This window comes from Salinibacillus kushneri (assembly GCF_900111405.1).
Lineage (GTDB): Bacteria > Bacillota > Bacilli > Bacillales > Alkalibacillaceae > Salinibacillus > Salinibacillus kushneri.
The window spans coordinates 57,672-115,342 of the sequence record NZ_FOHJ01000004.1; the positions used below are offsets into that span (position 1 = coordinate 57,672).

Consider the following 57,671-nt stretch of genomic DNA (forward strand, 5'->3'; position numbering starts at 1 on the left):
CAATTTTGTTCGTTAAGGGCATTAAGTATGAAGTTCAACAGGTGCTACTAAATATTGTAAAGAACGGTTTTGAAGCCATGAACGAACAAGGGGGACAATTATACATAAAAGCAATGAGAAGAGATCCTTTTGTTGTCATTACAGTGAAGGATCAAGGCAAAGGAATTGCAAAAGAGGATTTAAAGAAAATTGGCGAATCCTATTTTTCCACAAAGGATTATGGTACCGGACTTGGTCTAAGTGTTAGTTTTGAAATTGTTAAACGAATGGGTGGAAGAATTACTGTTCATAGCGAATTGGGTTACGGCACTATATTCACAATCGAGCTTCCCTTAGTAGATGATTAAACAAGTTCTTTTCTTTCCTATTAATCTACTTTCTTTTACAATAATAGGAGTAGTTTCTTTATGGAAAGGAAGTATAAAATGGACTATATTTTCACCTCTGCAAATCCCATGTTGCTCTTTTTAGCTATTGTTTTAACCTTTATGGCTTCCTATACGGCCCTGGACTTATTTACGCTTATTCGTTCATCTGACCGGAATAAAGAGTTTTTATTTTTAGGCGGAATTACTTCCATGGGGATTGGAATATGGGTAATGAATGTACTTGTTACCTTTACCATTAATACGGTCGATTTGTCCGATTATAATATACCGCTTGAGATACTTTCGGTTTTATTGGGTATTATTTTTATTGGAATCGCTTTTTATAATCTTGTTGCAAGAGCATATCGATTATCGCGTCTTTTTACCAGCAGTTTTTTTCTTACGTTGGCCGTTTTTTGCTTCCATGTTCTAGGTGTTTATTCCATGAACTATACGATGTCTTTTAGTCCTTTTATTTTGTTTATATCACTTGTTATGATTTTTGTTTCGTTTTTATTTTCACTATGGCTCCTTTTTTCAAAGAAGTATTCCTATAATAGGAGAGGATGGTTACGGCCAGTAAGTACATTAATTATTACGCTTGCCATTATCGAAGGCTATTTTCTTCTCTCAAGGGCATCAAGTTTTTATAATCCTGAACAAATAACAGAAGAAGGTATTCGCTTAGAGGAATCTTTTGTCTTTTATGTAATCCTTTTTATGTCGGTTTTAATTTTAACCGGATTAATTGTAACTAGTACATTGGTAAGTAAACGTCTGGCTTCCAGTTACACAAATTTACAGGATATCTATACGGCATTAGATGCATCATCTATTGTCGCGATTACTGATGAGGATGGGACGATTACATATGCAAATGATAAATTCGCGGATATTTCAAAATATAGTAAAGACGAACTTATAGGCAGTAGTCATAATCTATTAAAATCAGGTAACCACTCTAATCAATTTTTTGAAAATATGTGGAGCACAATAACAAAGGGAAGGATTTGGAAAGGAGAAATTTGTAACCGAGCTAAAGATGGCACCCTTTACTGGGTAGATACGACCATCGTACCCTTTGTAAACAAGAATCGAAAGCCATCCCAATACGTTTCGATTCGTACGGATATTACGAATCGAAAATTGGCAGAAGAACAACTGAAAAGTTCTCTTAAGGAAAACAAGGATTTTAAATTTGCCCTTGATCAATCTTCTATAGTTGCAATTACAGACAAACGTGGAAAAATTATTTATGCTAATGATAAGTTTTGCGAGATTTCAAAATATTCCCATGAAGAGTTGATAGGTCAGGATCATCGAATATTAAATTCAGGCTATCATCCTAAAACCTTTTTCAAAGATTTATGGAGAACCATCGGCACAGGTCATGTGTGGAAAGGAGAAATTTGTAACAGGGCAAAGGACGGTTCCATCTATTGGGTAAATACAACAATTGTTCCTTTCCTGGATGAAAATAATAAGCCCTATCAATATATTGCCATTCGGACGGATATAACGGAACGAAAGCGTACAGAAGAATATTTACACCGTCAGGACAAATTAGCAGCTGTAGGACAATTAGCAGCGGGAGTTGCACATGAAATACGAAATCCATTAACTTTTATGCAGGGTTATGCAGAATTTCTCGCAATAGATGAACAGGATGAGCAAAGGCAAGAATTTTTAGAGATTATATTAGATGAAATTAATCGAGTTGATTTGATTGTGGAAGACTTTATGGTTTTAGCTAAGCCTAAAGATTTAACCATGGAAGTCAAAAATCTGGTTTCCACTGTGGAAAATGTTCTTTCTTTATTGGACTATGACGCACGAAAGCAAAATGTTTCAGTAGCATTTCAGGCTGATAAAGAAGAAATGAAGGTGGTCATGGATGAAAATCGTATGAAACAGGTTATTCTTAACCTAGTAAAAAATGCGATTGAGGCTATGCCTGAAGGTGGAAACTTACAGCTAGATATGGATTATGTCCAGGAGAAGGATGAAACATTTGTACATGTAGCTATAGCAGATAATGGAATTGGTATTTCTGAACAAAACCTTAAAAAGATTTCAGACCCATTTTATACAACAAAAGAAAACGGTAATGGATTAGGCTTAATGATTAGTTATAAGATTGTAGAAAATCATAAGGGTAAAATAGATGTAGATAGTGTTGATGGTGAAGGTACAACCTTTCACATATTCATTCCACAGAAGGAAGATTAAAGTATACCGTCCAGAGCATATCTGGACGGATTCTTTTACAAATTTTGATTTTGCTGTTTTATTTCATCTGCACCAAGGGTTTTATTGGCAGATTCAATTCGCTTGTGTTCATCTACAGAATCACCGGGGTAGGTCTCCTGGTCATCGTGAAAGGGATCGTAGGTTTGGACATTAAGTTCTTCTTGTTTGGGTGCATTTGTTTCGATATTATCTCGTTTTTTCTTTGTCATAAATTATCACTCCTTACGCTTTATTACATTTTAAGTTTTCACAAACCGGAGAATTTTATAAATAACAAGTTAACGTGTGATGTATGTATCATGTTTTGTACGAATAATCATTATATTGTGCAGGAAGAAATGCAAACCGTTAATCATGATGATCAAGAGGCATTAGCAATTGATGAAAAAATTGCGAATAAATTCGTTACCTTAAATAGACAGATAATGAATGGTGACTAAAGGGTAAACCAGTTTTGAATAGGAGTGTTGCAATGAAAACAAAATTTTCTGGAGTTGTGTTAGCGGGCGGAAAGTCAAGGCGGTTCGGTTCCCCCAAGGCCTTTGCAAAAAAAGGAAAAAAAGCTTTTTATCAATATTCTTTGGATGCTTTATCTCCCTTAGTTGATGAGCTCATTATTGTTACCAATCCATCCCTTTTTCCTGGCTTTGATAGACAATATATAAATAATCTTAGTATTGTAAATGATCATCCAGATGTTCAGGCAAAGGGACCGCTCTCAGGTCTATGGACGGCAATGAATATAAAAGCTGCCGATTGGTATATCGTTCTTCCGGTTGATGTACCTTTTATGGAAACCCGTATATTAGAAAGAATAAAAAAACACGGAGATAGCGAAGTCGATGCCATTATTCCAATTGTCTCTCATAGAAAGCAGCCGTTAATAGCCATTTACTCACATCAAATAAAAAACAAAATAAAAGATTGCTTAGAATCAGACAACTATTCTGTTGATCAAGTACTAAGCCGATGTAAGGTAAAATATATTCATATAGAAGAAGAGCAACCCTTTTACAATATAAATAAACCCGATGATTATAATACATATATTTCAAGATAGAAAAGGAAGATATCCTTTTAAGACTGAATTTATGGCCGTTAGGATGGTGGAAGATGAAAAGGCTCATGTTAACCATATTCACTAGCATCGTAATAATTACAGGATGCTCTGCGGAAAACAAGGCAGATAAAACGGAAATAACAGTTTCAGCTGCTTCAAGCATGACGGATTGTTTACAAGAATTAAAGAATGCCTTTGAAAACGAGTATCCATCGATAAAAATTCATTACAATTTTGGCGGTTCAGGCTCACTTCGGAGACAAATCGAACAAGAAGCCCCCATTGATTTATTTTTTTCGGCTTCAGAAAGGGACTATCAAAAAGTTATGGATAAGGATTTTGTAAAAAAAGGAGATTATCTATTTGGGAATTCTTTAGTCCTAATCAAGTCAGATCAAACTTCAGTGAACTCTATAGAGGAACTTCTGAAACAGGATGGGAAAATGGCGATTGGGACACCAGAATCGGTACCAGCAGGAACCTATGCTAAGGAAGCCTTAAAGAGCTGGGGAAAGTGGAATGAGCTAAAAGCAACCCTGGTCTATACGAAGGATGTAGCACAAGTATTAACCTTAGTAAACGAAGGTGCAGCAGATCTTGGTATAGTCTATAATAGTGATATGAAAAGAGCGAAAAATGTTACCGTACTAAAAGCAATTGATGCTGATCTTCATACATCCATTGGATACTACCTGGCAGTTATAAAAGATCAGTTACCAAAAGAGGAAGAAATTGTACAAGCGAAGGATACCTTTTATAAATTTGCTTTATCTGATACAGCAAAAGAGGTTTATAAGAAGTATGGATTTACAGTTGAAAAATAGGTGATAGAAATGGAATGGACCTGGCATCCCGTTAAAATGTCATTTCTGGCAGCTACTGCTGGAACAATCATTACTTTAAGTGCAGCTATACTAATCGCTCATTTTATGGTTAAAAGGAGAAGGAGAGGGGAGGCAATACTTGAAACCATCCTATTTCTTCCACTTGTTTTGCCGCCAACTGTTATCGGCTTTATACTTGTTGTCATCTTTGGCAGCAAAAGTTCGGTTGGCAGGTTAATTGAATATTTTACAGGAAGCAGTGTACTGTTTACGGCACTAGCTGCCATTATAGCAGCTTCGGTAGTTGCTTTCCCGCTCATGTATCAGTCTATCAAAACAGGTTTTTTATCGGTAGATTCCAATATTTTGGACGCAGCAGAAGTTGATGGTGCATCAAACTGGAAGCAGTTCATAAAAATTATTATCCCATTATCAACGCGTTCCATTCTTACGGGTATTATTCTTGGCTTTACAAGAGGATTTGGGGAATTTGGTGCTACGTTAATGTTTGCAGGTAATATACCCGGCAAAACCCAGACGATTCCTACTGCAATATATCTTGCAATAGAAACAGGAGCCACACGCATCGCCTGGTATTATGCATTAATTAGTATAGGATTTTCATTTCTTTTACTTTTGATGGTGAAATTAACCGGGAAACAATAGTGTAACAGTAAAAATCAGGGTCTTTAATAAACGTTTTAAGCTTTTTGCTTAAAGCGTTTTTTGTTTCTAGGAACAAGTTGTTCAATGATAAGAGTGAAAAAATGAATACTAAAAGTCATTTTGGGGTAGATAATGTAATTTAAATTTCATATAATGTTATAAAAAGAAAATAATATTTCATTTAAAAAGGAGAATGAACAAATTGTTAAATCGAGAGGCTTCTGTAGTTTCAGTTGCAAATCGTAAGTCCAGAGAATTATATGAGCGTGCATGTGAGGTTATGCCAGGTGGAGTGACAGCCAACATTAAGTATTTTGAACCCCACCCCATCATGATGGAGAAAGGAAAAGGAAGCAAATTATATGACGTTGATGGAAAGGAATATATAGATTTCTTATTAAGTTATGGAGCATTGATTCATGGTCATGGTTATGAACCAGTTATGCAGGCAGTATATAATCAAATGACAAATCAGGGTACCACTATTTTCGGAACACCTCATTTTCTTGAAATAAAAATGGCTGAGAAATTAATTGACCTATATCCGGGCATTGAAATGGTAAGGTATACGAATTCAGGATTGGAAGCAACTATATTAGCGGTTCGAGCGGGTATGGCATATACTGGGAAAGAAAAAATAGCTAAATTTGAAGGACATTATCATGGAGGTTCCAATCAATTTTTAGTAAGTGTAAATCCGGATCTGGATAAAATAGGTTCTCAGAATGAACCAAGGTCTATTCCAGAATCTACAGGGATTCCGGATTACTTTGTTGAGAATACGGTTATATTACCCTTTAACGATCTAGCTGCTACAGACCAGATTTTGCGGAAGCATGCTAAGGAATTATCTGCTGTTATTCTTGAACCTGTTCAGGGAGGATTCATTCCAGCTGATGAAGAATTTATTAAGGGACTACGAAAAATTACGGAGGAACTGGATATCCTTCTCATTTTTGATGAGGTTAAGACAGGGTTTCGGACTTCACTTGGGGGATGCCAGGAAGTATATGGTGTAAAGCCTGATTTGACTGCTTTAGGAAAGGTTCTTGGTGGTGGATTTCCTGTTGGGGCAGTTGGTGGCCGAAAAGATGTCATGATGATTAGTGCACCAAATGGTGGTCGTGATATATTAAGCGCAGGAAACAAAGATAAAGGAAAAGATGTTTTATTTCACAGTGGTACCTATAACGGTCATCCTACTGTATTGGCAGCAGGTCTTGCTACAATAGAAGCGTTAGAGAATGGTCAAACCATTGATCAATTATTTGAACGGACCCGTTTTTTACGTAATCAATTAGAAGCGGTTTATAAACGTCAAGGTATTGATATGCAGACGATTGGAATGGGCAGTATCTTTAATCTTGTTTTAACAAATGAGGATGTAAAAAATTATCGGGATTTACAAAAAGCAAATATGACCTTGCGAAAAATGATTGATAAAGAATTGCTTCAAAAAGGAATTTATACGAAGCCGTTAAATCGTTATTCCATGTCGACTGTTCATACGGATGAAGACATCGCAAAAACTGTTGAATTGCATGAGGATGCATTGAAGAATTTAAGGAGGTAACGAACAATGGGCAATGTTTATCAATCAATTGCTGAAAAAATTCCAGAGATGAGTAAGGCGCAAAAAAAGATTGGAGAATATATTTTACAAAACCCCAATCATGTACCTTTTTTAACAGTTGGCAAACTTGCCCAAATCACCTCTGTAAGTGAAGCGACCGTTGTAAGATTTGCAACGTTTCTTGGATTTTCAGGCTTTCCGGAGATGCAGCAGGCTATGCAGGATTCTTTACAAAAACAACTGACAACAACTGAACGATTGAAAATGAGTTCACAAGTATACGATGATAAGGAAAAGTGGCTGTATAACATTTTTCAGGATGACCTTTCTAACATACGTTCAACCATGGAAAATCTGGATATAAAAGCCTTTCAGAAAGCAGTTGACCAGCTTTTGAAAGCAAAAAACATTTATATCGTGGCAAGTCGCAGTGCGGTTTCTTTGGGGATGTTTATGGAATATTATCTTCGTATTATGCGAAATCATGTAGAATTTATTTCATCAGTCGAACTTATTCCTGAAAAGTTTTATCATTTGGATGAACATGACGTTGTGGTTGGCATCAGTTTTCCTCGTTATACCCAATCCACGTTAAGAATGTTCTCTTTCGCAAGGGAAAGGGGTGCCACCACCATTGCTATTACCGATAATCTTTTATCCCCAATGGTACCGATTGCAGACGTTCCGTTAACGGCATCAAGCAGGTTACCATCGTTTATTGATTCCTTTGTTGCTCCGTTAAGCTTAATGAATGCCTTGATTACCCAAATAGGAAACAGTAAACAAGTAGATATCAGCCAAAAATTGGATCATTTAGAGAATATGTGGGATTATTTAGACATATTTCATAGGAAGAGTCAAGATTGATAGGTGAGGGGGGAAGATAATGAAGGACTATCATTGCTGTGCAACGTGTATACATTTTCTGGTGAAAAAGGAAGAGGATACAATCTTAATGAAATGTAAACGTCTTGGTTATCATACAAAATCTTATTATCAATTTGATTGCTGGGATCCTAAGCCCAGAATCCGTGAACTGATGAATAAATAAAATTAGGGGGGGAGGAAAACTCGAGTATTCAGCACGTAAAGAGGTAGCTGGAAGTGACGTACACTTAGCAATTAAAGATGATAAAATACGAATTATGAATCAGACATGCAAATGGGCATGTCTTTTTTACATATAAAGAGGTTTTTCACAGGCTGATAATAAATAAAGAGTAAAACGTTGGGGATATGTAAGATAGAAGTAACAATAGTAGACCAATCTTCCTTTTACATGTCTGTGTTCTAAAAGATTATTGCTTTGCCTGCTCGAGGTAAAATACACTACGCATTCCGCAAGTAAGCGGTAAGCTCGGGCATTTTACATAGTCGAATAACAAAAAATGGAAACATAGTTGCCGACTGCAATTGGTAACCTAAAAGAGAACCATAAATTTATGATTATGGGAAAGGAGCATGACCATGGGTAGAGGCCAGAGACATAAACCGAGGGATAAAAATAAACAGAAATTACCTCAAACCCCTAGAAGAGATATTGCTTCTGATGGCCGTGACATTGAATTTTCTCAGGAATTAGCAGATCACGATGATCTTGTGGCCAAGGAACGTTCAAACGCAGCAGATAGAAGAGCTAAAGGGAAGAAATAATATAAAAAAAGAGGGGAATCAACCCGGTTCCCCTCTTTTTAAAAGGAAGGATAAAAAATGGAATCTTATCAAGGGCAATTAATAAAGGGTGAGTTTTCTAAACTGGAGAATGAATTTATTATACAGGAAATTAAACATATGGAAACACAGTCCATTCTCCAATCTTACCAGATTCAAACGCTATATCAATATTTGTTAAAACAAGTTCAGGAAGAGGAATCCTGTGTGATTACCGTAAATGATCAAATGCCAATGCATCTAAACGAAAAGGATACGGAAATGTTACTTCAAGATTTAGATAAACTCATTCATCGTATGCATATTCACTAAATTAGCCAGATTGTATAATTAGTTTCTTTAAGATGCTTGCGAACTGATTCGGCATATCATTCAGATTCTCAATCATGAGATAGTGCTGATTGTACATGGATTCCATTATTTGTTCCTGTTGTTCGTTTTGATGATCCATTTGAATTCCTATCGGGCGTACTCTTTTTCTTTCAAGCTCCTGAATGGCTTCTTTCGTATCCATAATTCCGTTCTGGAAGTAATTAAACGCAGCAGGTTTACCATCTGTTAATATTAATAAAAATTTATATTGCTCCCTCTGCTTTGAAAGCTTGTGACCTGCGTATCTGATAGCAAAACCATCACGGTTATCCTCTTCAGGCTGAAGCTGCATGATATGAGGGCCAGTTGATTTTTGTAGGCTATTTTCAAATGAAATAACTTCATGAAAATAGTTTGGCTGATAGTGTTCATCACTGTCCAGTCCATCCTCCCAGAATCCTGTTACCGAATGGGGGATTTTAAGCTGTTTTAACGTTTCGTGAAAGAGGACAATGGTTTCTTTTGTTTGCTCCATTTTGTTCATCATGGAAGAAGAGCAATCAACCAGTAAGGAAAACGTACAGTCAAACGTAATATCCTCATCTTTTTTTACAAACATCTTTGGATTATCCTCTGTTAAGAATCGAACAAGTTTTTTGTCCAGCTTTCCATAATGCAAATTCCGATAATGGTTTTCTTTTTTACGGTCAAGAAGGTCGGTGAGTAATTTCACAAGCTTTTTCTTTTCTAAGGCTACTTTTTGGCTAACGTCCTCATATTTCGTCTGATCCAAGTCGGTGACTGCTTCTACGTCTTTTTCAATCGCTACGGCATACCGGTTTGCTTTTCCTTTATTGAAAGATCCTTCTTCTTCCTCTTGAATTTGATCGTTCGAAGCCTCTGCATGATCGTTTAAGTCTGCCTGCTGAGATTGTCCCTGAACGCTTGCCATCACCTGATCTGTAGATTCACTTTCTCTCGGAGTTTTTGTAAATTTCGTATCTTGATGCTCTCCGTCTACGTCATCAAATTGAAGGAAAGTTTCTTTTGTTTCTTTCTTACGTTTCCTGCTCCAGGTAGGTAACAGTTCATCTATCGATTCATCTTCTTCATCCTGTATTTTATCAGTGTCCTTTATTTTGGGTAACGTAAAATAGTCATTAATCATATCTATATTTACATATTCTTCAACCATTTCATATATATTCCACACTAGATCAATCACTTCTGCTGTATTTTGACATTCAATAGTGGTGAAGAGTCGTGTTTTTAAGTTTGTAAGGGTTGCTTCCGGAATGTTCAAAATCGTTTCCTCAAACACGTTTATACCTTGAAGGAGAGTCAAAGACAAATAACAAAAGAGTGTATCTGAATCAAAACCTCTCGTACGGTTTACTTTTAATTGGTCCCAAAAAAACTGTGCATACTGCTCTCTCCGGTATTGAAAGGATTTACTTGTTCCAGGTCGTAGGGCCATGATTTTCTCTTCCAGACGTAAATCCTCTAAAAAAGCAGCCAGCTGTTTAGCAAATGCGGGTAATCGGCTGTTTTGGTTTTGATTTAAAAAGGTGACAAATGCCTGGCGGTCACTATATTGATAGTTCCCTAAGGCACGTAAATAAAGATCACTTTTTTCACCCAGATGCCTTGGAGTTGTACGGTTTTCCCAAAAACTGCTAATCGTAACTTTTGGGGTGTGAATGTCTAAAAAGGAAACTTGGTTATACTGAATATCCACATCCTTCTTCATAAACGAGAAAGCTAAGTCTTTTAACTGCATAAACATGAAATAATTAGTTTCTTTTTCAATAAAGCTCATGGAAATCATTCCTTAAAGTAGGTTTCAGCTAGATTTAACACAAAGTTTTTTTCCCGTTCATCTTCTAACTTTTCAGCAATGGCATGTTCTATGGCGGTTAGGGGGGATAAATAAACAGCTAAATCGCAGGCATCTAACAAAGCTCTGGTTGAAGCCGCTTCTTCTGCAATTTTACCTTTTTTCGTTTCCTTAATTAATTCTTCAGAGAGCTTAAGCATATAATCGATAATCTGTTCATCTTCCAAGTTGGTTTGCTCATTTATGACTTTTTTCAAAGGATCTCCCATTAAATAAGAAACCTGGAATATGACAAAACGGTTTTTTAAGGCTTCATTTAATGGTGTTGTACCAATATAGCCTTCATTAATGGCTGCGATAACTCTAAAATCTTTATGGGCTGTAATCACTTCGTTTGTAAATGGATTGGTTATCGTTCTTCGATAATCCAATACCCCATTTAATATCGGAAGGGTCTCGGGTCTTGCCATATTAATTTCATCAATATATAAGATACGACCATTTTTCATCGCTTGGATTACCGGACCTTCTACAAACTCAATGACCGATTTTCCATTCTTTTCCTTGATCGTTTTAAAGCCTAATAAGCTTTCTGCATCTAAGTCAACAGAACAATTAATGCTGTGCATGGGTTTTTGATATAAAGTGGCCAGGGATTCGGCTAACTTGGTCTTACCACTTCCGGTAGGTCCTTTAAGCAGGATATTTTTACTCATGTAAAAGGTAATGGCTGTTTTACGAACCAAATCTTCTGTCTCAATATATCCCCCTTTAGTATTTAAATGGTCAATTTCCTGGTTTTGGTGATTTTGATTTTGTTCAATATAGTCCATAATCTCTTTTGGTAATTCTGTAATCATGTGTATACTCCTTTGCATTTCCGGATATAAAGTACGGTATTATTGTATGTGTTTTTAAAGCTTGAGTAAATCATTTAACTTATAAATTGTGTTTCCACGAACGATAATGTATGTAGAAACCCATGCACGTTAATGCATGGGTTAAAACGGGTTTAGTAAGGTCTTGAGTCACGACTGTTATGTTCTGCTTGTTTCGGGGCTTGTTCTGCGTCTTGTGCGCCTAGTGGATTTTGACTGGTACTTCCTTCTTTTTTCATCTTTTTAGCTTCTTCAAGGCCTTCACGCAACCGCTGGCCGTATTCCTCATCCGCTTCTTCTGCAAGAGAAATCATATTTTCCTGGATTCGTTTGTCGCATTCAGATAGGTCACCGACTAAGTTTTTAATTAATTCATCCTTTTCCCAATCCTCAAACCAGCGATAGGTTTCTCCGGCTTGTTTCGTTACTTCTTTGCGATCAATGGCCTCACGTACTAAATTGCCTTCTACTTTAGGCGTATATTCTTTGCCAAACTGCTCAGCTTCTTTTAAGCCGTCGAACGTAGAAGGCTCATAATTGATATGTGGATTCTGTTTTGGTCCTTTATCACTTTCATGACGAAGCTGACCACCTTCCTGGTTGGTTGCTACCCGTTTTTTGGCTGAATTAATGGGCAGCTGTAAGTAGTTTGCTCCAACACGGTAGCGTTGGGTATCTGAATAAGAGAAGGTACGTCCCTGGAGCATTTTATCGTCTGAGAAATCAAGTCCATCTACAAGAACTCCTGTACCAAAGGCAGCCTGCTCCACTTCCTCAAAAAAGTTTTCGGGATTTTTGTTAAGCACCATTTTTCCAACAGGTAACCAAGGGAACTGCTCTTCAGGCCAAAGTTTCGTATCATCCAGGGGATCAAAGTCAAGTTCAGAGTGTTCATCATCACTCATAATTTGCACAAATAACTCCCATTCAGGGTAATCGCCTTTTTCTATGGCATCATATAAATCCTGAGTAGCGTGGTTGAAATTTTCCCCCTGTATTTTCTTTGCTTCCTCAACGGTTAAATTTTTAATTCCTTGTTTTGGTTCCCAATGATATTTAACTAAAACGGCTTCACCATCTTTATTCACCCATTTATACGTATTTACTCCTGAACCCTGCATTTGACGATAATTGGCGGGTATCCCCCAAGGTGAATAGACAAAGGTGACCATATGAAAGCTTTCCGGAGAGTTCGAGCAAAAATCGAAAAAACGTTGGCTATCCTGAATATTTGTAACGGGATCTGGTCTAAACGCATGTATCATATCAGGAAATTTCATGGCATCACGAATAAAGAAGATTTTCAAGTTATTTCCAACCAAATCCCAATTTCCATCCTCTGTATAAAATTTTACCGCAAAGCCTCGAGGATCACGCACGGTTTCTGGTGAATGCTTTCCATGAACAACTGTTGAAAATCGAACAAATACGGGAGTTTGTTTTCCCTTTTCCTGAAAGACTTTAGCTCTGGTATATTTAGATATAGGCTCTTCTCCCACTGTACCATAAGATTCAAAATATCCATGAGCACCTGCGCCCCGTGCGTGAACAATACGCTCAGGTACTTTTTCCCGGTCAAAATGACTAATTTTTTCGATAAAGTCATAGTTCTCTAAAGTTGCAGGACCACGGTTTCCAACTGTCCGAATGTCCTGATTATTTGTAACCGGATGTCCTTGTCTAGTAGTTAAAGAGTCATCGTTTTCCATATGGGTTTCGTTATTCGGATTTTTATCTTTATCCACTGTAAATCGCCTCTCTTCTAATAGAATGGTTTATCATTTGATATCTTTCCATAAGTTTTAAAATTTCATGTAAGAAAATGGTGTGAATTGGACAGTTGGAAATTAACGGGTTTACAACTGATGTGTATCAATCGGTTGTCTTTTATGTATCGATCTTAACAGGCTATATAAAGCAAACATGATGTACATAAAGATAAAAATCCATTATAATAATAAAAAAGCATTTAATCTGAAAAGGGATGAGATCATTGAATGCTAGCCAAGCCATTGAAATACTTAAGGAAAATGGATATAAACAAACGAAACAACGAGAAATGCTTATTCAAATATTTGAAAGCAAGGAAAAGGATCAATACTTTCCAGTTAAAGATATATTAGAGGAATTTCAGCATGAATTTCCTGGAGCAAGTTATAATACCGTTTACCGAAATTTATATACTCTTGTGGATTTAGATATTTTAGAATCGACCACCTTACATGGTGAGCAGCTCTTTCGGTTGCATTGTGATACGGATGGACATCACCACCATTTTATCTGTACAAGTTGCGGACGAACCAAACCTGTTGAAGTTTGCGCGATTGATCAAGTCAATCAATCATTACCCGGTTATGAAATCAAAAATCACAAGTTTGAAGTATATGGAACATGTCCACAATGTAAGTAAACAGGGAATGAATTCCCTGTTTTTTCTTGCCTTTAGACAGATAATGAATAAATTCTCCTAAATCGTAATCTTTACATTTACAAATAGTAATGATTACGATATAATTTTCATGGCAACTAAAGGAGAGGGGAAATAACAATGATGAAACGGGGACGGTTTTTAGCCATTTTCATCCTATCAATACTCATTTTGACCGCATGCAGTAATGACACGAATTCAACCAAAAATCAGGATGAAAAAATCAATATCTACACAACCTTATTTCCTATAGAGGACTTTGCTAAAAAAATTGGAGGGGAATACGTAGAAGTAACGAATCTCTTATCTGAAGGAATGAATCCTCATACGTATGAACCGACATCGAAAACGATTGTTGATATCGCAAAAAGTGACTTATTCATGTATAGTGGAGCTGGTTTGGAAGCTTATGCGAAAAAAATATCCGACGCTGTAGAAACGGAAGAAGTTATGGTTGTGGAGGCATCCGAAGGGATTGATACTCATCATCATGGACACGGAAACGAAGTTCCTGTGTCCAAACCGGTTCATGAAGAGAATGAGGAAACAAATCATCAAAACAATCATAATCATGGTGATATCGACCCGCATGTATGGCTGGATCCATTAAAGGCCATCAATATAGCGGAAAATATTAAAGAATCTCTTATAACTTTACAACCAGAGCATCAAAAGGATTTTGAAAACAATTTTCAGGAATTAAAGTCTAATCTGGAAGCATTAGATACGAAATTTCATGAGGTTATTAATCAGGCTGAGCGGAAGGAAATTTTAGTATCCCACGCAGCGTACGGGTATTGGAAGGAAGCCTATGGAATTGAACAGATTGCGATTTCTGGTATCAATGAAAACAGTGAACTATCACAAAAGGAAATATCAAACATTATAAAAGATATCGAACAACAAAATATTGACTATATTCTTTTTGAGGAAATGTCTGTATCAAAAGTAGCTCAATTAATTCAAAAAGAGGTCGATGCAACTGTCCTGCCTATCCATAACCTTTCTGTTCGTACTGATGAAGAGGTTAAGAATAAGGATGATTATTTTAGTCTAATGAGAAAAAATTTAGAGTCTTTATCAACAGCGTTAAATAACTAAAATTCTTAAAGTCTAGTAGCTTCAAACTAGGCTTTTTTTAATAGGCTATCTGCAGCAGGTGAAATACACTGCGCTTTATGCCGTTAGTGCTTTCAGTTTCCTTACTACCTTTATTATAAGAGCGTAGGATAAAGTGTCATTTTTCTTATGCCAACTCATAAAAAATCTGTGTTATAATAAACATTGTATAATTAAATTCATACTATACCCATAGGAATTATAAATATATGTGGGGTGACAAAATGGGGAGAGAATTTATTGAGCTATTTAATGAATGGTCTGATTCTTACGATGACACAGTAAGAGGTCTTGATGTAGAGTATAAAAAGGTATTTGAAAATTACGATCAAATCTTAGATTACGTTGCTGATAAAGTAGATGGTACAGTCATGGAGTTTGGGGTTGGAACAGGTAATTTAACGAAAAAATTAGTGGAGCGAAAGTGTCAAGTGATTGGCATAGAACCGTCCCCTTTAATGAGACAAAAGGCAAAAGAGAAAATTAGACAGGTCGAAATTATGGATGGAGATTTTTTGGAGTTTCCTAAAGATGAACCTATTCATGCGTTTGTAAGTTCATATGCTTTTCATCATCTAACAGACACAGAGAAAAAGCTTGCGATAGATAAATATACAAACCTTTTACCAACTGGTGGTAAAATTGTATTTGCAGATACGATATTTTTAACCGAAGATGAAAAATTTGATAGGATAAAGTTAGCAGAAAAGGAACATTTCCTAAACTTAGCAAATGATTTACGAACAGAATTTTATACGACCATACCAAGAATAAAAGATATGTTTGAACAGAATAGTTTTAGCATTCATTTTACAAAGATGAATGACTTTGTCTGGGTTTTTGAGGCAATAAAAAAATGAAAAAGGAGCGATAACAAATGAGCAAGATGAATGTAGAAAGCTTTAATTTAGATCATACGAAAGTCAAGGCGCCTTATGTACGTTTAGCAGGGAAAACAGAGGGTGCCAATGGAGATACGATTTATAAATACGATATTCGCTTTTGCCAACCTAATCAGGAACATATGGAAATGCCTGCTCTTCATTCCTTAGAGCATATGATGGCTGAGTTTAGCCGCAATCATCATGATCAAGTCGTTGATGTCGGTCCAATGGGCTGTCAAACTGGCTTTTATATGGCACTTTTAAATGATGATGATTATGATTATGTATTAGAATTACTGGATAAAACCTTGAACGATGTGTTAGAGGCTTCCGAGGTACCAGCATGCAATGAAGTACAGTGCGGCTGGGCTGCCAGTCATAGTCTTGAGGGTGCAAAGGAAATTGCCAAAAAAATGCTTGCTAAGAAAGATGAATGGACAGAAGTTTTTGGTTAGGTGGTCGTTATAAAATGGAGTATGTGCAAAATGTACAGGAACTAATAGGTGAAACGCCTCTTATTGAAATCCATCAGTTTGATATTCCTGAAAATGTACGTATTTTTGCTAAATTAGAATATTTTAATCCTGGCGGGAGCATAAAAGACAGGTTAGGAAAGAAATTGTTGGATGAGGCACTAAGAAGCGGAAAACTTAAAACAGGTGGAACGATTATAGAACCTACTGCCGGAAATACTGGGATAGGGCTGGCACTAGCCGCTATTGGTATGGGAATAAGGGTAATCTTTGTAGTTCCGGAGAAATTTAGTATGGAAAAGCAAGAACTTATGAGAGCGCTTGGGGCAGAAATTGTTCATACACGTACAGAAGATGGAATGAAAGGCGCAATCAGTAAAACAGAAGAACTGTTAAAAGAAATCCCTGGCTCATACTCCCCTAAGCAGTTTTCCAATCCCAATAATCCTAAAGCCTATTTTGAAACATTAGGGCCAGAAATTTATCGACAATTAGATGGAAATGTAGACGTTTTTATAGCCGGTGGTGGCACAGGTGGTACTTTTATGGGTACAGCAGAGTATTTAAAAACAAAGAAAACAGATTTAAAAACGGTTATTGTTGAACCTGAAGGCTCCATTCTTAATGGAGGTGAAGCTGGATCTCATGACACAGAAGGAATAGGGATGGAATTTATTCCTGAATATATGAATCCGCAATATTTCGATGCCATTTATACAATTTCCGACTCTCAGGCATTTGCCAGAGTAAAGGATCTATCTTCAAAGGCAGGTTTACTTGTCGGCAGTTCATCAGGTGCTGCATTTCAAGCTGCTCTTTATGAAGCTGAACATGCAAGTCCTGGAACAAATATTATTACGGTTTTTCCCGATAGTAGTGAACGCTACTTAAGTAACGGAATCTATCAATATAAAAAATGAGGGAGAGGACTTTCTTTGCGTAAAAAAACGAAACTTATTCATGGTGGTATTACCGGTGATGAACAAACTGGTGCTGTTAATGTGCCCATTTATCAGGTTAGTACTTATGAACAGGAATCGGTAGGAAATCATAAAGGCTATGAATATTCACGAACAGGAAATCCAACACGCTTTGCATTAGAAGAGTTGATTAAAGATTTAGAGGGTGGAAAACAAGGTTTTGCATTTGGGTCTGGTATGGCTGCGATTACGTCCGTATTTATGCTTTTTTCTTCTGGTGACCATGTAATCATGACCGATGACGTTTATGGTGGAACTTATCGTGTTGTATCTAAAGTATTAAGTCGTTTCCAGATTGATGTATCATTCGTAGATACAAGCTCGCCAGATGAAGTAAAACAAGCTATTCAATCGAATACCAAAGCCATTTACGTAGAAACCCCGACAAATCCATTGCTGAAGGTGACCAATCTCAGTAAAATAAGTGATTTAGCAAAGGAACAGGACTTATTATTTATTGTAGATAATACGTTCAGTACCCCATATTGGCAAAATCCAATTGAATTTGGAGCGGATATTGTTCTTCATAGTGCAACAAAATATTTAGGAGGTCACAGTGATGTAGTTGCAGGATTAGTCGTTGTAAATTCAGAGAAGTTAGCTGAAGAACTGCATTTTATTCTTAATTCTGCTGGTGGTATCTTAGGACCACAGGATTCATATCTTCTGATAAGAGGGATGAAAACCCTTGGAGTGAGAATGGAAGAGATTGAAGAAAACACGAAACAAGTTGTTGAATTCCTGCATAATCATCCAAGTGTAACAAACGTCTATTATCCTGGTTTAGCTAGTCATTCAGGACATCAAATTCATTTATCCCAAGCGTCTGGCTTTGGTGGAATGCTTTCGTTTGATGTAGGCAGTGGGGAAATGGCAGATCAGGTTTTAAATCGAATTCAATACTTTACCCTTGCTGAGAGTTTGGGTGCAGTTGAAAGTTTAATTTCGGTTCCGGCGCGCATGACCCACGCATCCATTCCAAAAAGCCGAAGAGAAGAGTTAGGAATCACTGACGGCCTTATTCGTATATCTGTAGGCTTGGAGGATGCTGAAGATTTGATAGAGGACTTAGAACAGGCCTTAAAATAACTTTATGTTAAATGGGGAGGGCTGAAACCATAGATGTTTCAGCCCTTTTCTAATGATAGTCCTCCCATTATGAATGGTCCTTATTGTTTTTTCTTCTTTTCAATAACCAAAGGGTACCACCTATGATGAAAAGGATAATGAGGAAAGGCGAATAACCGATAAGAAATACGAAAATACCTGAACAGATACTGGATAGTTGATTCAAAGAATTCGTAAAGGCTCGTTTAATACGTTCGCCTGTTTGTAAATCCTTTTCTGCAATGCCAGGGACATCTACAGAAACGTCTTCTAGGGAAATATTGACTTCAGCATATTCTGTACGATTGTCCAAAAATTTCATTCTCCCTTCAATTTGCTCGATTTTCTCTTGTACTTGAGCAAGGTCTTCGGAAATGTGTAGCAGATCTTCGGTTTTTTCGGCACTTTTCATGAAATCGAGTAAGCGTGCCTCAACAGTTTTTTTGGCCTTAAGTCGAGACTCAAGGTCGGTATACTCCTCTGTGACATCTTCACCTGTTACTTGTCTTTCTACTACCTTTTCACTCCTATTTTCAATTTCTTTCATAAATGACTGCAGATTTTGGTTTGGAATTCTGACTATTATGCGGGAGTGTAATTGTTTTTCGCGATTTGTACTACTTGTTTCTACAACATAACCATTTAGCTCATTGGTTCGGTTTGTAATAGTATCTATAGCATGTTTAACATCTTTAATCTTAAGCGTAAAATAAGCATGATACATAATCATAAGTTCCTCTTTTGTTGAATCCTTACTCTGATTGACTGCGTTTTCTTCAGTCGATTCCTCGTTTACGATTTCCATCTTCTCAGTATTTTTTGCTATATCTGCAGCAGAATCAGCTTGTTGCTTTGTTTCCGTTTCGCCAGTATCCTCTGAATTGCAGGCACCTAATAAAAATAGACAAAGAATGAAAAGAAAGTAAGTTGTTTTTTTCATTTTTTAACCCCCAAATGATTTATTTTACATAGTAGACGTTTGTAATCTGTAAAGGTGACAGAAATGGAAAGAACTGTCTAAGGAATTTAAACCCTTTTCTTAAGATGATATAGTATAAAAGAGGTAATAAAGAAAGGGTGTTAGCATTGCTATCGAAAGAACAGAAACAAATAATCATAGGAAAAATTCAGGAGTATTTTATGGAAGAACGCGGAGAAGAGATGGGAGAACTAGCTGCAGAAAACATCTATCAATTCATGAAAGAAGACATTGCACCATATTTTTATAATGAAGGAATTCATGATGCAAGACTCATGGCTGAACAAAAAATGGACAGTCTTGATGAAGATATTCGTTCCCTGGAAAAACAGGTACACAGAAGTTCTTCCAGGTAAATCATGCTCACCTTACTTTGCACAAATTCTTAAAAGATTAATATAGTGTAATGGGGGATATGAACGAGAGATATGGGGTGAGGAATATGAAGTATGAAATTACAAGAGACTATATAAATATTGGCAATTCCAGATCTGGTCAAAGCATTCAGGATGTGCAATTTATTGTTAGTCATGACACCGGTAATCCTGGCTCAAGTGCATATGGTAATCGAAATTATTTTGAAAATACAAATCCATCGTCATCTGCGCATACCTTTATCGATGATAAGTATATTCTTGAAATCATTCCTTTAGACGAAAAAGCCTGGCATGTTCGATATAATGTGTCCACTGATAATCGTCGCTACGGAGTAAATGCTAATGATGCGGCAATTGCAGTAGAACTGTGCTATGGCGGAAACATTTCTTTCGAGGACGCTTATAATCGCTATGTCTGGTACCATGCCTATTTAGTAGATAAATTTAATTTAAATCCTGATGAGAATATCGTTGGGCATAGTACACTTGATCCTTCAAGAAGAACGGATCCGCAAAATGCACTGAACCGGCACGGAGTATCATGGAACGATTTTCTTAATGATGTTGATAATGCCTATCGAAAATATTTTGAGGGTGAAGAAAATCTTCCAGAACCTGTAGTTGGAGGAGCATCTGTTGAACTGCCAATTGGTAAAGGGGACCGCGGAGAATTTGTACGTGATATTCAAAAAGACTTAATCAAAGCTGGTTATTCCTTACCTAATTACGGTGCTGACGCTATATTTGGATCTGAAACGGAAAGAGCGGTTATGAGATTTCAAAGAGATTATCATTTGGCTGTAGATGGTCTTGTTGGTCAACAAACGTTAGGACAGTTAAAAGAAGTGACCAATTCGAGCAAAGCGAGTAATGATTTTCCATTACCAAACGGTATTCTGCAAAAGGGTGATGAGGGAGCTGAAGTAAAACAAGTACAAAGAGCATTAAAACGCTTGAATTTTGACCCTCGATACATTGACGGCATATATGGGTCATTAACTGAGGATGCTGTTTCGAGATTCCAGTCGATGTTCAGTGCACTCGAAAATGACGGAATATATGGACCAAATACAAAACGTTTTATGGAAATGGAACTTGAGGATTTATAAGTCGCGAATATTCGCGACTTATTCTTGTTAAAGGAATGATAAAGTGTAGGCTCTGTGGATAATAATTCAGGAATGCCAAGTCCAGCTCCAGCGCCGGGTTATTCGTGAGACTCTTTTAATTTCTCATAAGTCAACATCAAATAAGTGGTTTTCTTTATCCGCTAAGGCTATAGTCCTTTCCGAGCATGCTAAAGGTAAATTATTTTGCAGAATCCTTCTTCTCCCAAGTTTTTTGATTATCAGATTCTAATATCCCTAAAGTGACATCATCAATATCCGGCTCTTCCAATACTTTTTTTTGAACCTTGATTTTTATATCATCAGCGTCAGCAAGGGTTAAACCTTTCTTCAATTCGATATAGCTTTCAACATGATATTGTCTACCTTCTTGCAGTACCCTCATCTCTAATATATCCACTACTTCAGGTTCGTTTAATATAAGTTCTGCTATTCGATTTTCAATTTTAGCCGGAGCAGAAACCCCAATTAAACCTATCGTATTATCGTACCCGATTTTTAATGCAATGCCTATTAACAGAATACCAATTAACATCGTTCCTATCCCGTCGAGTAGGAGAAAACCTGTGAAATGGGCAAGTAAGATACTTATTAATGCTAATAAAGCACCTATGGTTGCAACAATGTCCTCATAAAAAACAAGTCGTGTAGGAGGTGAAGCATATTGTATATTTCGAAAGGCTGCAGAAATCCGTGTAAAACCGGTGGCTTCTGTAAGGGATTCTTCTGCAATTTGCTTCATAGCTTTCCATAATACATAACCATCAGTCATAATGGATAATAAGAGAATACCTGTATTAAGCCAGATATGTGTAGTAGCACGTGGATCCTGAATCAAATGCCATCCCTTAACAATAGTTTCGTACGCCATAATAGAAATTACAATCACAGCTATTAAAACAAATAAATTAACTACGCGGCCAAAACCAGCAGGGAATCTTTCTGTCCGTTCTTTTTCTGCTAATGCACTTCCAAAGAAAACAAATCCCTGGTTGGTTGCATCTGCTATGGAGTGAATGGTCGTTGCAAACATCGCACCACTTCCACTAATAGCTGCCGCAATCCCTTTAGCTATGGCCAAAGCTGTATTCCCTAAAGCTGCAGTACCTGAAGATTTATTTCCTTTTTTTAATAGCTCAAGCACGGCTCAATCTCCTTTATTATTACATTCTGTTTTTAGGTTAAACGATAAACAAAATATCATACAATGTTACTACGTAAGTCTAATCAAGTTTTTTAAAAAGATACATTTTGAATGAAAAGTGTTTACGTTCGTCATTTTGAGGGTATGAGAAAAGATATATAGACTTGAAAGAAACCATACAAATTTACCATGACCAAAAATCTATTGGTTAAAGGGGTATTCATATGAAAATCGAGGATACAAAATTCAATTTCAATAAAGTTGTAGATCAGCTACCAAATCCCATTATGATTTTCAAAAACGAACAATTAGTATATGCGAATCCAAGCACTTATCAATTGTTAGGTTATGAGGAGTATGAGGAAATTTTCCTGAAAAATCTTTTGCCAATGGGAGACTATGAAAAAGTATTAACACAATTTCAGCAGGTTTTAACCGATAGAAAATCAATCGTGTTAAAAGATATCACATTGCGCACAAAAGAAAATAAACGCATGAAAACAAAACTTTATGCATCACCATCTAATCATAAGCATCCTTTTATCCAGGTTTACATACAAGATACTGTCTATTCGGCTAAATTAAAGCAGGATTTTACCGATTTACAAAAGAAATATCAGGATTTAACTAATTATATTTCGGATGTCATTGCCTATTATAAACAAAACGGATCTATACAATATATAACCCCCTCAGTAAATAGAGAGTTTGGATATAAATCTGACCGCTTAATTGGTTGTTGTGCTTTTGACTTTATTCATCCACAAGACCGAAAACGGGTTGAATATATATTTAGAAGCTTAACTTATAACACTGAACAAAAGCAGGTTCGATTCAGGGTGAGGCAAAATGTAGGAACGTATGTATGGGTTGAATCAGCATTTTATCGAATTGAAGAAGAACAAGGTCTCTATATCCTGGCCAATTTAAAAAAAATAGAAAAACAAATTGAAGCGGAAAAGTTAGCGATGCAAACAGAAAAGCTCGCTATGGTTGGAGAATTAAGTGCAGGTATTGTACATGAAATAAAGAATCCACTAACTTCTATTAAAGGATTCCTTCAGCTTATGCAGGTTGGTGCTATTGAAATGAAGGATTACATAAACATTTTAAAAGCTGAAGTGGACCGAATTGAGGCGATGGCGGTAAATATGCTTTCATTTGCTAAACCACATGATAGTGTGGATCGACATAACTTAAAAGATATCATTAAGGATGTTTTTTTACTGTTGGATGTACAAGCCAACAAAAACAATATCTCCTTATCCTTAAATGAGGATGTTCCTAATGTATTTGTTAAGGGAGACGAGATTCAGTTAAAGCAAGTACTGATTAATTTGGTGAAAAACGCCATTGAAGCATCACATTCAAATAGCAAAGTAGAAGTTAAACTGGCCCAGGATTGCAGGAATGGCTATATAAAAGTAATAGATTACGGTAAAGGTATCCCTAAACGCCAGTTATCAAAACTCGGCAAGTCTTTCTATACAACCAAAGAAGAGGGTACAGGACTTGGTTTGATGGTATCCTACCGAATTATAGAGCATCATCATGGCCAAATTAAGATTGACAGTAAATTAGGAGAAGGGACAACATTTACGGTTTGGCTGCCAAAGGATGTTTATCAAGGTCAAGAACTCGGTCCTATTAAAGAGAGTTATAAATCAGGAACTTAGACTTTTTTACATGTATCCACTATCAACATTTACTGCATGCAGGCGGATTTAATTGTTCGTGAAAAGAATCATTATTTTAGAGCTGGGAGAAGTTGTCCAGTTCTTTTTTCTGCTATGCCAACCATAAAAATGCAAAAAATTTCTCTGTAGAATAAACGAAAGAAGTTTAGGGATGAGAAGGTTAAGATACCTGTGTTCTTACTTTTAAGGTACGTTCAAATTTTATGACATTTGTCACAAGGATAGTCATTTATCATATAAATACTACATATCCACATTAGTTTTGTAGGAGGTAGTGACATTGTTTTATCACATTAAAGAGTTACAGTATGATGCGAAGCCTTCTTGTCCTGATCCCCTTTATGCAAAAAAACTTCAGGAAGTTTTGGGGGGACAATATGGTGAAATTACAGTTATGATGCAGTATTTGTTTCAAGGATTTAATTCCCGTGCTGAACCGAAGTACCGTGATCTTTTATTTGACATTGGTACAGAAGAGATAGCACATGTTGAAATGCTGGCTACATTAATCGCCCGTTTACTTGATAACGCACCTGTAAAGCAACAAGAGGAAGCAGCTGAAGACCCTGCTATAGAAGCAATCTTAGGAGGGATGAACCCTCAGCATGCCATTGTTTCAGGACTGGGAGCATTGCCAACCGATAGTGCGGGCTATCCGTGGAACGCGAAATATACGATTGCAAGCGGGAACCTTTTGGCAGATTTTCGGGCTAATTTAAACGCAGAATCACAAGGTAGATTACAGGTGGTTCGACTTTATGAAATAGCTGAAGATCCAGGGGTCAAGGATACATTATCCTTTTTAATAGCAAGAGATAGAGCTCATCAAAATCAGTGGAAAGAAGCCATTTATGAACTAGAAAATCGTGAAAATGATATAGCTGTTCCAACCACTTTCCCTAGTGAACTGGAAAAACAAGAAGTTGCTTATGACTTTTATAATTTCTCGAGAGGTGAGGAAAGTGCAACAGGTCCTTGGGCACAAGGAATTGCACCTGATGGTAAGGGGCAGTTCAGGTATTTCAGCAATCCACCGGCTTATGGTCCTCCAGCCTTTTTAATTCCGGCTCCTCTTTATATTCACGACACATTACCTATGTCAAAAATGTAAATTGCTTTCTGTGTCGGGTTTAAAGAACCTGGCACAGGAATGATTTTTCCTCGAAATTGACATGCTAAAAATAAATGTCAATTGGAGGGAGTCAAGTTGCTATCAGTTATTGTAAAATCTGTTATTCTTGTTTTATCAGGTGTATTCTTATTAAGAATAGCTGGAAGAAAATCAATATCTCAAATGACTTTAGCACAAACGGTTGTCATGATTTCAATTGGCTCTATTATTATTCAGCCTATTATAGAAAAAAGTGTTTTACGAACGATTTTAGCTTCTGCAGTGTTTATTTTAGCTTTAATTGTTATGGAATTGTTACAACTAAAAGTTAATTTTATTGAACGATTGATTACTGGAAAGTCAAAGGTGATTATAAAGAATGGTCAAATAGATGTTAAAACATTGCGTTCTTTAAGATTTTCTGTTGACCAGCTGGAAATGCGATTGAGACAGCAGGGAATATCAAAAATTTCAGATGTAAAAACGGCTACATTAGAACCTAATGGACAAATTGGATATGAGCTGATCGATGAAGCTAAGCCGTTAACGGTAAAAGAGTTTAAAAAGTTAATGAATATGGATGACAAACCACCCATGGAGGGCGGGAACTCTCTATTTGCGGAAATCGAAAATAAACAAAGGAATCCAGATAAACAAGATTATCCCAATCATTTAAAATAAAAAATCGTAAACCATGAATTCTGAGAGGAGAATCACGTTGAAACTAAGTGTACTTGATCAATCACCCATTTCCAAAGGAGATACAGCAACAACAACATTTAGAAATACTGTAGATTTAGCCAAACATGTGGAAAAACTCGGGTACACACGTTATTGGGTTGCAGAGCATCACAATACGAAAGGTCTTGCTGGTACTTCACCTGAAGTACTCATTTCCCATCTTGCTGCTAAAACCAACTACATAAAAGTAGGATCCGGCGGAGTTTTACTTCCTCAATATAGCCCTTTAAAAGTGGCAGAAAATTTTAAAGTTCTTGAAACCTTATACCCCAACCGTATTGACCTGGGAATTGGCCGTTCTCCAGGTGGAAACCACGCAACACGATCAGCTTTAACAGATGGCGTACAAAAAAGCTTAAATGATTTTCCTCGTCAGGTAGAGGATTTAACAGGTTTTTTATATGGAAACCTTCCGTCCAGTCATCAATTTCACAAGGTGAAAGCAACGCCAATGACGATCACAAATCCAAACATTTGGGTTTTAGGGTTATCTGAAAGGGGCGCAAAAACTGCTGCGAAAAATAGTACAAGTTTTACATTTGGTCACTTTATAAATCCCGCAAATGGTGAAAAGGCAATACAAACTTATGTTAAGCATTTTCAGCCATCATCCTATCAGAAAAAACCGTATGTTAATGTTTGTATTTTTGTTGTTTGTGCGGAGACAAAATACGAGGCAGAGCAGTTAGCGCTAAGTCAGGACCTATGGTTGCTAAATATAGAAATGGGGAAGGATACCAGAGTACCGTCTATTGAAGAGGTGAAGGCTAAAACCTTTACACAACGGGAATTAGAGAAGGTCCAAAACAATCGGAAGCGATGTTTAATCGGAACCCCTTATGAAATTAAGAGAAAATTAGAAGAATTAAGTAAAACTTATCAAACAGATGAGTTTATGATTATTACAAATATTTACGATTTTCAGGCTAAGTTGAAGAGCTATTCATTGTTAGCTGAAGCTATGGGTCTGTAGCAGTATTTTTCCCTGGATTTTTCTCTCCTGTTTGTTAGAATGGATATTGATTAATTAAAGAAGGGATTACTGTATAATGGATAAAAAGAATATTATGCTCGTTGATGGGATGGCACTTCTCTTTAGAGGCTTTTTTGCCACATCATTTACAGGAAATTATATGTTTAACTCAAAAGGAACCCCTACCAACGGAATCTTTGGATTTATGAGATATTTTTTAAATGCAGTTGAGACTTTTGGCCCCACACATGTAATTTGCTGTTGGGATATGGGAAGTAAAACATTCCGAAATGACAAGTATGAATTTTATAAGGCTAATCGGAGCGCGCCTCCTGAAGAATTAATTCCTCAATTTGACTTAATAAAAGAAACTGTGGAGTCTTTTGGTGTACCTAATATTGGAGTGGAAGGATATGAAGCAGATGATTGCATGGGTACGCTGGCTAAGTTGTATGGAAAAAACGATCATGTGCTGATTTTGACTGGAGACCAGGATATTCTTCAATTAGTAGATGACAATATAAAAGTGGCCATCATGAAAAAAGGACAAGGAAATTATGCGGTTTATCATAAAGAGAACTTTGAGGAAGAGAAGGGAATCACCCCATTACAAATTGTGGATATGAAGGGGCTTATGGGGGATCCTTCTGATAATTATCCTGGTGTTAAAGGGATTGGTGAAAAGACAGCTTTAAAACTTATTAAGCAATATGGAAATGTTGATGGTATACTAAATCATATGAATGACCTATCTAATGGTATACGAAAAAAGATTGAAGAGAATTTAGATGCGTTACATCTCTCAAGAGAATTGGCGCAAATTTTTTGTGAAGTTCCACTAAATTGTGACCTGGATGAAGCAAGGTGGAAGGTTGATATTAACAATGTAAGTCAAAAGTTTGAAGAATTAGAGTTTAAAAATTTACTAACACAAGTGGATAAAATCGTTTAACCCGAAATCGGTCTTTCACTTATTTCTTTACCATCTGTCATACCATCCTCATAACCTGTGTCGTAGCAATTCTTTAATGCTTGTTCGAGTGCTTCTCTCTGTTTCTCATTAAACAGGAAGTCGTCATGTTCCAGTTCTAAGACGATTTCCTTTACTATTTGTTTATATTCTGGTTGATAGCCCAAGAAAATCACCACCTTTTACCGTTATCTTTCCTGGCTAGCCCTTTTTTATTCATTGAATGTAATGAATAGAATAAAAAAAGTAACACTTGTAAAAATACGAATGGAGGTGTTTTTTTGGCTAAATTTGAACAGAATCGAACAAAAGGAAAAAAAGCTTCAAATGTAAATCCTCAAGGTCTTTCTGAAGATGCTGCAGATCAGCGCCCTAAATCACAGCTTGAACAGCGTACAAAGAAGAAGAATACAAAAATTTAACAAACAGCTGTTTTGAAAAGGGACTGATGCACTCAAAAATGGATTTGAGTAGAATCAGTCCCTTTTCGATAATCATTTGTTTTTTGAGATAACATAAAGCTATTTAGCAGTAACGGTAAATTCTTCTTTAGGCATGTTGTGCATCCCCCTGGCCGTTACATGAGCAATAACATAGTAAGTACCTTTTTCCTGAAAAGTTTTAGAGATGGAATAGATACCGTCTTTCTCATGTGCCCCCTCTATTTCTTCATGATTTTCTTCAGCAGATCCTTCTTTCCATATTTCGAACTTCACGTTATCAGCATCTGTGACTTTTTCTTCATCTAACGTAACAGCCGCCTTTAAAAGGACTTCTTTATTTACCTGAATCTCTTCAGGCAATTGAATTTCAACGTTAAGCATTTTTAGTTCACTAGCATCTGAAGTGGATGGTTCCTCACTTTCACCTTGTGTGCCGCACCCTGTAATGACAAGAAAAATCAAGGTTAAAAGAAAGAAGCAAATAATTTTTCTCATATAATCACTCCTAAAACAAGATTCCCTTACCCATCTATTTCTTCATTAACTCCATTTTATAACAAAATGAGTTTTTATTTTTAGAAAAGTTGTCTTAGAAGTGACAATATCTTTACAATTCTGGTATGGTATAAAGGCTGGAATTGCAAAATAAGGCTACGACAACGTAATCTTTAGTAAAAGGGGAGTTTTCCATGTTAGATGTAGTTTGGTGGATTCTCATCATTGGTTTCTTTATATTAAGTTTTATAGGACTGATTTTCCCCATTATCCCTTCTGTTTTAATGATTTGGGGCGGATTTTTGGTTTATCATTTTGGAATGAACAATGACACCTTGTCTTTTTATTTTTGGATTCCCATGGTGTTTCTGACCATTTTATTATTAGTGGCGGATATTATTGTTAACAGCCATTTTGTAAAGAGGTTTGGCGGAAGCAAATGGGGAGAAAGATTTGCCGCTATAGCTGTAGTTATTGGATCTTTTATCATGCCTCCATTTGGAATTATCATTATTCCTTTTATTACAGTATTTATCGTTGAATTTATACAGAAGAAGTCTATTGAAAAATCTTTTAAAGCCGCATTCGGATCCTTTTTAGGCTTCTTCGGAAGTACACTTGCCAAAGTGTTTGTACAGGCCATTATGATTATTTGGTTCTTCTTTGATGTCCTTATTAATCTGTAAACCACTATGAGTATTAGCTAAGAAAGGGGGGAAGTCTTTTCTATGATTGAGAATTTACTTGCTTTTAGGCCATATCACCTATGATAGGGAGCTTGAAATAGTGTCCCCGATAGGCATTAATCATTAAGATAATCCACAGAATTAAAGTCAGTGGATAAAGAATAAGACTTAACATCCATCCAATAATCGGGATAAAGGCTAAAATCATGCTTATAACAAATATCCCTAAAAAGGTAAAAATAGACTGTAAAGCGTGGAACCTTACAAATCTGCTGTCCTTTTCAATGACGAAAAAGATAATTCCTGTAATTATCCCTGCTAAATAGCATAGTAATCCAGCTACATTTAGATCCATCCCTGTAGAAGATTTTTCTTCCTACTCTTCGTTGTGATCATTTACTGACTCTGACATTTTGAAAGCCTCCCTTTTTTCATTTCCCTCATATGAACGTTGAAAGCTAATATGCCTCCATAAAGTCAACCTTTCTTTAAGCATACGCTCATATATACATAATCGTATCAATTTTCCGCTAACTCCGATATTATACCAAAGTATAATTGTGCTCCCATTTGTATAAAACAAGACGATAGTCTAAAAATAAATGTATGAATTTACAAAATGGGGGTTTTTTTGTGAAACGAAAACATTCACCCAATAACATTGTTTTTTGGTTTTCTTCCTTTTTTATTACAATTTTAGTTATTTGGGGAGCTATATTACCTGATAGCTTTGCTGAAGTTGCTACAACCATTTACGACTTCACAACACATGCTTTTGGCTGGTTTTACCTTGTTTCTGTATTAGGAATTGTCTTTTTTTGTATGTTTTTAGCCATAAGCCGGTTTGGGAGAATCAGATTAGGGGGAGATGATAGTAAACCGGACTATCCATTTTTCACGTGGATTGGCATGCTATTTAGTGCAGGCTTTGGGGTAGGCCTGGTATTTTGGGGAGTAGCAGAACCAATGCAGCATTTTTTAATTACCCCGACAGACACCGACCCTCTTACAGCAGAAGCAGCAAGAGATGCGATGAGATATGCTTTTTTCAATTGGGGAATACACCAATGGTCTGTTTTTACCATCGTAGGACTGGCTCTTTCTTATTTTCAGTATAGAAAGAGGACTACAGGGTTAATCAGTTCTACCTTAAACCCTATACTAGGAGAAGGAAAGAAAAGTGGTATCCGTATCCCCATAGATACTTTAGCTGTCATTGCAACGGTTATGGGAGTTGCAACTTCATTAGGAATGGGCATTATGCAAATTAATGGAGGACTTCATTACGTTTTTGCCTTACCTAATGGAACAGGTACACAACTAATCATTACAGCCATTTTGCTTGTATTATACTTAGTTTCCTCCACTACAGGCTTAGACAGGGGAATTAAAATTCTCAGTAACTTAAATTTAGGTCTGGCTTTAGCTTTAATGCTTTTCTTTTTATTTTTAGGACCAACCGTATTTATCCTGAATTCATTAACACTTGGTATTGGTGATTACTTACAACACTTTTTAGGCATGTCTCTTCACCTTACACCATATGAAGGGGGTACGTGGGTTCAGGACTGGACCATCTTTTATTGGGCCTGGGTTATTGCCTGGTCACCATTTGTTGGCTCTTTTATTGCGAGAGTATCCAAAGGCCGGACTATAAGAGAGTTTATTTTTGGTGTGTTAATTGTACCACCAGCACTTGCAATGATTTGGATGTCTGTATTCGGTGGTTCCGCATTACATTTAGACTTATTTCAAGGAACGGATATTGCTCAAGCAGTTAACAATAATGTTACCAGTGCTTTATTTACTACGTTTGATCATTTTCCTTTTACAATGGTATTATCTGTATTGGCCATTCTACTGATCTTTACTTTCTTAATTACATCAGCTGATTCTGCAACGTTTGTATTGGGAATTATGACTACAAATGGAGACTTGAATCCGTCTATGTTTGTTAAGATTATATGGGGTATTCTGCAGGCTGCGATTGCTGCAGTATTAATCATTAGCAGTGGCTTACAAGGGTTACAGACAGCATCGCTCATATCAGCACTTCCTTTTACATTAATCCTGCTTATGATGTGTTTTGCTTTGTTTAAATCTTTAAGTAAGGAACCAAGACAAAAGAGAAAGAAGGAGCCTCGCGTTAAAAAAGAGAAAAGCTAAAAGACACAAAACGGTTACCTGTATATTAATTTTAGGCTTCCATTTTTATGGAAACCAATAACTTATGCTACAATTAGAGTGGAGATAGAATTGAGTTACATGGAAAGGGAGTATGATGATGACGGAAGAAGTTGTTCAATATTTAAGAAATAATCGGGAAGCATTGCTTAACCGCTTGTATGATTTTCTATCTATACCTAGCATTAGTACAGATTCAGAATATAAGGAAGATGTTAAAAAAGGGGCAGAATTTGTTGCAGACTATTTAAACGAAATCGGGTTTGAGCAGGTTGAAATAATAGAGACGGAAAGACATCCACTTGTTTATGCAGAATGGATGAAAGCTGAGAATGCACCAACAGCCTTATTTTATGGTCATTATGATGTTCAGCCAGCTGATCCATATGAAGAATGGGTAAGTGAACCTTTCCAGCCCGAGGTAAGAGATGGACGTATATATGCTCGTGGTTCCAGTGACGATAAAGGACAAGTTTTCATGCACTTGTCTGTTTTTGAAGCTTACATGAATACCGTTGGAGAGCTTCCAGTTAATATAAAGGTTTGTATCGAAGGGGAAGAAGAAATTGGGAGTGAAAATTTAACAAAAATACTAAAAAACAACAAAGAGAAATTTGCTGCTGATTTTTCTGTCATCTCTGATTCGGGAATGGTTGAATCGGGACAACCAACGATTACATATGGCTTAAAAGGTTTTACCGGTCTTGAATTTACATTAAAGGGACCTTCAAGTGATCTTCATTCTGGTATGTATGGGGGAGCAGTTCGAAATCCAGCCATGGCCATGGCTCATCTGCTTACTACGCTAAAAAATGAGGAAGAAGTTGTGATGGTAGATGGTTTTTATGATGGGGTTGAAGAACTCACAGATGAAGAAAGAAAATTAATAAAAGAAGTACCTGGTGAAGATTTTAAAGCAAGCACTGGAATTACTGATACAACTCCGGAAAAAGGGTTTACGGCAAAAGAGCATACAATGACACGTCCTACATTAGAAATTAACGGTCTATACAGTGGATATCAGGGTGAAGGGACAAAAACGATTATCCCTTCTACAGCCACGGCAAAAATTACGTGTCGTCTTGTACCAGGACAAGATCCAGACCGTATTCAGGATTTAATCGTAGAGCATCTTAACCATCATGTTCCTAATGGTGTTACCATTGATATTACAAGAGAGCCTTTATCTGCGAAGGCTTACAAGGTAGATCCTAATCATCCGCTGGTTCAAAAAGCAGGTGATAGCTTAACAAAAGCATTTGGCAAAGAAACGGTTTATGTACGTATGGGCGGATCCATTCCAGTAGTAGAACTTCTTGATCAGTTATATAAGAAGCCTGTTGTTTTGCTGGGCTTCGGAACACCGGAAGACGGTCTACACTCACCGAATGAAAGCTTCCCGCTCGAAAGCTTTGATAAAGGAATGGAAACGATTGTTTACTACTGGGATTCAGTAACAAAATAATCAAGAAACGATATGAGGGGGCTGGCTATTATAGTCAGCCCTCTTATAAAGCAGGTAACTTAAAAAATTCAAACATTATGGTAAAATAGAATTTAAAATGGAATTCTAAAGGAGATTGATGATGGATAATGTAGGGTTAGTATTAGAAGGCGGAGGTATGCGTGGGGTTTTTACAGGCGGTGTTTTACATTATTTAATGGAACAGAATGTATATCTTCCTTATGTGATTGGTGTTTCAGCTGGTGCCTGCAATGGTAGTTCTTATGTAGCCAAACAAATTGAACGGAACCGGACAGTGAATATTGATTATATAAACCATCCAGAATATATTTCCTATAAACGTTTTTTTAAAAGTGGGGAACTATTTGGTATGGACTTTATTTTTAATAAGCTGCCTAACCAGTTAGTCCCATTTGATTATGAAACCTTTAATCAGGCTCCGGAAGAATTCGTTGTAGGCACGACGGACTGTCATACAGGTGAACCGGTTTATTATGATAAAACCAGCTATAAAAAGGATATGCTCACTATACTACGGGCTTCAAGTTCTTTACCTTTTATGGCTCCGGAAATTGAATTTGAAGGCCGTTGTTTATTAGATGGGGGAATTGCAGATCCAATTCCCATTAAGAAATCAGAACAGGACGGAAACCGTAAAAATGTAGTGGTGTTAACGAGAAATAAGGAATACCGTAAAAACAGAGTGAAATATAAATGGCTATTGAAACGGAAATATGGTCATTATGATGGATTAATTGAGGCGGTAATGAACCGGCATGAAAAATATAATCAAACGTTGGATTATCTAGAAGAGCAGGAGAAAAAAGGGAATGTCCTGATTATTCGACCTGAAGATAAGCTTGACGTGGGTAGGGCGGAACGAAATCCTGAAAAATTACAAAAGCTATATAATCAGGGATATGAACAAGCCAGATTTTCTTTCGGGCGCTTAAAAAAATTTATTTCTCCCACATCTACTACTATAGAAGTATAATGGTTTACTAGTGAACGAGTTTGGGACATAACAAAGTCGATTAACTCCTCCAAAAAATAATCAACGATTTTGGCGGAAGAAATATACGTGAGAGTGAAAATGTTAATGATGAAGGGGGTTATAAAATCAAATGAATATACCGATTCTTTATGAGGATAATCATCTTTTGATTGTTAAGAAACCTGTAAATATGCCGGTTCAGTCTGACCAATCAAAAGATTATGATTTATTAAATCGTTTAAAACAGGATATCAAAATTCGATACCAAAAGCCTGGAAATGTTTATCTTGGTTTAGTACATCGATTAGACCGGCCGGTTGGAGGAGTAATGGTATTTGCCAAAGATTCTAAAGCTGCATCTAGATTATCTGACATGATTCGCAGAAAAGTATTAAAAAGAAGCTATCTTGCGGTGGTACGTGGTTTTCCTAGTAAGAAAAGCGGTGTTCTTGAGGACTATTTATATAAAGATCGTCGTAATAACAAGGTCTTTGCTGTCTCTCCCAATCACAAACAAGCAAAAAAGGCGATTTTAGAATATAATGTTCTACAGCAGTCAGAACGGGAAAATCTAAGCCTGCTATCTATAACTCTACATACAGGTCGTTCTCACCAGATTCGTGTACAGCTTTCAGAAATGGGCTATCCATTATATGGAGATCAGAAATATGGTCAATCTGTAAATCGGCCTGGACAGCAAATTGCTCTTTGGTCCAATACGTTACATCTGCCTCATCCAACACGTGAAGATGATGTTTATATCAAATGTACTCCGCCAGATGAGTTTCCTTGGAGTTTATTTGAATGAAAAATGGAAGGAAGTAAAAAAGATGGAGATAGAAATCAGGGAAAAGGCATTAAATACAATGAAAAAGTATGACTACACAAACAAACATTTCCTGCTTGATGCAAACTATAGTGGTGGATGAAGCTGTTCCATCGAATTTTCTCTGATTCTGGATGAATCAGGTTCATTAGGTGAAGTAACAGAGATGGATAATATTCATCTAAAGGTTACTCCATTTGTTCAGGAACAAATCAAACATACATTGATTCTGGATTATCAAGATAAAATCGGTTTTATCGTTAAAACTAAAAATGAGGTATTAGATTATGGAATATAAATAAAACCATAAAATGACTTGATAAGGGTGAAATTCAATATGATTTATTATGCCAATCCAGGACAAGTAAGCTATGGGGAAACAATTGGGCTCCTAATGCTGGACTCTTTTGCTCCATTTATACCTGGAGACATAGGAAATGCTCACACGTTCCCGTTTCCAGTACGGTATGAGACAGTTAAGGGTTTAAAAGTGAATAATATGATTCAATTTGATGACACCCTTTACAAACCTTTTCTTGAAGCTGGCACTAATTTAGTAAAAAATGGTGTGAAAGCTGTAACTGGAGACTGTGGATACATGGCTGTTTTCCAAAAACGTCTTTCTCAGGATTTAAAAGTACCCGTTTTTTTATCAAGTCTTCTTCAGTTTCACTTTTTAAAATACCTTATTAATGAAGGGGAACAAATCGGAATTATAACAGCCAATTCCGGTGTGCTGAATCAGAATCTTTTATCAAGCATAAACATTAATCCATCTTATGACCCAATAGTCATACAAGGGCTGGAAAATGAAACTTATTTTCGCCGTTTTGCTATCGATGAAACGGGAATTTTAAATACAGAAAAAGTTGAAGAAGAAGTTATAAAAGTTACGAAACAAATGTGTATGAATTACCCTAATATTAAAATGATTTTATTGGAGTGCAGCATGCTCCCGCCTTATGCTAAGGCTGTGCAGGATGAGACGCAATTACCTGTATTTGATTACACATCTATGATTCATTATGTGTATTCTGCCTATGTCCGTTCTTGCTTCTAGTACCTATTTTCTCAATCATTACCAGCAATGAGCGAGGATAAATGAGAATAAATGCCGCTTATGTTCCATAAAGCTAAGTGTGCAAGACGATAACATTCCAAGGAGGGCATTAGAATGGCACAACAAAATCGTAGTAATAATACGAACAAATTAGTCGTTCCTGGAGCAGAAAATGCTGTAAACCAAATGAAAACTGAAATTGCACAAGAATTTGGAGTACAACTGGGAGCAGATTCAGCATCACGTTCTAATGGTTCCGTAGGCGGAGAAATTACTAAACGCCTTGTATCCCAAGCACAACAAAACATGAATAAATAAATATAGATGGATATCAATAGGCTCCCTTTTAAGGGAGCTTTTTTACAATGTATGTAAAATAGTAGTTCTTAAAAATCTCCTAAAATGCTCTCGATCTTCATCGGTAAAAGCCTTTGGACCTTTTGTTCTATGTCCTGCTTTTCTGGCTTTTGCATTTGCATGCCTCATTGTAAGCATCTGATCGATATTTTCGACAGTATATTGAAAGCCTTTATGATGCAAGACGATACAGCCTTTACCTAAAGCAAGTGAGGCTAGACCATAATCCTGTGTAATTACGATATCTCCTGACTTGGCCAGCTTCATGATTCGATAATCTGCTGAATCTGCACCTGAATCTACATATATTGTTTCCACATGGTTTTCTTCTGTCTGATTTGAATAATGAGAAAAACTCATCACGAATACTACAGGAATCTGTAGTGGTTTTGTCTCTGAAATAATGATATTCTTAACAGGACTTGCATCCGCATCCACGTATATTTTCATCTAATCCTCCTAACTGATTTATGAATGAGAGTTGGTATAAAAATAAAGATAAGGTTACGTGTGATAATAATAGCAGGTACATAAATTGTCAATTTTCCAGAGAGACTGATCAATCGTAAGGAGCGTTTCAAATGAAAGACAAAATAGGAACGATACAATCTTTAATGATTAAAGAGAAAAGAGAAACAGAGTGGATTTTAACTGATGGATTCGAGGAAGTTGCATTAGAAACGAAAAATAACGAAGTACCAACAGGTGAGGGAAATCAGCGATTGGATGTATTTCTCTATTTGAACAGAAAGGGAAGGGTTCAGGCTACCACTACAATACCTTCCATTCGTAAGGATCAATTTGATTGGGCTGAGGTTGTAGAAGTAATGCCTAATCTTGGCGCGTTTGTTGATATTGGTATTGATAAAGAAATGCTTGTATCAAAAGACGACTTACCCCTATATGAGTCCGTTTGGCCGAAAGCAGGAGACTTTTTATATGTGTCTTTAGATGTAGATAAGAAGGGGAGATTATTAGCTAAACCAGCAACAGAAGATCTCTTTACTAATGAGGATTTTTTATCTGCTTCCACAGATGATCTTCATAAGTCTGTAATTGGAAGGGTTTTTCGAGCCAGCAAAGAAGGCAGTGTCATTCTTACAGACGATGGCTACAGAGGTTTTGTTCATCATACCGAAAGAAAGGAAGAACCTCGTCTTGGTCAAGAGGTAAAAGGGAGAATCATCGATGTGAAATCAGATGGATCGGTAAATATCTCACTAAGACCATTAAAACAGAATAGTATCAAAGAGGATGCAGAAATTTTAATGACCTACATGGATGCTAATGAAGGGATGATGCCGTTTAGCGACAAAAGTGATCCAGAAGAGATTCGCGCTACCTTTCATATCAGTAAAGCAGCTTTTAAGCGGGCGATTGGGCATCTGTTGAAGGAGAATAAAGTAGAACAAAAAAATGGAAAAACGTATGTTGTGGATAATAAATAAACTATAATAGTATTATGTAAACCTGTGAATAAAACTGGATATATAAATGGGAAGTTGAAAATCATGACTGATGGAAGGTATGATTTCCAACTTTTTTGTTAAAGGCTGTGTTAAAGCTTATTGTTGATTTCTAGCAAGTTGATGAGAGAAAATGTGCGAGACTCTTGCAGGAAGAGCGTTATACGGGAGAAGCCGCAGGTATGCCGAGGAGGCTCCAGGTCCATCTATGGAAAGCGAGTGCACTGGAGTAGAAATCAACACCTATGTTTAACAGAGCCTAGTTAAAAAGGGGTTGTAAAATTTGAGAAAATATATTGGGATTTTCTCCTTATTCTTCGTTCTCATGATTACTTTTCCATACAGTTCACCCAGGGATGCAACTATCGAAGCACAAACAGACCAAATATCACGAAATATTAATGAGCTTCTTGAAACAAGCCCACATTTGGAGGGTGCTATAGCAGGAATCAGTATTCGAGATGCCGATAGCGGTAAAGTCATTTATCAGCATCACGGCAATAAGCTACTGAGCCCTGCATCCAATCTTAAACTGTTTACTGCAGCCGTGAGTCTATCTGTCTTAGGTCCTGATTATCAATTTAGTACGCAAATTTTATCTGATGGTCCTATTAGAGACGGAGTATTACAAGGTAATTTGTATATTAAAGGTAAAGGTGACCCTACCCTTATGGAAGAGGATATTCAGCAAATAGCTAAGAAATTAAAGGCTAAAGGAATTAAAAAAGTGGATGGAAAACTTATTGGTGATGATACCTGGTATGATAATGAGCGATATTCACAGGATTTACCCTGGACTGATGAGCATACATATTACGGTGCCCAAGTATCTGCTTTAACGCTTTCACCTAATGAGGACTACGATGCAGGAACTATTATTGTTGAAGTAACACCATCTAATCAACCAGGTAAAAAAGCAGAGGTTTCATTATCCCCTCACACAAAATTCGTAGACATTCATAATGAGTTAGAAACAGTGTCTGAAAACAAGGAAAAAGACATCGATTTTAAACGTAAACATGGTGGTAATAAGATAACAGTCTCAGGACAAATACCTGTCGGTTCATCAATGGAGAAAGAATGGATCGCGGTATGGGATCCAACCAGTTATGTACTTCAGTTATTTAAGGAAGCTTTAACTGAACAAGGTATCGACATTACTGACTTTTCTAAAGGCAAAACACCTCAAGCTGCCAAGGTCCTAACTATACAAAAGTCCCTGCCATTGTCTGAATTATTTATTCCCTTCATGAAATTGAGCAATAATGGGCATGCTGAACTATTGATCAAGGAGCTGGGGAGAGTGAAAAAAGGGGAAGGAAGCTGGGATAAAGGACTCGAAGTAACAGAAGATGAGTTACAAAAGTATAAGGTGAATTCTGAAGACATGGTTATGCGTGACGGATCAGGTATCTCACATGTTAACTTAGTTAAACCGAATCAACTATCAAACATGTTATACGAGATTCAACAGGAAAAATGGTTCTCCATATATAAAAACTCACTTCCTATAGCTGGTTTATCAGAGAGAATGGAAGGGGGAACCTTACGTTATCGTATGTCTAATCCACCGTTAATGGGCAATGTTTATGCAAAAACCGGGACCATTTCAACCGTAAGCTCTTTATCCGGTTATATAGAAACGGTAAGTGGAAATAACCTTATTTTTTCGATTTTATTAAACAATATGAAAGATGAAGAAAAAGGAAAGCTAATTGAAGATCAAATCGTAAGGATTTTAGGAAATATATAGTTTGAAGGAAATATTTCCCGGGCAAGCGCAAGGAATGACAATAAATAGCATTCTATGACAGATGCAGTGTAAGAAAAACAACTTTCGTCAGGAAATGACGGATGTTTGAAGTAAAATGTGCTTTGATATATTTTCTTTAAAACCAGGCAAAAATAAGCAGAATCAGTCTTCTGCGTTGATTAAATACGTGTTACACCTTGCATTTCCGTTTATGCTGCAGGATTTGATGAGTCGCCTTCTATTTTCTATGAATATTCATCCATATTGAAACCATGCTAACAATAAGAAAAATGTATGAGGAGGTATAGATATGGATCAATCCTTAACTTATTTACAAGAAGTATTATCGAACTATACAGAGGAGATTGATGCTATACGGGATATTGATGAAAAAATATCCACAAATCAGTATCCTTCAGAAAATCTTTTTTCACGTGATCTCGATGAAGAGGAAAGTCGTATATTAAGAGAAATAATCTTAAAGGAAATCCATCATGCTAATGAATCAGGTGATCATGAAAGAGGCTACCAATTACATGAAGTTTATGAACTATTATATTAATTGAGAAGAGGACTACTCTAAACATTAAGGGTAGTCTTCATTTCCATTTAAAACCTGCAAAGAATTGAACGGGAGATAGAACAATCAAAGAGGCTGGCTAATTGGGAAAAATAGAGAAAATATACATAATAAAAAGACAGTGAACATCTCTGCTCTTTCTCTGCTTACATCACCTTTATTACAAAATATTCTAAAAAAACAGTCTTTTCTATTGTAAGAGAGGGTAAATCATAGGATAATAAAAAGAAGATATTGTAAGGAGGAAACAAGGATGCATGCCTACATTGAAGAACTTTATCGCATTTGTAATCACCACCCATTAGAAGAGAAATTGGTCATTGTGGACTCACATGTGACAGGAGAAGAAATCTATCAATCTTATGTTCAATATGGTTTTTCATTCATGAACCTAAAAATAAAAACTATCAAGGACCTGGCTTTAGAAGTAACAGAAATATACGGGGACAGAGCATCTTCGCCTTTAGAACCCACTTTAGGGCATCATTTAACTTATTATCTCTTAACCCAATTGAAGGAAGAAAATCAGTTGATTTATTTTAGTGGTATGGAAATTACACCTTCTTTCAGCAAAAAAATCTATCAAATGATTTCTGAACTTCGATTAACAGGATATACAAGTGAAAATTTGCCTCAGCATACCTTTATTTCCAATGATAAGGCCCAGGATATAAAACAGATTTTAGCTCGATTTGAACAAATCATAGACGCCCATCAACTTAAGGATCAAGCATCTTTATACCATCAAGCTATACAAGTCGTGACAAAACCTTCAAGACTCCATACATTCTTCAATCGAATTTACATCTATCTAATTTGGAACAAACCTTTCTGGAAAAACTGCTCCCTGACAACATTTACAAACTTCCTTTACCTGAGGTGTATGGTGTGTGTGTCCCTGACCATGATGATTTACGAAGTATCAACTGGTGCGAACCGACTTCCTTTAGCTATTTATATCAATTAGAAAGTATTAATACGAGGCCGAATTTATCAATATATTCGGCAAAAACTGAAGAGATCGAAATCAAACATATTCTTTCTCAAATAAAAGAGCGTAAAGTACATTTTGATTGCTGCGTTATCTTTTATACAAAACTAGAACCTTATCTTACTACTCTCTTTCAATTATCAGAACAGAAACAGATTCCGGTTACATACGGAGATGGTTTGCCTCGATCTTTCAGTCGCCCGGGAAGATTGGTTCACAGCATTCTTGAATGGATGAATGAACAATATAGTGTCCGGGCATTTCTTCACTTATTGCAGGAGGGACTGTTTGTTTTACCGGACCAAGCCCCTTCCATAGTAAGAATTTCAACGCTTCTGCGTGAAGCGGACATAGGCTGGAATCCGGCTCGTTATCAACAACAATTAAATCAGCTGGTTAGAAAATATGAGTATAAGATAAGTTCAACTTCTAAATTACAACGAAGAAAGGATTGGGAAGGGAAATGGCGTGATTTATTGTGGTTAAAGGATTGGTTCATTGAACTTTTTCGTAAGCTCCCAGCTATAGATTCCATCATTCATGAAAAAGAAATGCTGAAATCGATTTATTTTATCGTAGAAAACTATGCAACTACGATTTCTACCATTGATCAATCGGCAAAGGAAACCATTCTTAATCATTTGGACAAACTAACTCCGTACGCCGTCGAAGCACTGAATAGGTATGATATGTTTGAAAAGGTTAGCGACCTCTTAAACTCAATAAGAATTCATAAATCGGCTCCAAAACCTGGTCATTTACACATTGATTCCTATCAGAGGGGAACTTATTATAATAGAAGCCATGTTTTTATTGTTGGAGCAGATAATCAGTCCTTTCCGGGTATGCCATCTGAAGATCCACTGTTACTGGATGAAGAACGACAAAACCTCAATTCTAATTTAAAACGAATGAAGGAAAAAGGAGAGGAAAATCAATATACGATGTTGCAATTACTGGCTTTGACAGACGGTCCTGTTTCTATTAGTTATTGCAGCTTCAATGTTCATGAAAATCGACCGGTCCAGCCATCTTATTTATTTTTGCAATGTTACCGTGCAGTAACAGAAAATACCCTAGCTGATTTTAAGGAGCTTAAAAACCTTTCTTCCCCGTCCATACCAGAGGATACCTTTGATGATAAGGACTATTGGCTCTCGTTTCTGAATCAACAGGAAGGATATCGGCTGGAGGATCAGGTAAAACATGAATATAGGAATGTAATGTATGGAAGTCAAGCAGACAAAGCGCGAAGGATGGAACAGTTTACAGAATATGATGGGCGTGTGAATATAGACGTGTCTGAGTATGATCCCCGAAGAAATCCTAACCGTACATTGACGGCCGGTAAATTGGAGAAATTAGCAAGCTGCTCCTACGCTTATTTTCTAGAAGAAATTTTACAAGTTAAACCAGTAGAAGAATATACATATGATTCCTTTGCATGGCTGGATGCTCCCACAAGAGGAACATTATTGCATTCTATTTTTGAGACCTTTTATCAGAGATTGTATAAAAATCGTCAAAAGCCATCATTCTTATTACATCAACAGGAATTACATACATTAGCCCATCAATTAATAGACGAACAAAAAGTGGTCCAGCCACCTCCTAATGAACGAGTCTTCCAGCGAGAAACAGAAGATATTATACAAGCTTGTGACATCTTCCTTAAAGAGGAGGAAGAATTTTCACAAACAAATGATGCTCTGTATTTTGAATACTCATTTGGGGTAGGTGAAGCAGAACCAGCAGAAATTAAACTGCCTTCGAATGAGAAGATTCTCATTTCAGGAAAGATTGATAGGGTCGATCAATCAACGGACGGGTCCTTTCATATAATCGATTATAAAACAGGGAGTACCTATAACTATAAGGACTATGAAAGCTTTAAAGGTGGACGTCAGCTTCAGCATTTTATTTACGCTTTAGCCATTGAACAGCATTTAAAATTAGAACAAGGTGCTGTGAAAGAAAGCTCCTATTTCTTCCCTACATCAGAAGGGAAAGGGAGAAGATTTAGTCGAAAACAAGATGCAGCATTACGAAAAAACGGTCTGGATATCTTAGAAAAACTGATTGATGTCATTAAAAGTGGTCAATTTTCCATGACAGATAATCCAAACGATTGTCATTTCTGTCAGCTCAATTCTGTTTGCAGGAGAAGCTTCTATGATGCGGACACACTCGAAGCAAAACAGATGGATCCAGCCCAAGAAGGTGTCAGGAAGTTTAAGGGGGTGCGCAATTATGACTAAGGAAATTATTGATCAGGATGCACGAACGAAAATAGAACAGGAGCTTTCGACCAATTTCCTCATTGAGGCTGGTGCTGGCTCGGGAAAAACAACCAGTCTTGTTAGTCGAATGGTTAACCTGATTTACACAGGCACCTGTAGAGTCGAGGAAATAGTTGCAATCACCTTTACGAAAAAGGCAGCGGATGAATTGAAATTACGTTTTCAATCCGAAATAGAAAAGGCATGGAAGAAGGAACAACAATTAACAAAACAGAAACGGCTGGGTGAGGCATTGCAAAGGATGGATCAATGTTTTCTTGGAACCGTACATGCTTTTTGTGCAAAGTTGTTACGCGAACGCCCTATCGAAGCGAATCTGGATATAAATTTTCTTGAATTAGAGGATAATCAGGATCGTGAATTACTGGAAGAGTCCTGGAATCAATTTTTACAATCCATTCAAGATAAAAACCCTGAAGTACTGGATAACCTGCTAGAAAAGGGTATACGAGTAGATAATCTTTTTGAAAATGTAAAAATGATGAAGAATTATCCGGATGTAGAATGGGTGACAACCCCTATAGCTAAACCAGATTTACAGGATACGTTTAAAACGTTAAAAAGATTATTAAATGACGCTAAAAGAGCACTCCCGAAGAAGGAGCCTCAAAAAGGGTATGATAAACTACAATCTTCCATCACATCAGCATTACGGAAAATAAGGCATATACATACTAATCAGGACAAAGATATTATCGATGTATTTGAAGAATTTGATAAAAATTTGAAGCCTACCTATAATCGATGGGAAAATAGAGAGGATGCAGAATTTTATTATACACAATTAACCCGTCTTTTTGAGGCTGAAATTGCTCCTTTGATGAAGCAATGGAGGGAGTATATCCATCCAATGGTCATATCTTTTATACATGATGCTTTGGAAGTATATGAAAAAGTAAAAAATGAACGTTCATTGCTTAACTTTCAGGATTTATTACGGAAAACAAACACCTTATTAAAAGAACATACTGAAGTTAGAAAATATTTTCAACAAAAATACCGTTATCTCTTAGTGGACGAGTTCCAGGATACCGATCCCATACAAGCTGAAATGATGTTTTATCTTACCAGCGTGAATACAAATGAAACAGAATGGACAAGATGCGAGCCTTTGCCTGGATCTTTGTTTGTTGTAGGGGATCCGAAGCAGGCTATTTATCGTTTTCGCCGAGCAGATATGGACACCTATAATCGTGTGAAGGAATTAATGATTGAACAAGGTGGAGAAGTTTTGTCCTTAACCATGAATTTTCGAACCTTAAACAGCGTCACCGAAAAATTAAATCAAGTGTTTGAGCAGCAGTTTCCAAAAGCAGAAACGGCTTATCAAGCAGCTTATCGACCTTTAAATGCTTTTCACAAAGATAAACAATCAGACTTTTATGGTATTAAAACGCTAACTGTACCAGAAGATTATTCCAAGAAGGATGAAGTAATTCAAAAGGATGGAGAGAACATCTCACAGGCCATACAACAATTGCTGAAACAGGGCTTTCAGGCAAAAGATTTCATGGTTCTTACCCGTTATAACGAAGGAATCGGCCGTTATGCACAGATTTTAGAAAAGAATGGACTTCCAGTAAGCGTTAGTGGGGAAATGATCATTGGTGACATGGTGGAGTTTAAGGAATTAATGATTTTGTTAAAAGCTTTAATTGACCCAACAGATGCAGTGATGTTTACAGCAGCTCTAAGAGGGATTTTCTTTGGTATTAGTGATGACGAATTATATCAGTGGAAAAAAGCTGGCGGACGATTTTCCATTTATTCAAAGGTACCCAATCAGCTTAAATCTAAAGCGAAAGATAAATTCTCTATCGCCATTACCAGGTTAAAAACCTATTATCAATGGGTGCGTAATCTTTCTCCGATAACAGCTATCGATAAGGTGATTGAGGATATTGGATTCTATCCATTGCTTGTGATAAACAAACACGGTAGACAGGCTCAAAAAAGTCTGTTACAAATACTTGAAGCGATACGGCAAAATAATGTCAAAGGAATCTCTAATTACAGAAACATTTGTACATTACTTGAAAAAATGGTTGAAGAGAAAACCACGGTCATAAATATGGAGGAGGAAACAGATGCTGTTCGAATTATGAACATTCATAAATCCAAAGGGCTTGAGGCACCCATTGTATGCCTGGCTCATCCCTGGAAACATGTTAATCCTGAAACGTCTATAAGGCAGCATATTAAACGCGATGATTTTTCATCAAAAGGATATTTTGCCTTTTCTAAAAATACTGGAACATTTCATAAAAAGTCGTTGGCTATACCTCTTCAATGGGAGGAGTATAAACAAGAAGAGCTCCGTTATTTAACTGAAGAAGAAGCCCGGATATTGTATGTTGCTGCAACACGGGCAGAAAGGGCTCTAGTTATTAGTAAGAGTGCCAGGAATAATAAGAAGAATCCCTGGAAGAAACTATTAGAGGTAACAGAGATTGAAGATATGAACTTGTTAGAAGAGAAAAAGGGGCTTCATGTACCCAATGAGAAAATCATAACCTATGAAGATTATATGAAAAGAAATCACAATCAACTTGAATGGATGAAGCAAAGTGAAATTCAATCTTTTGCATCTTTTACTCCGACAACAAATAAAGAGTATGAAGAAGTGCTGGATTTAGATAGAGAAGCTGGTGGCGGGAAAGAATGGGGAACAATCATTCATACTGCCTTAGAACATATTGTAAAAGGAAATCCCATTGACCGATTAGTTCCAAACGTACTGTCGAGCTATGATATGTCAGCGGAAAGAGAAAAGAAAGTGTACGATTATATAAAGCATTTTAAACAGTCTGATATATGGCATGATCTTCAGAAGGCTGAGACTTTTTATACCGAGGTGCCATTTGGTTTACGGGTTGAAAGAGGAAATCCACTTTATCACCTCATTGCTACTAATGAGCATGTAGATGTCTATCATGTAAAAGGGATTATCGATTTGGTGTATAAAGTGAATAACCGGTGGAATATCGTTGATTATAAAACAGACCGCATCAAAAAAGAACAGGATTTAAAGAAGGTTAAAGAATTTTATCAAGCACAAATCGTATTTTACCAGAAAGCCTGGGAATATTTGACGAAAGAACCTACGGATGCTCAAATTTGGGGGCTATTTTCACACTCCTATTAAAGAAAATACTACTATTAATGGAGCTGTAGTTAGTGGGACACCGCAGGTTTTGGAAAGATCCTTTGGATTCGTTTTGTTAACATATTTTTATAGAAAAACAACCACACTTGTTGTTTACTTACTAGTGTGGTTGTTTTTCTACTCGCTTGTCTGAAATGTGCGTTTTTGTTTTATATTCACCATGTAAAGTACAGCGGTAAGTATGGACTGTAACGGTACGGTAAACGTGATAATCATGATAATGATAGCTGACAAGGGTTTGTACCTTCTTTTTATACGTATCAACTAAATGTTCCTCAGAATGGGAATGTACTTTTTCCCAATCGTGCGTAATGCCTTTCTTTTTATCAGCTTCAATTGCTGAAGATACGTCTGGGTAAAAGACTATGCCGGTTATCAGCCCTAACCCCATTAGCCAGTTTTTCATTTATTTTCACCTTCCTCAAATACAAGGATGATAAGTAACGTTTATAACTTAGTCTGTCCCAATAAAGAAGGTTTTATAATATATCTTACTACTCTACGGTTAAACTTTTAGCTAAATTTCGGGGCCGATCAACGTTATAGCCTCTCACCGTACCCGAATAATAAGCGAGCAGTTGCAATGGTATTGCAGCCACAATGGGCATAAGAAGGGAATGGGCCTCCGGAATATACATAATTTCATCAACCACTTCTGTAAGTGCGTCATCACCTACTGTAGTAATACCAAATACATATCCATCTCGTGTTTTTAATTCCCTTATGTTACTTACCATTTTCCCTTTTAAATGGGGCTGGGTAGCAAGAGCGATGATGGGAACACCAGGGGTAACTAACGCCATGGTTCCGTGTTTGACCTCACCAGCCGCATATGCGTTGGCATGCAGGTAAGCCACTTCCTGTAATTTTAATGCCCCTTCTAAGGCCAGAACATAATCCAATCCGCGGCCAATCAAAAACAAGTTTGGCTGATCCTCTGTCACCTGAGCAAAGGAATCGATAGCGTCCTCAGTCATTACCAATGTCTGATCGACAATATCGGGTAATTCCTTCAAAGCTTCTATTAATTCCTTTAAAAACATCTCGCTCGGACTTTCTGTTTGTACACATAAGTGAATGGATAGCAAACTTAATACTGTAATTTGCGAAGTATAGGCTTTTGTTGCTGCTACTGCCAATTCAGGGCCTGCATTCATTGAAATTAGGCAATCGGCCTGACGTGCAATATTACTCCGCTTGTTATTGGTAATCGCGATGGTTTTCGCCCCATTAGATTTAGCCTCTTTTAAGGCAGTTAGTGTATCTGCAGTTTCCCCTGATTGACTTAACACAATCACTAATTTGCTTTCGTCCAATTTTCCATGCTCGTAAGTAAATTCAGAGGATAATGATACTTCAACAGGAATAGACAGTAATTTATCCATAATGCTTTTTCCAACCATTCCAGAATGATAGGAGGTACCATTACCAATAATGTCAATTTTATTAAACCTTTCAAAGGAGTGTGTGTCTAAAAATGTTTCAACTTCAGGTAGATAGACCTTATCATTTTTGATTCGGTTTTCTAATGTATTTTTTAAAGAAGCAGGCTGCTCTAATATTTCCTTTAACATAAAATGGTCATATTCGTTTAGAAGAATTTCTTCTTTATTCCATTCAATATAAGCTTTCTCAGGTATAATTGGTTCCCCATTAATGGTTTCAATGGCTATGTCTTCCCCCGTAATAATGGCGATTTCATTATTTTTAATGGGATACGTTTCTTTTGTATAGGTAAGTAAGGCTGATACATCAGATGATAAAAAAGCCTCATTTTGACCAAAACCAACGATTAAGGGATTTTCCTGTGAAATACCAATAATCATATCAGGATTTGAGGCAGACATAATAGCAAGCGCAAAGGAGCCTTTCAGCATAGGTAGCACGTTACGTACAGTCTGGATAAAATCGCCTGTATCATACTTTCGAAGTAAATGTGGAATCACTTCTGAATCAGTATCGGTTACAAATGAGTACCCATCTGTTATAAGGTCCCTTTTTAGGGCATGGTAGTTTTCGATAATACCATTATGTACAACAAAAAATTGTTGGTCTTGATCTGTCAATGGGTGAGAGTTTTTAGCAGAAGGGTTTCCGTGTGATGCCCACCGGGTATGACCAATTCCAAGATTCCCATGTAAGATTGAATCAAGTTGTAGCGACGCTTCTAAATCTTGTATTCTACCCTTTTCTTTTCTCACTTCAACATGATGACCATCTGAGACGGCAAGACCTGCAGAGTCATACCCCCTGTATTCCAGATTCATTAAGCAATGAATTAAAACTTCCTGAGCTGAACGCGTACCTAAATAACCAACAATTCCACTCATGATTTATCACTCCATTTTGCATATCTCATGTATTATTATAGTAAAAATGAAAGAAAAAGGATATATTTTACTCTTTTGATGAGGATAACATGTTGTTGTGCGTTTTGTGTGACTATTATCACAAATTCATTTATAATAAAGATAAATTGATATATAAGCGGAGTATCTTTTAAAATCTACTCATATCTTGACACAGGGAAAACTCCCGGCTTTGCTTTCAACAGTTATCGTTGTTAGCAAGACCTTACCATTTATCAAAGAATGGTAGGTCTTTTTTAAAATACAATGCTTTAAAAGGAGAATGATGGATATGAATAATCCAATGATGTTTAAACATATGCCAAACTTTGTCAAAAGGGAATTGGAGGCTATTACAGAAACGATTGAACCTTATATTAAAAAACATTCAAAATATATTATATTTGCCGTTCCACTTATAACGTTTGCGATTTTTAATTTATTTTTCTATCTATTTACCGGTGGATGGTATCTTGATATGATGCCTACACTAGCTATTTATGCCTTAATGGCCGCAATTGGTTTAGCTCTATTTAAAGAGTCTAAACATGTGAAGAAACAGATTGAGACCATTAGTATGGAACAAATGATTAAGCGTATTAAAAAGAGTGAACACATGAATGATTACAGTAAGACCACCTACATCAATTCAATCAAAGAACAGCCGAAATATGGCTTCCAAGCCTTTATAAACTTTTTAAATGAGGAAAATAAGCGGAAGCAGAGAATGTTTGGCAATTAATGAAGAACTTGGGAGATAAAACTCTCAAGTTCTTTTTACTAGCCCTATTTTTGTATAGCTTGTTGCTATCTATACACTTCATTAACGAAACAAAAATGTAAAAACAACTTTTTTAGAAAGTAGCCTTTTACTATCATTGTATGTTACAAATGAAAAGTTTTATTTCATTTTTATACGGAACGAACGACAGGATGGGAGGAAGGTATATGTACATAGCAGGTCAAAAAGAAATGCAGCAAATGGACCATTATACGATTAACAATCTGGGCTTACCTGGTTCTGTACTGATGGAGAATGCCGGGGCTAAAGTAGTTGATGAAATTAAACATGAGTCTCCCAAGCAGTCAAAGATTCTAGTGCTTGCTGGAAGTGGAAATAATGGCGGAGACGGATTTGTTGTGGCTCGCCGATTATTTGATCTGGGATATGATGTTCTTCTATGTTTAATGGTAAATCCGGACCGCATAAAAGGAGATGCCAAAATACATTTTGATGTCTATGTAAATCGAAAATTGCCGCTTCTTTATTTCTCAGAAACTTCAATAGATACCTTAACATATAAAATAAAACAAGCAGATGTGATTGTCGATGCTATTCTGGGAACTGGTTTACATGGTCCTGTTCGAAAACCGTTAAACGAAGTCATATCTTCTGTCAATGAGTGTGCTGACGATAAAATGATTGTTGCTGTCGATATACCATCGGGGGTTAGTGGTGATACTGGAAAAGTAGAAGGTGAGGCCATTAAAGCCAAGAAAACCATAACCTTTGTTTGTCCTAAAAAAGGTTTCTTTCTTAATCAGGGTCCTGAATACATTGGTGACTGGAAAGCTGTAGATATTTCTGTACCAATATCTAATGCAGAAAAGCTGGAATTGGATTTACCTTCTGTGATAACAAAGGAGTTAGTAAAGGACTCTATTCCTGCTCGACCTGCAAATGGCCATAAAGGTACTTTTGGACATGTCCTGGTGATCGGGGGTTCAAGTTCTTTTATAGGAGCTCCGATCTTTACAGCAAAAGCGGCTTTACATAGTGGAGCTGGTTTAGTTACTTTAGCCATTCCAGAAAGTATTTATCCAATCGTAGCCAGTCAGAACCCAGAGTCGCTTTTGATGCCACTGCCTGATGACCATGGTTATATTAATCAAAGTGCTATAGATAGATTGAGTAATCAACTTGAGACATTTGATACGATTGCTATAGGTCCTGGTATGGGACGAATTCCAAATGGAGAACAATGGATGGCTTCTTTTATTCGAAAACTGGATAATCAGCAGCTTGTTGTGGATGCAGACGCATTATTTTTACTTAGACATCATTTGGATAATATGGGTAACCTTAAGGGGAATGTGGTTTTAACACCACACCCCGGGGAAATGGCAAGGTTACTAAATACAAACGTCCAGGAAGTAGAAGAAAGCCGACTGGATATAGCAGCAACCTTTGCCCCAAAATATAATCTATACTTACTCTTAAAAGGTCATCGGTCCATAATTTCTACGCCGGAAAATGAGATATGGATTAATCCTTATGGTCATGATGCGCTTAGTAAAGGTGGAAGTGGTGATGTGTTAACAGGGTTAGTTGCCTCGTTATTAGCTCAAGAATCTAAGCCGCAAAATGCTTTAATTGCTGCAACATATCTGCATGCTAAAGCAGGGGAAACGCAAGCTGAGAAATGGTCACGTCATGGGGTTACCCCATGGGAACTTATTACCGGCATAAAAGAAGAAATAAATCGTATTTCTGGAGATTAGTAAGAAAAAGGAAGATCTGTCTAGAAAAAAGACAGATCTTTTTTTACGCCCTCTTTCACCGTATTTATTCCTATATCTATCGGATGAATCGAAGGGTTTTCTCACAATACGTATAACAAAAGTATCATTTTATGTTAGGAAAACTTACATTAGTGGTGACAAATGATTGTTATTAAGATAATCTTATATATATCATTTAAGAGAGGAGTCATTAATTTGAAAAACAATTGGATTGTTCAGGGTTCAATTGTTGTGGGATTTTTAATGATTGGTTCTGGAATTACACAAATTTTTCAAATACCATTACCAGGAAGTGTAATGGGAATGATTTTATTATTCCTATTTTTATTAGCGGGTTTTATAAAGCTCGATTGGGTTGAAGATTTTACATCTTTTCAGTTAAAACATCTGACCATACTTTTTATCCCTCCTATCGTTAATCTGTTTTTCTCCTCAAATTTTATAAGTGTTTTACAGTGGCATCTTTTTCTTATCATGCTTGTTAGCAGTATCTGCTGTCTGCTGGGATCAGCTATAGCTGTTGAGTTATATGAAAGAAGAAAAAGGAGATGTTCAAAATGATAACCTTATTCGGAGCAATTCTATTTACGGTTTCCATTACAAGTTTATGTTATCACTTTGGTATTAGACTTTATCGGAAATATCGAAAAGGATGGCTGAATCCACTATTTACTTCATCTTTATTGCTTGTTAGTTTATTATTCACCATTCATCTAGACGGAGAAACCTATCAACAAGGGAGCTCAGTTTTTCATTTATTATTACAGGTTGCTGTTGTATCACTAGCCATCCCTCTATATAAGCAATGGGGTTTTTTGAAAAAGAATCTTAAAAAAATCATTTTAGGGGTGGTTTGCGGAACGATGATGGGTGTTGTTGCTGTGTCTGTAATGGCAGGGGTTATCTTCCACTTGCAGGAAGAAGTAGTAGCATCACTAATTCCCAGATCCATTACATTACCAATCGCATTAACGATTTCCCAATATTTAGGGGGCGCTTCCTCTGCAACCGTCATTTTTGTCATTATGTCAGCCCTTATCTCGTTAATGATTGGCCCCATTCTATTAAAGCATTTAGGTATAAATAGTAAAGCAGCAAAAGGATTAGCTATGGGGACATCAGCCCAAATGATTGGTGCGAACCGTTCTTTGGATTGGGGAGAAGAAGAAGGCGTGATGGGGAATGTTGCAATGACAACTTCTGCATTATTTTTATCGGTTAGTCTTCCTTTATTAACCTTGGTGATGAATATATGAAAGAGCAGACATTAGTGAAATTAGCAGGTGAAATTATCGAATTGGATGTAAAACGAGATGAATTGTTTGAACAGCTCATGAGTCAAATTGGTACTGAAGCGTATGGTTTTTTACGACTTATACAAAATCACTATATTCCAGGTGGAGGTGTTAGTGAGGTGAAAAATCAGTTGCGTGAAGCTGTGGAGATGCTCAAAGAACATTATATTCAGCAATTAATCAAAGCTGGTATCTATAATCCAGAAGATAAAGAAGTATATTCACTTACATTAACTGAATTACACCAGCTTGTTGAAAAATACTCTGTTCAATGATTTCTCTAGTCGAGGTATTAACATTAACATATACCATTATGGGAGGTAGGAGGTTTGTGACATCATATAAAGAAAAAAAAGTAATCTCAATTGGGACTGTCAAAGAATTAACGGGGTTAACGGAGCGAAAAATCCGATACTATGAAGAGCGTGGTTTAATTTTTCCTGAAAGAACAAAGAAAGGAACGAGGAAATATTCATTTGCTGATATTGAAGAGCTAATGAATATTGCCAATAAAAGAGAAGAAGGAGTACAGACAAGTGAAATTAGACAGGATATGCAAAAAGCGAAGCAAAAAGGAGGTGTTCGCGATCAAATGCTTCGTGGGCAGTTAAATGCTCATTTCAATTTAAGAAAATAGCAGCGCTGGAGACTAAAGGTTTTCAAGCAAACGAAAAGGAACCCTATTAATAGACGAATAGGGTTCCTTTTCGTTTGGTCCCCATTATTTTTTAGACAGGTTCTTCATTTTCGTGTTTCCAGGTCGTTTCACTTCCGGTAATTGGACATTTAGGAAATGTGTCATTCTCATTTAATTTTGCAATTTCACCTGATTGACAAATATACTCCCCGGTCAATGGTACACCTTGGCCGGTTCGATATTCCCGGTATTCCTCTGTCATGAAATATCCCACCTCTCAAATATGTTCCCAACTGTAGTTTGTTTATGGCTTGAAAAAATTATTCAATCTTCTTATCTGACTTGAAATTTTACTAACTCATTCTAAAATAAAAGTAAATAGTAAGATATTTGGAGTGGAAGAGATGTATCAAGATAAAGAACTAATTTTACGCCCAATTGAAGAAAGAGATATGTATGGATTATGGGAGCTTAATTATAAAGAGGAAAATCCTGAATGGAAAAAATGGGATGCCCCTTATTTTAATCTTGTTCATATTCCTTATGAAAGGTTTCTTGAGAGAAAGGAAAAATGGGTTAATCAGGAAGATCGTTGGGTCATTGAAGTAAGTGGTAAGGTGATTGGAACAGTAAGTTATTATTGGGAGCATAAGGCTTCATTGTGGTTAGAGGTGGGGATTGGTCTTTATGATTCACATTATTGGAGTGGTGGGTATGGAACAAAAGCTCTTCGCATATGGATCAATCATTTGTTTTATACATTCCCCCTCGTACGAGTTGGATTTACCACCTGGTCAGGCAATCAACGAATGATTAGAGTGGGAGAGAAGCTTGGCATGACCTTGGAAGCAAGGCTTAGGAAATGTCGGTATTATAATGGGAATTTTTATGATTCTATCCGCATGGGTTTATTACGAGACGAATGGGAAGAACTGTCCTTTTACCATGAATCATTGTGAAAAACACTCCAAAGGTTAGATTTTGTCTAACTTTTGGGGTGTTTTACTATAGGGAGTGTTTTAATAAAAGAGGAATTGAACGAAAGATACAGAAGTATTATCTAAGGGGGTGTTTATATTGACAGGTATCAACTTACAAAGAGAAAATGAAAATCTTAAAGATGTAAATCGTGAGTTGGATGCCATTATTGAAAATTCATATGATGGAATCTATATTACCGATAAAAATGGAATTACCTTAAAAACGAATTCTGCTATCGAGCGGATTACAGGCATTCCAAAAGATTATTATATTGGTAAACATGTTGATGATTTAATCAAACGAGGCATTCTAAAAAACTCTGTAACCAATAGAGTAGTAAAAGAAAAGAGAACCGTTTCTTTGGTACAGCATAATTACGAAGGTAATGAAACTTTGCTAACCGGAACCCCTGTATTTAATGAAAATGGAGAAGTAAAAAAAGTAGTGACTAACATACGGGACTTATCTGAGCTTAATACCTTACAGAACAAGTTAAGAAGAGTAAACCAATTAAACACGCAATATAAGAAGGAATTAGAACGATTAAAAAATAAACCTGATCAAGTAAATGGAATCGTTACCAAAAGTGAGCCAATGAAACGAATTTATGATACGGCCAATCGTATTGCCGACATTGATGCTACGGTTTTAATACTGGGGGAAACAGGAGTTGGGAAGGATGTACTTGCCCAATATATTTTCACCAATAGCAATCGTTCCAAAAAAGGTGATCTGATTAAAGTAAATTGCGGAGCCATTCCTTCTGATTTATTAGAGTCTGAATTATTTGGTTATGAAAGAGGTGCTTTTACAGGTGCGAGCAAAGACGGGAAACCGGGAATGTTTGAGTTAGCTCATAAAGGTATTCTATTTTTAGATGAGATTGGCGAACTTCCCCTTGCTCTTCAAGTGAAACTTCTTCGTGTACTTCAGGAAGGTGAAATCCAGAGAATTGGAAGTACTAAGCCTAAAAAAATTGATGTACGTATCATCGCAGCAACAAATCAGGATTTAAAGAAAATGGTGAAAAATGGGGATTTTCGTGAGGATTTATATTACCGGCTAAATGTCATTCCGCTTGAAATACCATCCCTCAGGAAGAGACAAGAAGACATTTTCCCCCTCATCCAGCGGTTTTTAGACGAAGTAAATGATAAATATCAACTAAACAAACAAATCGATTATGATTTAAAGGATTTCTTTTTATCCTATGAATGGCCAGGAAATATTCGGGAACTAGCTAATTTAATCGAAAGGCTCGCTGTAACGACACGGAATGAAACGATTACCATTGAAAATTTGCCTGACGAATATCTAACGAGTAAAACCATTAAAACCAATCACATTGTTCCACTAAAAGAAGCTGTTGAAATAGCTGAGAAAAGAGTAATAGCTCTTGCTGCCGAAAAATATTCTAATACATATGACTTAGCAGAAGCATTAAATACGAGTCAGCCAACGATTGTAAGAAAGTTAAAGAAGTATAAAATTCAATTAAGATAAAGAAGTTCATAAGATATATAATGTTGGTCTTTTTGAATTCTCCATAGGTTCTTTTAGTTTTACAAAGGAGATTCATTATCGCATTAATGATTCAACAATGAATTGGCTAATATTATCAGTTTTCTTCTCAAATAATTCAAAAATGAATGAATAGCAATTTGAAGCAAATAACAAAACGAAGAAGTAAAATAATTCTTATTTTTTTGGATGTGGATTTTATAAGCTTCAGGAAGTTTATGAAGAGAAAGTATGTACATTTTTAAAAAATTGGCACAAATTTTGCATCTATATAAATTGAGTAGCAGAATCCCTAAAAGAGTAATCAAATGAGGTGCTTAAGTCATGAACACAGTGGATATGTTTCATTTAAAAGGAAAAGTAGCACTGATCACGGGCGGGGGAAGAGGAATTGGAAAGCAAATCGCGGAATCCCTTTCAGATGCTGAGTGTTCCATAGCCATTTGTTCCAGAAAACTGGAAAACTGTAAACAAACAGCTGAAGAATTACAGGAGAAGGGCATTCAGGTAAAAGCTTATCAATGTGACATAACCAATGAAGAAAAAGTGGATCAGACAGTTGAATCAGTACTGAAGGATTTTGGCAGAATTGATATTTTAGTTAATAATAGCGGAACAACGTGGGGAGAAGATGTAGAAAATATGCCTCTTGAAGCATGGGAGAAAGTTATGAATGTAAATGTTACAGGAACATTTCTAATGTCAAAAGCAGTAGGTAAACAAATGATTGAACAAAAGGCTGGAAAGATTATAAACATTGCCTCAGCGGCAGGTTTAAAAGCAGAACCTCCCGAAGTATTGAATGCGATTGGCTACAGTACCAGTAAAGCAGGTGTTATTCACTTCACAAAGGACTTAGCCAGAAAATGGGCAAAACATAAAATCTATGTAAATGGAATAGCTCCTGGTTTTTTTCCAACCAAAATGACAAAAGTCGTACTTGATCGATATGAAGATCAAATTAAAGAACAGAATCCACTTCAAATGCTTGGAAATGATAACGCTATCAAAGGAGTCGCTCTTTTACTTGCTTCAGAAGCAAGTGACTATATAACCGGACAGATTATTAGTGTAGATGGGGGTAGTACATTGTAGATTTTAATAGTTTAAAAGAATAGACAGAAAAAATCATCACAGGACAATGCTCATGAATTGATAGGGGGTATGCTTTTGACGAATACTATTACGGAAATACGTGAGAGATTTAAGGACAGTCCATTTATCTCACATATTGGATTAGAAATTGTTGATTTTCAGGAAGGAAACATACAACTTAAACTGCTTGTTAAAGAAAAATTGTTTAATGTTAATGGAACCATGCATGGCGGGGTTCATGCAACTGTGCTCGATACGGTAATGGGGATGACAACTCGTTCCATTACGAAAGCCCCTTGTTTAACCATAAATTTAAATATCCATTACCTGTCTCCGAGTAAAAGTGGTGTTGTATATGCAAAAGGAAGCATCATTCATCGGGGCTATCGAATGGCAACGGTTGAAGGGGAAATGACGGATTCTGACGGTACAATTCTCGCTAAAGGAATTGGAACCTTTAAGCTATTACGGGATAAGGAAATAAAGGAGGTATATAAGTAATGGAAAAACCGTGGTTAAAACATATAGTTGAGGGAAACCCAAAGGAAGTAGAGATACCTGAAATTTCTCTTCCGCAGCTGCTTAACGAATCTATTAAAAAATATCCCAACCATACAGCGATGACGTTTTTTCAAAAAACATATAGCTATGATCAATTAATGGAGTCGGTTAAGAAAGTGGCAGCATCCCTGTACAACTTGGGAATCAGTAAAGGGGATCGTGTGGCTATTATGCTGCCAAATTGTCCACAATATCCAATCAGTTATTATGCTGCGTTAATGTGTGGAGCAACGATTGTTCAAATCAATCCGATGTATAAATCATCAGAATTGTTACACGTACTGAATGATACAGAAACAGAAGTGATCATTGCTCTTGATAAAACGATTCCTTTGATTGAAGCCATTCAGCAACAGACCTCGTTACAGACTATTATCGATGTCTCTTTTGAAAAC

The 57,671-nt window shown here is 36.6% G+C and carries 63 protein-coding genes and 2 pseudogenes (2 of these 65 cut by a window edge); 52 read left to right on the forward strand and 13 right to left on the reverse strand.

Annotated features, from left to right (window positions below):
- Together BMX63_RS06885 and BMX63_RS06890 are read left to right on the forward strand one after the other, a co-directional pair.
- Positions 1-347 carry the end of an ATP-binding protein gene (locus tag BMX63_RS06885; protein ID WP_093133321.1) on the forward strand. It extends 907 nt beyond the left edge of the window, so 347 of the gene's 1,254 nt are visible here — the last part of the coding sequence; the start codon falls outside the window, past its left edge; it ends in the stop codon at positions 345-347.
- 60 nt (positions 348-407) lie between these two features.
- Positions 408-2,597, forward strand: a complete 2,190-nt coding sequence (locus tag BMX63_RS06890; protein WP_245732755.1) for a PAS domain S-box protein — start codon at positions 408-410, stop codon at positions 2,595-2,597.
- Positions 2,598-2,632: 35 nt separating this feature from the next.
- Here the strand turns inward: BMX63_RS06890 and BMX63_RS06895 are convergent, their stop codons facing one another.
- The gene (locus tag BMX63_RS06895) at positions 2,633-2,827 is read right to left on the reverse strand and encodes a hypothetical protein (RefSeq protein ID WP_093133323.1); all 195 of its coding nucleotides are present in this window, start codon (positions 2,825-2,827) and stop codon (positions 2,633-2,635) included.
- A 90-nt stretch (positions 2,828-2,917) separates the two neighbouring features.
- Between BMX63_RS06895 and BMX63_RS17980 the strand changes: the two genes are divergently transcribed.
- The 9 genes from BMX63_RS17980 to BMX63_RS06930 all read left to right on the forward strand — a co-directional run bounded on the left by BMX63_RS17980 (position 2,918) and on the right by BMX63_RS06930 (position 8,724).
- Entirely contained in the window at positions 2,918-3,058 is a 141-nt protein-coding gene (locus BMX63_RS17980) for a hypothetical protein (protein ID WP_177167224.1), read from the forward strand.
- A gap of 32 nt (positions 3,059-3,090) precedes the next feature.
- Positions 3,091-3,678 carry a molybdenum cofactor guanylyltransferase gene (gene mobA / locus BMX63_RS06900; protein WP_093133325.1) on the forward strand — a complete coding sequence of 196 codons (588 nt, stop codon included), beginning with the start codon at positions 3,091-3,093 and terminating at the stop codon, positions 3,676-3,678.
- 53 nt (positions 3,679-3,731) lie between these two features.
- Positions 3,732-4,502: a molybdate ABC transporter substrate-binding protein gene (gene modA / locus BMX63_RS06905; RefSeq protein ID WP_093133327.1), complete on the forward strand. Its 771-nt coding sequence runs from the start codon at positions 3,732-3,734 to the stop codon at positions 4,500-4,502.
- A 9-nt stretch (positions 4,503-4,511) separates the two neighbouring features.
- Positions 4,512-5,168 (forward strand): molybdate ABC transporter permease subunit, encoded by a 657-nt coding sequence (gene modB / locus BMX63_RS06910; RefSeq protein WP_093133328.1) that lies wholly within the window; start codon positions 4,512-4,514, stop codon positions 5,166-5,168.
- A 193-nt stretch (positions 5,169-5,361) separates the two neighbouring features.
- Positions 5,362-6,741, forward strand: a complete 1,380-nt coding sequence (locus tag BMX63_RS06915) for an aspartate aminotransferase family protein (RefSeq protein WP_093133330.1) — start codon at positions 5,362-5,364, stop codon at positions 6,739-6,741.
- Positions 6,742-6,747: 6 nt separating this feature from the next.
- Positions 6,748-7,608: a MurR/RpiR family transcriptional regulator gene (locus BMX63_RS06920; protein WP_093133332.1), complete on the forward strand. Its 861-nt coding sequence runs from the start codon at positions 6,748-6,750 to the stop codon at positions 7,606-7,608.
- Positions 7,609-7,627: 19 nt separating this feature from the next.
- The gene (locus BMX63_RS17985; protein ID WP_177167225.1) at positions 7,628-7,792 is read left to right on the forward strand and encodes a hypothetical protein; all 165 of its coding nucleotides are present in this window, start codon (positions 7,628-7,630) and stop codon (positions 7,790-7,792) included.
- A gap of 416 nt (positions 7,793-8,208) precedes the next feature.
- Complete coding sequence (locus tag BMX63_RS06925; protein ID WP_093133334.1) at positions 8,209-8,394, forward strand: YfhD family protein; 186 nt, start codon at positions 8,209-8,211, stop codon at positions 8,392-8,394.
- A 57-nt stretch (positions 8,395-8,451) separates the two neighbouring features.
- The gene (locus BMX63_RS06930; protein WP_093133336.1) at positions 8,452-8,724 is read left to right on the forward strand and encodes a hypothetical protein; all 273 of its coding nucleotides are present in this window, start codon (positions 8,452-8,454) and stop codon (positions 8,722-8,724) included.
- A gap of 1 nt (position 8,725) precedes the next feature.
- Here the strand turns inward: BMX63_RS06930 and BMX63_RS06935 are convergent, their stop codons facing one another.
- The 3 genes from BMX63_RS06935 to BMX63_RS06945 form a co-directional block, all read right to left on the reverse strand.
- Positions 8,726-10,543: a vWA domain-containing protein gene (locus tag BMX63_RS06935; protein ID WP_093133338.1), complete on the reverse strand. Its 1,818-nt coding sequence runs from the start codon at positions 10,541-10,543 to the stop codon at positions 8,726-8,728.
- A gap of 5 nt (positions 10,544-10,548) precedes the next feature.
- On the reverse strand, positions 10,549-11,421 hold the full coding sequence (locus BMX63_RS06940; protein ID WP_245732756.1) for an AAA family ATPase: 873 nt from the start codon (positions 11,419-11,421) through the stop codon (positions 10,549-10,551).
- A gap of 152 nt (positions 11,422-11,573) precedes the next feature.
- A complete protein-coding gene (locus tag BMX63_RS06945) occupies positions 11,574-13,148 on the reverse strand; it encodes a catalase (RefSeq protein ID WP_093134048.1) in 1,575 nt (524 codons plus the stop codon).
- 275 nt (positions 13,149-13,423) lie between these two features.
- On the opposite strand from BMX63_RS06945, the gene BMX63_RS06950 reads away from it, so the two are divergent.
- From BMX63_RS06950 to BMX63_RS06975, 6 genes are all read left to right on the forward strand, one after another.
- Positions 13,424-13,849, forward strand: coding sequence for a Fur family transcriptional regulator (locus BMX63_RS06950; RefSeq protein WP_177167226.1), 426 nt, complete (start codon positions 13,424-13,426; stop codon positions 13,847-13,849).
- A 138-nt stretch (positions 13,850-13,987) separates the two neighbouring features.
- Entirely contained in the window at positions 13,988-14,968 is a 981-nt protein-coding gene (locus BMX63_RS06955) for a metal ABC transporter substrate-binding protein (protein WP_093133344.1), read from the forward strand.
- A 242-nt stretch (positions 14,969-15,210) separates the two neighbouring features.
- Positions 15,211-15,846: a class I SAM-dependent DNA methyltransferase gene (locus BMX63_RS06960; protein WP_093134051.1), complete on the forward strand. Its 636-nt coding sequence runs from the start codon at positions 15,211-15,213 to the stop codon at positions 15,844-15,846.
- 17 nt (positions 15,847-15,863) lie between these two features.
- On the forward strand, positions 15,864-16,325 hold the full coding sequence (locus tag BMX63_RS06965) for an S-ribosylhomocysteine lyase (protein WP_093133346.1): 462 nt from the start codon (positions 15,864-15,866) through the stop codon (positions 16,323-16,325).
- Between the two features lie 14 nt (positions 16,326-16,339).
- Positions 16,340-17,263, forward strand: coding sequence for a PLP-dependent cysteine synthase family protein (locus BMX63_RS06970; RefSeq protein WP_093133348.1), 924 nt, complete (start codon positions 16,340-16,342; stop codon positions 17,261-17,263).
- A gap of 15 nt (positions 17,264-17,278) precedes the next feature.
- Positions 17,279-18,412 (forward strand): bifunctional cystathionine gamma-lyase/homocysteine desulfhydrase, encoded by a 1,134-nt coding sequence (locus BMX63_RS06975; RefSeq protein ID WP_093133350.1) that lies wholly within the window; start codon positions 17,279-17,281, stop codon positions 18,410-18,412.
- Positions 18,413-18,479: 67 nt separating this feature from the next.
- Here the strand turns inward: BMX63_RS06975 and BMX63_RS06980 are convergent, their stop codons facing one another.
- Entirely contained in the window at positions 18,480-19,370 is an 891-nt protein-coding gene (locus tag BMX63_RS06980) for a DUF4349 domain-containing protein (protein WP_093133351.1), read from the reverse strand.
- Between the two features lie 137 nt (positions 19,371-19,507).
- Between BMX63_RS06980 and BMX63_RS06985 the strand changes: the two genes are divergently transcribed.
- From BMX63_RS06985 to BMX63_RS18455, 3 genes and pseudogenes are all read left to right on the forward strand, one after another.
- Positions 19,508-19,765, forward strand: a complete 258-nt coding sequence (locus tag BMX63_RS06985) for a DUF2164 family protein (RefSeq protein WP_093133353.1) — start codon at positions 19,508-19,510, stop codon at positions 19,763-19,765.
- Positions 19,766-19,851: 86 nt separating this feature from the next.
- Positions 19,852-20,373 (forward strand): annotated as a pseudogene (locus tag BMX63_RS18450) (peptidoglycan recognition protein family protein); the annotation flags it as partial.
- A gap of 60 nt (positions 20,374-20,433) precedes the next feature.
- Positions 20,434-20,895 carry a peptidoglycan-binding domain-containing protein gene (locus BMX63_RS18455; protein WP_281242738.1) on the forward strand — a complete coding sequence of 154 codons (462 nt, stop codon included), beginning with the start codon at positions 20,434-20,436 and terminating at the stop codon, positions 20,893-20,895.
- Positions 20,896-21,094: 199 nt separating this feature from the next.
- Here BMX63_RS18455 and BMX63_RS06995 read toward each other — a convergent pair whose 3' ends face one another.
- Positions 21,095-22,057, reverse strand: a complete 963-nt coding sequence (locus BMX63_RS06995; RefSeq protein WP_093133358.1) for a cation diffusion facilitator family transporter — start codon at positions 22,055-22,057, stop codon at positions 21,095-21,097.
- A gap of 224 nt (positions 22,058-22,281) precedes the next feature.
- On the opposite strand from BMX63_RS06995, the gene BMX63_RS07000 reads away from it, so the two are divergent.
- From BMX63_RS07000 to BMX63_RS07020, 5 genes are all read left to right on the forward strand, one after another.
- Entirely contained in the window at positions 22,282-23,733 is a 1,452-nt protein-coding gene (locus BMX63_RS07000; protein ID WP_093133360.1) for an ATP-binding protein, read from the forward strand.
- Between the two features lie 301 nt (positions 23,734-24,034).
- Positions 24,035-24,865, forward strand: a complete 831-nt coding sequence (locus BMX63_RS07005) for a manganese catalase (protein ID WP_093133362.1) — start codon at positions 24,035-24,037, stop codon at positions 24,863-24,865.
- Positions 24,866-24,961: 96 nt separating this feature from the next.
- A complete protein-coding gene (locus BMX63_RS07010; RefSeq protein WP_245732758.1) occupies positions 24,962-25,546 on the forward strand; it encodes a DUF421 domain-containing protein in 585 nt (194 codons plus the stop codon).
- 37 nt (positions 25,547-25,583) lie between these two features.
- Complete coding sequence (locus tag BMX63_RS07015) at positions 25,584-26,579, forward strand: LLM class flavin-dependent oxidoreductase (RefSeq protein ID WP_093133364.1); 996 nt, start codon at positions 25,584-25,586, stop codon at positions 26,577-26,579.
- A gap of 76 nt (positions 26,580-26,655) precedes the next feature.
- Entirely contained in the window at positions 26,656-27,531 is an 876-nt protein-coding gene (locus BMX63_RS07020; protein ID WP_093133366.1) for a 5'-3' exonuclease, read from the forward strand.
- Here the strand turns inward: BMX63_RS07020 and BMX63_RS07025 are convergent.
- Positions 27,528-27,716, reverse strand: coding sequence for a hypothetical protein (locus BMX63_RS07025; RefSeq protein WP_093133368.1), 189 nt, complete (start codon positions 27,714-27,716; stop codon positions 27,528-27,530). The two genes, BMX63_RS07020 and BMX63_RS07025, sit on opposite strands and share 4 nt — an antisense overlap.
- Positions 27,717-27,830: 114 nt before the next feature.
- Between BMX63_RS07025 and sspL the strand changes: the two genes are divergently transcribed.
- Positions 27,831-27,971, forward strand: a complete 141-nt coding sequence (sspL, locus tag BMX63_RS07030) for a small, acid-soluble spore protein L (protein ID WP_093133370.1) — start codon at positions 27,831-27,833, stop codon at positions 27,969-27,971.
- A gap of 99 nt (positions 27,972-28,070) precedes the next feature.
- Here the strand turns inward: sspL and BMX63_RS07035 are convergent, their stop codons facing one another.
- Positions 28,071-28,487: a FixH family protein gene (locus tag BMX63_RS07035; protein ID WP_093133372.1), complete on the reverse strand. Its 417-nt coding sequence runs from the start codon at positions 28,485-28,487 to the stop codon at positions 28,071-28,073.
- Positions 28,488-28,681: 194 nt separating this feature from the next.
- Between BMX63_RS07035 and BMX63_RS07040 the strand changes: the two genes are divergently transcribed.
- Positions 28,682-29,173 (forward strand): DUF456 domain-containing protein, encoded by a 492-nt coding sequence (locus BMX63_RS07040; protein WP_093133374.1) that lies wholly within the window; start codon positions 28,682-28,684, stop codon positions 29,171-29,173.
- A 64-nt stretch (positions 29,174-29,237) separates the two neighbouring features.
- Here BMX63_RS07040 and BMX63_RS07045 read toward each other — a convergent pair whose 3' ends face one another.
- Positions 29,238-29,528, reverse strand: coding sequence for a DUF4870 domain-containing protein (locus tag BMX63_RS07045; RefSeq protein WP_093133376.1), 291 nt, complete (start codon positions 29,526-29,528; stop codon positions 29,238-29,240).
- Positions 29,529-29,806: 278 nt separating this feature from the next.
- Here BMX63_RS07045 and BMX63_RS07050 point away from each other — a divergent pair, with 278 nt between their 5' ends.
- The 7 genes from BMX63_RS07050 (at position 29,807) to BMX63_RS07075 (ending at position 36,020) form a co-directional block, all read left to right on the forward strand.
- Positions 29,807-31,339, forward strand: coding sequence for a glycine betaine uptake BCCT transporter (locus BMX63_RS07050; RefSeq protein WP_093133378.1), 1,533 nt, complete (start codon positions 29,807-29,809; stop codon positions 31,337-31,339).
- A gap of 118 nt (positions 31,340-31,457) precedes the next feature.
- Positions 31,458-32,822 carry a dipeptidase gene (locus tag BMX63_RS07055; RefSeq protein WP_093133380.1) on the forward strand — a complete coding sequence of 455 codons (1,365 nt, stop codon included), beginning with the start codon at positions 31,458-31,460 and terminating at the stop codon, positions 32,820-32,822.
- 121 nt (positions 32,823-32,943) lie between these two features.
- Complete coding sequence (locus BMX63_RS07060) at positions 32,944-33,816, forward strand: patatin-like phospholipase family protein (protein WP_177167228.1); 873 nt, start codon at positions 32,944-32,946, stop codon at positions 33,814-33,816.
- 130 nt (positions 33,817-33,946) lie between these two features.
- Positions 33,947-34,624, forward strand: a complete 678-nt coding sequence (locus BMX63_RS07065) for an RluA family pseudouridine synthase (protein WP_093133384.1) — start codon at positions 33,947-33,949, stop codon at positions 34,622-34,624.
- A 184-nt stretch (positions 34,625-34,808) separates the two neighbouring features.
- Complete coding sequence (locus tag BMX63_RS18645) at positions 34,809-34,940, forward strand: hypothetical protein (RefSeq protein WP_281242733.1); 132 nt, start codon at positions 34,809-34,811, stop codon at positions 34,938-34,940.
- A gap of 39 nt (positions 34,941-34,979) precedes the next feature.
- The gene (locus BMX63_RS07070) at positions 34,980-35,702 is read left to right on the forward strand and encodes an aspartate/glutamate racemase family protein (RefSeq protein WP_093133386.1); all 723 of its coding nucleotides are present in this window, start codon (positions 34,980-34,982) and stop codon (positions 35,700-35,702) included.
- A gap of 114 nt (positions 35,703-35,816) precedes the next feature.
- A complete protein-coding gene (locus BMX63_RS07075) occupies positions 35,817-36,020 on the forward strand; it encodes an alpha/beta-type small acid-soluble spore protein (protein WP_093133388.1) in 204 nt (67 codons plus the stop codon).
- Positions 36,021-36,062: 42 nt separating this feature from the next.
- Here the strand turns inward: BMX63_RS07075 and BMX63_RS07080 are convergent, their stop codons facing one another.
- On the reverse strand, positions 36,063-36,509 hold the full coding sequence (locus BMX63_RS07080; protein WP_093133390.1) for a YaiI/YqxD family protein: 447 nt from the start codon (positions 36,507-36,509) through the stop codon (positions 36,063-36,065).
- Between the two features lie 131 nt (positions 36,510-36,640).
- Between BMX63_RS07080 and BMX63_RS07085 the strand changes: the two genes are divergently transcribed.
- From BMX63_RS07085 to BMX63_RS07110, 6 genes are all read left to right on the forward strand, one after another.
- Positions 36,641-37,507 (forward strand): CvfB family protein, encoded by an 867-nt coding sequence (locus BMX63_RS07085; RefSeq protein WP_093133392.1) that lies wholly within the window; start codon positions 36,641-36,643, stop codon positions 37,505-37,507.
- Between the two features lie 343 nt (positions 37,508-37,850).
- Positions 37,851-39,278: a D-alanyl-D-alanine carboxypeptidase/D-alanyl-D-alanine endopeptidase gene (gene dacB / locus BMX63_RS07090; RefSeq protein ID WP_093134056.1), complete on the forward strand. Its 1,428-nt coding sequence runs from the start codon at positions 37,851-37,853 to the stop codon at positions 39,276-39,278.
- Positions 39,279-39,588: 310 nt separating this feature from the next.
- Entirely contained in the window at positions 39,589-39,840 is a 252-nt protein-coding gene (locus BMX63_RS07095; RefSeq protein ID WP_093133394.1) for a hypothetical protein, read from the forward strand.
- A 271-nt stretch (positions 39,841-40,111) separates the two neighbouring features.
- On the forward strand, positions 40,112-40,825 hold the full coding sequence (locus BMX63_RS07100) for a hypothetical protein (RefSeq protein ID WP_093133396.1): 714 nt from the start codon (positions 40,112-40,114) through the stop codon (positions 40,823-40,825).
- On the forward strand, positions 40,747-43,107 hold the full coding sequence (locus tag BMX63_RS07105) for a PD-(D/E)XK nuclease family protein (RefSeq protein WP_143060124.1): 2,361 nt from the start codon (positions 40,747-40,749) through the stop codon (positions 43,105-43,107). Before BMX63_RS07100 ends, BMX63_RS07105 begins: the two co-directional genes overlap by 79 nt.
- Positions 43,100-46,294 (forward strand): UvrD-helicase domain-containing protein, encoded by a 3,195-nt coding sequence (locus tag BMX63_RS07110; protein ID WP_177167229.1) that lies wholly within the window; start codon positions 43,100-43,102, stop codon positions 46,292-46,294. Before BMX63_RS07105 ends, BMX63_RS07110 begins: the two co-directional genes overlap by 8 nt.
- Positions 46,295-46,415: 121 nt before the next feature.
- On the opposite strand, the gene BMX63_RS07115 is transcribed toward BMX63_RS07110, so the two are convergent.
- Together BMX63_RS07115 and glmS are read right to left on the reverse strand one after the other, a co-directional pair.
- Positions 46,416-46,721 carry a hypothetical protein gene (locus BMX63_RS07115; protein WP_093133403.1) on the reverse strand — a complete coding sequence of 102 codons (306 nt, stop codon included), beginning with the start codon at positions 46,719-46,721 and terminating at the stop codon, positions 46,416-46,418.
- 88 nt (positions 46,722-46,809) lie between these two features.
- A complete protein-coding gene (gene glmS / locus BMX63_RS07120; protein WP_093133404.1) occupies positions 46,810-48,645 on the reverse strand; it encodes a glutamine--fructose-6-phosphate transaminase (isomerizing) in 1,836 nt (611 codons plus the stop codon).
- 310 nt (positions 48,646-48,955) lie between these two features.
- On the opposite strand from glmS, the gene BMX63_RS07125 reads away from it, so the two are divergent.
- From BMX63_RS07125 to BMX63_RS07150, 7 genes and pseudogenes are all read left to right on the forward strand, one after another.
- A complete protein-coding gene (locus tag BMX63_RS07125) occupies positions 48,956-49,405 on the forward strand; it encodes a DUF5392 family protein (protein ID WP_245732760.1) in 450 nt (149 codons plus the stop codon).
- Between the two features lie 206 nt (positions 49,406-49,611).
- Positions 49,612-51,165 carry an NAD(P)H-hydrate dehydratase gene (locus tag BMX63_RS07130; protein ID WP_177167230.1) on the forward strand — a complete coding sequence of 518 codons (1,554 nt, stop codon included), beginning with the start codon at positions 49,612-49,614 and terminating at the stop codon, positions 51,163-51,165.
- Positions 51,166-51,381: 216 nt separating this feature from the next.
- The gene (locus tag BMX63_RS07135) at positions 51,382-51,747 is read left to right on the forward strand and encodes a CidA/LrgA family protein (RefSeq protein ID WP_245732761.1); all 366 of its coding nucleotides are present in this window, start codon (positions 51,382-51,384) and stop codon (positions 51,745-51,747) included.
- A complete protein-coding gene (locus BMX63_RS07140) occupies positions 51,744-52,442 on the forward strand; it encodes an LrgB family protein (protein ID WP_093133412.1) in 699 nt (232 codons plus the stop codon). The genes BMX63_RS07135 and BMX63_RS07140 overlap by 4 nt, the downstream gene beginning before the upstream one ends.
- A pseudogene (locus BMX63_RS18460) lies at positions 52,439-52,570 on the forward strand (hypothetical protein); the annotation flags it as partial. The gene BMX63_RS07140 and the pseudogene BMX63_RS18460, both read left to right, overlap by 4 nt.
- A gap of 60 nt (positions 52,571-52,630) precedes the next feature.
- Positions 52,631-52,756 carry a Fur-regulated basic protein FbpA gene (locus BMX63_RS07145; RefSeq protein ID WP_245732774.1) on the forward strand — a complete coding sequence of 42 codons (126 nt, stop codon included), beginning with the start codon at positions 52,631-52,633 and terminating at the stop codon, positions 52,754-52,756.
- 38 nt (positions 52,757-52,794) lie between these two features.
- A complete protein-coding gene (locus tag BMX63_RS07150) occupies positions 52,795-53,118 on the forward strand; it encodes a MerR family transcriptional regulator (RefSeq protein ID WP_093134064.1) in 324 nt (107 codons plus the stop codon).
- A 91-nt stretch (positions 53,119-53,209) separates the two neighbouring features.
- On the opposite strand, the gene BMX63_RS17990 is transcribed toward BMX63_RS07150, so the two are convergent.
- Positions 53,210-53,380, reverse strand: a complete 171-nt coding sequence (locus BMX63_RS17990; protein ID WP_177167231.1) for a hypothetical protein — start codon at positions 53,378-53,380, stop codon at positions 53,210-53,212.
- A gap of 142 nt (positions 53,381-53,522) precedes the next feature.
- On the opposite strand from BMX63_RS17990, the gene BMX63_RS07155 reads away from it, so the two are divergent.
- From BMX63_RS07155 to BMX63_RS07175, 5 genes are all read left to right on the forward strand, one after another.
- Complete coding sequence (locus BMX63_RS07155) at positions 53,523-54,077, forward strand: GNAT family N-acetyltransferase (protein WP_093133416.1); 555 nt, start codon at positions 53,523-53,525, stop codon at positions 54,075-54,077.
- 118 nt (positions 54,078-54,195) lie between these two features.
- Positions 54,196-55,602: a sigma-54 interaction domain-containing protein gene (locus tag BMX63_RS07160; protein WP_245732762.1), complete on the forward strand. Its 1,407-nt coding sequence runs from the start codon at positions 54,196-54,198 to the stop codon at positions 55,600-55,602.
- A 342-nt stretch (positions 55,603-55,944) separates the two neighbouring features.
- Positions 55,945-56,715: an SDR family oxidoreductase gene (locus BMX63_RS07165; protein ID WP_093133421.1), complete on the forward strand. Its 771-nt coding sequence runs from the start codon at positions 55,945-55,947 to the stop codon at positions 56,713-56,715.
- A 75-nt stretch (positions 56,716-56,790) separates the two neighbouring features.
- Positions 56,791-57,216 carry a PaaI family thioesterase gene (locus BMX63_RS07170; protein WP_093133423.1) on the forward strand — a complete coding sequence of 142 codons (426 nt, stop codon included), beginning with the start codon at positions 56,791-56,793 and terminating at the stop codon, positions 57,214-57,216.
- Positions 57,216-57,671, forward strand: partial view of a long-chain-fatty-acid--CoA ligase gene (locus tag BMX63_RS07175; RefSeq protein WP_093133426.1) — the 5' portion only. Its footprint extends 1,128 nt past the window's final position; only the first 456 of its 1,584 coding nucleotides appear in the window; the start codon lies at positions 57,216-57,218; its stop codon lies beyond the right edge, outside the window. Before BMX63_RS07170 ends, BMX63_RS07175 begins: the two co-directional genes overlap by 1 nt.

What these genes read in the sequence shown, in the direction of transcription:
- BMX63_RS06890 (WP_245732755.1), top strand. Translation starts at nt 408, where the DNA reads ATGGAAAGGAAGTATAAAATGGACTATATTTTCACCTCTGCAAATCCC.
- BMX63_RS06895 (WP_093133323.1), bottom strand. Translation starts at nt 2,827, where the DNA reads ATGACAAAGAAAAAACGAGATAATATCGAAACAAATGCACCCAAACAA.
- BMX63_RS17980 (WP_177167224.1), top strand. Translation starts at nt 2,918, where the DNA reads ATGTTTTGTACGAATAATCATTATATTGTGCAGGAAGAAATGCAAACC.
- mobA (WP_093133325.1), top strand. Translation starts at nt 3,091, where the DNA reads ATGAAAACAAAATTTTCTGGAGTTGTGTTAGCGGGCGGAAAGTCAAGG.
- modA (WP_093133327.1), top strand. Translation starts at nt 3,732, where the DNA reads ATGAAAAGGCTCATGTTAACCATATTCACTAGCATCGTAATAATTACA.
- modB (WP_093133328.1), top strand. Translation starts at nt 4,512, where the DNA reads ATGGAATGGACCTGGCATCCCGTTAAAATGTCATTTCTGGCAGCTACT.
- BMX63_RS06915 (WP_093133330.1), top strand. Translation starts at nt 5,362, where the DNA reads ATGAACAAATTGTTAAATCGAGAGGCTTCTGTAGTTTCAGTTGCAAAT.
- BMX63_RS06920 (WP_093133332.1), top strand. Translation starts at nt 6,748, where the DNA reads ATGGGCAATGTTTATCAATCAATTGCTGAAAAAATTCCAGAGATGAGT.
- BMX63_RS17985 (WP_177167225.1), top strand. Translation starts at nt 7,628, where the DNA reads ATGAAGGACTATCATTGCTGTGCAACGTGTATACATTTTCTGGTGAAA.
- BMX63_RS06925 (WP_093133334.1), top strand. Translation starts at nt 8,209, where the DNA reads ATGGGTAGAGGCCAGAGACATAAACCGAGGGATAAAAATAAACAGAAA.
- BMX63_RS06930 (WP_093133336.1), top strand. Translation starts at nt 8,452, where the DNA reads ATGGAATCTTATCAAGGGCAATTAATAAAGGGTGAGTTTTCTAAACTG.
- BMX63_RS06935 (WP_093133338.1), bottom strand. Translation starts at nt 10,543, where the DNA reads ATGAGCTTTATTGAAAAAGAAACTAATTATTTCATGTTTATGCAGTTA.
- BMX63_RS06940 (WP_245732756.1), bottom strand. Translation starts at nt 11,421, where the DNA reads ATGATTACAGAATTACCAAAAGAGATTATGGACTATATTGAACAAAAT.
- BMX63_RS06945 (WP_093134048.1), bottom strand. Translation starts at nt 13,148, where the DNA reads ATGGAAAACGATGACTCTTTAACTACTAGACAAGGACATCCGGTTACA.
- BMX63_RS06950 (WP_177167226.1), top strand. Translation starts at nt 13,424, where the DNA reads ATGAGATCATTGAATGCTAGCCAAGCCATTGAAATACTTAAGGAAAAT.
- BMX63_RS06955 (WP_093133344.1), top strand. Translation starts at nt 13,988, where the DNA reads ATGATGAAACGGGGACGGTTTTTAGCCATTTTCATCCTATCAATACTC.
- BMX63_RS06960 (WP_093134051.1), top strand. Translation starts at nt 15,211, where the DNA reads ATGGGGAGAGAATTTATTGAGCTATTTAATGAATGGTCTGATTCTTAC.
- BMX63_RS06965 (WP_093133346.1), top strand. Translation starts at nt 15,864, where the DNA reads ATGAGCAAGATGAATGTAGAAAGCTTTAATTTAGATCATACGAAAGTC.
- BMX63_RS06970 (WP_093133348.1), top strand. Translation starts at nt 16,340, where the DNA reads ATGGAGTATGTGCAAAATGTACAGGAACTAATAGGTGAAACGCCTCTT.
- BMX63_RS06980 (WP_093133351.1), bottom strand. Translation starts at nt 19,370, where the DNA reads ATGAAAAAAACAACTTACTTTCTTTTCATTCTTTGTCTATTTTTATTA.
- BMX63_RS07000 (WP_093133360.1), top strand. Translation starts at nt 22,282, where the DNA reads ATGAAAATCGAGGATACAAAATTCAATTTCAATAAAGTTGTAGATCAG.
- BMX63_RS07020 (WP_093133366.1), top strand. Translation starts at nt 26,656, where the DNA reads ATGGATAAAAAGAATATTATGCTCGTTGATGGGATGGCACTTCTCTTT.
- BMX63_RS07035 (WP_093133372.1), bottom strand. Translation starts at nt 28,487, where the DNA reads ATGAGAAAAATTATTTGCTTCTTTCTTTTAACCTTGATTTTTCTTGTC.
- BMX63_RS07040 (WP_093133374.1), top strand. Translation starts at nt 28,682, where the DNA reads ATGTTAGATGTAGTTTGGTGGATTCTCATCATTGGTTTCTTTATATTA.
- BMX63_RS07045 (WP_093133376.1), bottom strand. Translation starts at nt 29,528, where the DNA reads ATGGATCTAAATGTAGCTGGATTACTATGCTATTTAGCAGGGATAATT.
- BMX63_RS07055 (WP_093133380.1), top strand. Translation starts at nt 31,458, where the DNA reads ATGACGGAAGAAGTTGTTCAATATTTAAGAAATAATCGGGAAGCATTG.
- BMX63_RS07060 (WP_177167228.1), top strand. Translation starts at nt 32,944, where the DNA reads ATGGATAATGTAGGGTTAGTATTAGAAGGCGGAGGTATGCGTGGGGTT.
- BMX63_RS07065 (WP_093133384.1), top strand. Translation starts at nt 33,947, where the DNA reads ATGAATATACCGATTCTTTATGAGGATAATCATCTTTTGATTGTTAAG.
- BMX63_RS18645 (WP_281242733.1), top strand. Translation starts at nt 34,809, where the DNA reads ATGGATAATATTCATCTAAAGGTTACTCCATTTGTTCAGGAACAAATC.
- BMX63_RS07070 (WP_093133386.1), top strand. Translation starts at nt 34,980, where the DNA reads ATGATTTATTATGCCAATCCAGGACAAGTAAGCTATGGGGAAACAATT.
- BMX63_RS07075 (WP_093133388.1), top strand. Translation starts at nt 35,817, where the DNA reads ATGGCACAACAAAATCGTAGTAATAATACGAACAAATTAGTCGTTCCT.
- BMX63_RS07080 (WP_093133390.1), bottom strand. Translation starts at nt 36,509, where the DNA reads ATGAAAATATACGTGGATGCGGATGCAAGTCCTGTTAAGAATATCATT.
- BMX63_RS07085 (WP_093133392.1), top strand. Translation starts at nt 36,641, where the DNA reads ATGAAAGACAAAATAGGAACGATACAATCTTTAATGATTAAAGAGAAA.
- dacB (WP_093134056.1), top strand. Translation starts at nt 37,851, where the DNA reads ATGATTACTTTTCCATACAGTTCACCCAGGGATGCAACTATCGAAGCA.
- BMX63_RS07095 (WP_093133394.1), top strand. Translation starts at nt 39,589, where the DNA reads ATGGATCAATCCTTAACTTATTTACAAGAAGTATTATCGAACTATACA.
- BMX63_RS07100 (WP_093133396.1), top strand. Translation starts at nt 40,112, where the DNA reads ATGCATGCCTACATTGAAGAACTTTATCGCATTTGTAATCACCACCCA.
- BMX63_RS07110 (WP_177167229.1), top strand. Translation starts at nt 43,100, where the DNA reads ATGACTAAGGAAATTATTGATCAGGATGCACGAACGAAAATAGAACAG.
- BMX63_RS07115 (WP_093133403.1), bottom strand. Translation starts at nt 46,721, where the DNA reads ATGAAAAACTGGCTAATGGGGTTAGGGCTGATAACCGGCATAGTCTTT.
- glmS (WP_093133404.1), bottom strand. Translation starts at nt 48,645, where the DNA reads ATGAGTGGAATTGTTGGTTATTTAGGTACGCGTTCAGCTCAGGAAGTT.
- BMX63_RS07125 (WP_245732760.1), top strand. Translation starts at nt 48,956, where the DNA reads ATGAATAATCCAATGATGTTTAAACATATGCCAAACTTTGTCAAAAGG.
- BMX63_RS07130 (WP_177167230.1), top strand. Translation starts at nt 49,612, where the DNA reads ATGTACATAGCAGGTCAAAAAGAAATGCAGCAAATGGACCATTATACG.
- BMX63_RS07140 (WP_093133412.1), top strand. Translation starts at nt 51,744, where the DNA reads ATGATAACCTTATTCGGAGCAATTCTATTTACGGTTTCCATTACAAGT.
- BMX63_RS07145 (WP_245732774.1), top strand. Translation starts at nt 52,631, where the DNA reads ATGCTCAAAGAACATTATATTCAGCAATTAATCAAAGCTGGTATCTAT.
- BMX63_RS07150 (WP_093134064.1), top strand. Translation starts at nt 52,795, where the DNA reads ATGGGAGGTAGGAGGTTTGTGACATCATATAAAGAAAAAAAAGTAATC.
- BMX63_RS17990 (WP_177167231.1), bottom strand. Translation starts at nt 53,380, where the DNA reads ATGACAGAGGAATACCGGGAATATCGAACCGGCCAAGGTGTACCATTG.
- BMX63_RS07155 (WP_093133416.1), top strand. Translation starts at nt 53,523, where the DNA reads ATGTATCAAGATAAAGAACTAATTTTACGCCCAATTGAAGAAAGAGAT.
- BMX63_RS07165 (WP_093133421.1), top strand. Translation starts at nt 55,945, where the DNA reads ATGAACACAGTGGATATGTTTCATTTAAAAGGAAAAGTAGCACTGATC.